The organism is Intrasporangium oryzae NRRL B-24470 (genome assembly GCF_000576595.1).
In the GTDB taxonomy this organism is placed as follows: Bacteria; Actinomycetota; Actinomycetes; order Actinomycetales; family Dermatophilaceae; genus Intrasporangium_C; species Intrasporangium_C oryzae.
In genome coordinates this window covers 1-57,671 of record NZ_AWSA01000004.1, presented here as the reverse complement: position 1 = coordinate 57,671, position 57,671 = coordinate 1, and the positions used below count along the sequence as shown (strand labels likewise).

Below are 57,671 nucleotides of genomic sequence, written 5' to 3'. Positions count from 1 at the left end.
CCGGCCCCTCCCCGGTTCGGCGATTGTCCCCAGGCGAGCCGACGTCGACGCACGTCGGACGTGGAGGCCCGCTCCCGAGACGGCCCCGACAGGCCTCGCACATGACGCCGTTTGGCTGGGGCACACCACGAACGCCGCACCCCTGGGGCGGGGTGCGGCGCCCGGGCGAGCACGACGGGGTCGAAGCGTCGTGCCCACGAGCCGCTGGTGGTGGAGCCAACGCGGCCGATCAGGGGGGCCTCACACTCGGCGCACGGCCACGCGAAGGCGGCTGGGCGGCATACGGCCTGGCGGCCGTCGAGGGAGGCGCACGTCTGAGGGTCAGGGTGAGGGGATGAACAGGGTCTGGCCGGCGAGGACCCCGGAGCTCGACATGCCGTTGGCGACCTGGAGCTCGACGACACCCTCGGAGATCGGGAGCTGGGGCAGCTCGCGCGCCGCGATCTCGGACAGGGTCTGGCCCGCCTTGACGACGATCGACCGCGGTCGCTCGGAGGCGGCGGCGAGCCGGCCGCCCACGGCCACGGCGAGCGCGCCCAGAACGAGGGCCACGAGGACGGCGATCACGAACCGGCCGCGTCGGGTGAGCCTCATCCGTGGCTGGGCGTGACGCCCCCTGCCGACAGCGTCTCGGCCGGTGGGGACGAGGACGAGATGCGGACGGGGGCGGGAGACCGTCGACGGCTGCTGGTCTGGCTCGAGAGCGGAAGCGCTCATGGTGTCCTCCCCTTGCGTGGTCAGGTCCAGACGCCTTTACGAACAGGTGTTCGATAGAACGTCTGTACGAGTTGTAGCACGGACGACCGAGGAAGTCGAGACACGCGTCGAACAGATGTTTGGAAACGGTGTTCGATCCTCGTACGCTGTCCTCACACCACAGACCTCACCAGTCACCACCGACACCGGCTGCACACGGGGTGGGCACGGCGACGACGACGAGCAGACAAAAGGGGACACCATGGGCGTGACCGAGCTTCCCGACCGCGACAAGGGTGACGGGCTCACCGTTCGCCAGCGGCGCGTGCTCGAGGTCATCCGCAACTCCGTCGACCGCCGCGGCTACCCGCCGAGCATGCGCGAGATCGGTGAGGCCGTCGGCCTCGCGAGCCCGTCCAGCGTGTCCCACCAGCTGGCCGCCCTCGAGCGCAAGGGCTACCTGCGCCGCGACCCCAACCGTCCCCGGGCGCTCGAGATCGTCTCCCCCGACGCGCCGGCCCATGAGCTCGGCTACCGCGGCACGAGCGGCGCGTCCGTCTCACCCATCACGGCCGACGACGGACCGGCCGACACCGAGACCGGCTCGGGCGACGCGCGCCCCGACGCGGCCTACGTCCCCGTCCTGGGCCAGATCGCGGCGGGCGTGCCCATCCTCGCCGAGGAGGTCGTCGACGACGTCTTCCCCCTGCCCAGGCAGATCGTCGGCGAGGGCCAGCTCTTCCTTCTCAAGGTCGTCGGCGACTCGATGATCGAGGCGGCGATCTGCGACGGTGACTGGGTCGTCGTGCGCCAGCAACCGACGGCCGACAACGGCGACATCGTCGCGGCGATGCTCGACAACGAGGCCACGGTCAAGACCTTCAAGCGCGTCGACGGGCATGTCTGGCTCGTGCCCCACAACCCCGACTTCTCCCCGATCGACGGCGACCAGGCGACGATCCTCGGGAAGGTCACCGCGGTCCTGCGCCGCATCTGATACCGCCACCCATCGAAGGCCCGGTTCGATGTATGCGCGCGGCCCAGAGCACTCGCGGATACATCGAACCGGGCGCGGTGGGCGGCATACGGCCGGCCGGGGTCAGAGGTGGAGGGCCTCCGCGAGCCGGTCCAACGTGTCGCCGAGGGGGCGGTGGAGGCGGATCGTCGCCTCGGCGTCCCCGCGCGTCGCGGATCGGGTGACGATCGCGACGGGGATGCCGCGCTGGTGCGCCCGGCGGACGAACCGGTAGCCGCTCATCACCGACAGCGAGGAGCCGAGGACGAGGACGGCGCCTGCCGTGTCGACGAGCTCGAAGCACCGCTCGACGACGGACTTGGGCACGGACTCGCCGAAGAAGACGACGTCGGGCTTGACCGTGTCGTTCCCGCAGACGAGGCAGCGCGGCGTGTGGAACGACTCGACGAGGGCGTCGGCGAGGACGATGTCGCCGTCGGGGCGGACCTGCTCGCCCCACTGCGAGCCGACCGCGGCGGCCGCCTCGGCGAAGCGGTCCATGAAGCCGGGGTTGGCCTCGGTCATCCGCTCGTGCAGCCCGATCCGCGAGGTCACTTCGCCGCACGTGAGGCACACGGCCCGGTCGAGCGAGCCGTGGAGCTCGACGACGTCCTCGGCGCCGGAGGCCTGGTGGAGGCCGTCGACGTTCTGGGTGATGATCGGGCCGACGTAGCCGTGCTGCTGCAGGCGCGTCACGTGGTGATGGCCGCGGTTGGGGCTCGCCGCGTTGAACCGCTGCCAGCCGATGTAGCTGCGCGCCCAGTAGCGACGCCTGGCCTCGCCCGACCCGGCGAACTCGCCGTACGTCATCGGCTCGACCCGACGCGTGCCGTCGGGTCCCCGGTAGTCAGGGATGCCCGACTCGGTCGACAGGCCGGCACCACTCAGGACGACGACACCGCCGCCGCTGACGAGGTCGACGAGGTCGTCGAACGTGCCGAGGTCGGTCACCTCGAGCGGCAGGTGGCGCGTGGTCGACAGGCGCGTGCGGGCGGACGGGGTGGTCGGCTGGGGCACCGGACCAGCCTACGTCGGGGGCGGGAGCCGCGCGTTCTCGGTCGAACTCGGGCGGTTCGATGTGAAGGACCGGCCCTCGACAGCCAGCGACATCACATCAACCCACCGGCAGGGTGCCGGCGAATCCATAATCGACGGTTATGATGGACGCATGATCGATGCTGCTGGCCTGCGGGTCATGAAGGCCATTGCCGATGAGGGAAGCTTCACGAGCGCCGCCAACGCGCTCGGCTTCACCCAGCCGGCCATCTCACAGATGGTGCGCCGCCTCGAGCAGCGCACCGGGACCGTCCTCGTCGAGCGCTACGGCCGCCAGGTCCGGCTCACCGAGGCCGGTCAGGTCCTCGCGCGCCACGCGGTCAGCGTCCTCGCCGCCCTCGACGCGGCCGAGGAGGAGATCACCGCCATCGCCGGCCTGCGCGCCGGGCGCGTCCGCCTCCAGGCCTTCCCCAGCTCGTCGGCGACCCTCGTGCCCAAGACCCTCGCGATCCTCAAGGCGAAGCACCCCGACATCACCGTCACCTTCACCGAGGCCGAGCCGCCCGAGTCGCTGGCGGCCCTGCGCCGCGGCGACTGCGACGTCGCCGTCGCCTTCGCCTACGAGGGCTTCGACCTCGGCGAGCTCGAGGAGGACCTCTCGCTCCTCGTCACGCGCAAGCTCCTCGACGACGAGGTCCGGCTCGTCGTCCCGGCCCGCCACCCACACGCCCAGGACGAGACCGCCCACCTCGGCGACTTCTCCGACGACGAGTGGATCGCGGGCTGTCCCCGCTGCCGCAGCCACCTGCTCTCCCTCGCCGACCACGCCGGGTTCCGGCCCAACGTCGCCTTCGAGACGGAGGACTACGTCGCGCAGATCGGCCTGGTCACCGCCGGGCTCGGGGTCGCGCTCGTCCCCGACCTCATCCTCAACGCCGCCAAGCACGAGGACGTCGCGACCCTCCCCCTCGCACCCGCGTCGCGCCGCCAGATCCTTGCTGTGACGACCGCCGACCTCCAGCGGGTCCCGGCCGTGGGCGCTGCCCTCGACGCCCTCTGCGAGGCCGCCGGCGCTGCCGTCAAGCAGCCGACCGACGCGCTCGCGGGCGCTCCCGCCTGACCGCGCCGAGCGGCATACGCCTCGGGTCGTATGCCGCTCAGCCCCGGCGCGCACACGCCGCGCGCGAGTGTTCGTGGCCGGGAACCGAGCGCGCGGGCGCTCCGGTCGGCAGAATGCAGGCATGACACGGGTCGCGGTCGCAGCCCCGAACCCGGTCGCGCTCCGGGCAGGGCTCGAAGCCGCGGCTGACGGCGGCAACGCGGTCGACGCCGCGATCGCCGCCACCCTCGTCACGCTGAGCACCGAGCCCGGGATCGTCAGCCTCATGGGGGGCGCCTACGTCTCCGTCTGGCCGGCAGCCGGTGACGCGGTCGTCATCGACGGCAACGTCGAGATGCCCGGACGCGGGCTGGACCCGTCTGCGTTCGGCCGGGCCGTGCGACACGTGAGCACGAACTACGGCGGCGGCGTCACGATGGGTGCCGGTCATGGCTCGGTGGCGAACTCGGGCGCCCTGCACGCCGTATGGACCGCGCGCGAGCGGTTCGGAATGCTGCCGTGGAGGCGCCTCGTCGAGCCGGCCGCGGTGGCCTGCCGCGACGGCTACCCCGTCGGGGCCTCCGCGGCGCTCTACCTCGCGATCGTCCGCGAGTCGCTCTTCGCGGAGGACCCGGAGGCTCATGCGCTCATCACCGGCTCCGACGGCCATACTCTCGAGGCGGGCGAGGTCACGACCAACACCGACCTCGCCGACATCCTCGAGCTCCTTGGCGCCCAGGGCATCTCGCTCGTCACCACCGGCGCGGTCGCACGAGTGCTCGTCGACGACATGGCCGCGAACGGCGGCCTCGTCACCGACGACGACCTCACGGCCTACGAGGCCGTCGTCCGGCGGCCGACGCTCCGAGCCGTCGGCGGCTGGACCATCGCCCTCAACCCGCCGCCCGCCATTGGCGGTCCGATGCTCGCCGTCATGCTCGGCGAGCTCGCCCGTCGCGGCGCCTGGACGTGGTCCGACGCGATCGAGATCCAGGAGCGCGTCCTCGGCCACCGGGTGTCGGTCCACGACCGGTCGCGCGACCTCGACGCCGACGGGCACGCCCTCCTCGAGGCGGTGGAGCGCTACGGGCTCGCCGGGCTCCCCACGTCGTCGTCGACGGCCCACGTCTCGGTCGTCGACGAGGACGGGACCGCGTGCGCGATCACGATGTCCTCGGGCTACGGGGCCGGGATCGTCATCCCCGGAACGGGCATCCTGCTCAACAACGCGCTCGGCGAGCCGGAGCTCAACCGTCTCGGGCTGCACGCACTCGCTCCCGGAACCCGGCTCGCGTCGAACATGGCGCCGACGACGGCCCGTGGGCCGGGTGACTCCGTCCTCGCGATCGGCTCGCCGGGGGCGGACCGGATCACGACCGCGCTGATGCAGGTGCTCGGGCAGGCGTTGCTCCACGGGTCCGACCTTCAGCACGCGATCGACGCCCCTCGGCTGCACGTGCGTCATCACGACGACGGCACGGTGAGCGTCGAGCACGAGCCCGACGAGGCCATCTCCGACGCCGTTGCCGGCTGCGGCCTGGCGGCGCACGCCTACCCTCGTCCGCACATGTACTTCGGCGGGGTCGGCGGGGCTGTGCTCGGAGACGGGAAGCTCGTCGCGGCCGGCGACGCCCGACGCGAGGCCGCCGTCGGCGTCTCCCCGTGACCTCGGCCGGAGCGGCGTCGGCAGCACCGGACCGCCCGGTCCGAGGTCCCTCGGATGTCACGGAGCCGCCGGGGTGGTCCCAGCGAGCGTCGCGTCGCGCCCTCGGACGACGATCCCGGCCGCGGTGACGACGAAGGCGACATCCCCCTCGATGTCGGTCCGATGGACCTCGAAGCCGCGCTGGGCCAAGGCGTGCAGCGTGCTCGGTGCGGGGTGTCCGTAGTCGTTGTCCTCGCCGACGCTGATGACCGCGAGACGCCCGTCGACCTCGTCGAGGAGGCGGTCGTCGCGGTTGCTCGAGCCGTGATGGGCCACCTTGAGGACGTCGATGGTTCCCCAACGCACCGGGTCCGCGCGGGCCCGCCGCACGACCTCGGCGGCCGCCTCCCGCTCGATGTCGCCGGCGAGAAGGACCGTGATCCCGCTGACGTGCAGCGTCAGGACGACGGACCCGTTGTTGGGGACCGACCCCGCGTCGATGCGCCGGGCCGGCCACCACACCTCCGCCATCACCGGCCCGACCGCGATGGACTGGCCTGCGTGGAGGGAGTGGACCGGGATGTGCGCGTCGTCCGCGGTCCGGGCCGTCTGTGCGGACTCGCCGGGCGGATCGGCGACGGGCGAGACGAGCAGCTCGCCGACTCGACGGCCCTCGAGGACACCCGGGAGCCCGTCCACGTGGTCGGCGTGGAAGTGCGTGAGGACGACGACATCGACGGCCGCGACCCCGAGCCGGTCGAGGCAGCCGTCGATGAGGCCCGGGTCCGGGCCGGCGTCCACGACGATCCCCCGGTCTGGACCGGTCCGGACGACGAGCCCGTCGCCCTGGCCGACGTCGCACGCGACGAGCACCCAGCCCGTCGGTGGCCAGACGAGCGGCGCGGTCGGCACGGCGAAGGCAGAGATGACGAGGACGACGGCGACGGCCAGCATCGGTCGGAGTCGCGACCGGTGCCACAGCCAGGGCCCGAGGGCGATGAGAAGCGCCGTCGCCACCGCGAGCAGGGCCGCCCCGGCGGCCGACCCGTCCCAGTCGACGGAGCCGAAGGGGGCATCGGCGCACACGCGCGCGACGCGGGCGATGCCCAGCGCGGGCAGGGCTGCGCCCCAGGCGACCCAGCCGGCCGCGCCGACCCCGGCGACCGAGAGCAGTGCCACCGCCACCCCGACGATCGTCGTCGGCGCAACGAGCGGCGCCGCCAACAGGTTGGCCACCACGGCGATGAGCGACACGCTCCCCTGGAGCGGGACGACGATCGGCGTGCAGACCGCCTGGGCCGCGACCGGCACGGCGAGCACCGGGCCGAGCCGAGCCATCCGGGGCGGGAGGCGACGGCCGATGGCCCTCCCCCACGGCTGCGCGAAGAGAAGGAGGCCGAGCGTCGCGACGCTCGAGAGGGCGAAGCCGTAGGACCGGGCGAGCCACGGGTCCCACACGAGAAGGACAGTGACCGCGCCGGACAGGGCCGGCACGCCCGCCTGCCGGCGCGACGTCGACAGGGCGAGGAGCCCGACGCACCCCATGACAGCGGCACGGACGACGCTCGGCTCGGGGTGGGCCAGGGTGACGAACCCGACGAGGACGGCGAGCGCCACGGCCGGCCGGAAGCGGCGTCGCACCCCGAGCAGGCCGCACCCGCCCATGGCAGCCGCGAGGACGAGGGTCACGTTGCTCCCGGAGACGGCGCTGAGGTGGCTCATCCCGGTGTCGAGCATGGCCTGGGTGAGGTCGACCGGGGTCCGGGAGGTGTCGCCGATGACGAGGGCCGGCACGAGCCCGCGCGCGTCGGCGGGCAGGGCCGCGGTCGCCGCGCGGAACCGTGCCCGCACGTCGGCCGCCGCGTCCAGGACGGGACCGGGACGTCCCGTGACCTGCGGGCTGCCCTTCGGCTTCGCGACCGCGACGACGTCGTCGCCCGGCTCCGAGGGCCCGAGCCGGACGACGGCTCGAATGTCGTCGTGCCAGGCGAGGGATCCCCACTCGACGCCACCGATGACGAGGACCGGGGCGCTCACCGCCGTCGTGGTGCCACGCCCGAGCACCTCGGCGACGTCGACGCGCACGACGAACCTGGCCGGTGCCGAAGCCTCCCCGCCCGGCCGGGCTCCCCGCTCTGCCACAGCCCGAGGCTCGGCGAGAACCGTGCCGCGGATCGTGACGACGGCCCCCTCGGACGCGAGCTCCTCGAGGGGGCCCGTCGAGCGGACCGTCCGATGCCCGGCGGCGGAGACGAGGAGCAGCGCGATCACCGCCAGGGTGAGCGCGACGAGACGGCGACGGGGTCCGGGCCGTGGTCGGGTGCGCCGGCCGACGAGCATCGCCGCGACGAGCGTCGCCACGGCAGACCCGCACCAGACGCCGGTCACCGGCGCGAGGAGCGCCCCGAAGGCGATGCACGGCCAGGCCACCAGAACGGGCACGAGGAGCCGCAGGTCGACTCGGCGCTCGACCGGGACGATGCGTCGCGTTCGCGCCTGCTCGTCCGACGGGGCGGCAGGCCTCACACCGTCACCTTGGGACGCAGCTGGGCCATCAGCTTGTCACCGATGCCGCTCACCTCGCCGAGCTCGTCGACCGACGTGAACCGTCCGTGCTCGGTGCGCCAGTCGAGGATCCGCTGCGCGAGGACCGGTCCCACCCCGGGAAGGCTGTCGAGCGACGTGAGGTCGGCGGTGTTGAGGTTGACGAGGGCGGCACCGCCCGAGCCCGACCCGCCCCCAACGGCGCCCACCGGCCCCGATCCCCCGCCGCCGGGAGCCGGGACCGCTTCGCCGGGCTTCGGGACACGCACCTGCTCGCCGTCGACGACGAGCCGGGCGAGGTTCAGGGCCGAGAGGTCGGCGCCGGACCGCGCCCCACCGGCTGCGGCGATCGCATCTGCCACCCGGGCCCCCGACCGCAGGCGGACGAGCCCCGGCCGGGCGACCTGGCCGACGACATGGACGACGATCTGGGCCGCCGGTCCGGGGGCTCCCGAGGGGGCGCTCGCGGCCCCGGAGGGACCCGCGAGCACGACGGAGCCGGCTGCGGTCGCTCCCGACCCGGGCGCGCCCCCATCCGTCGTGCGCACCGCCGGAGCGCCGGCCGCAAGGGCGGACGCGCCGCGAGCCGGGCTGGCCGCGTCGGCCGCACGCTCGGCCCAGAGGATCCGGATGGCGAACGCGCAACCGAGCGCGACCACGAGCGCGAGGACGGAGAGCACCGCCGGGCTGGAGACCGACCACCGCCCCAGGCGAATTGGCTCCGGCGCGGTCAGCAGGCCGGGTCTGCGAGCCCGGCGGAGGTCGATGTCGAGGCGTTCGAGCTCCGCGGCCAGGTCAGCGGGCTCGTGCGCCTCCGTGGCAGCGCCGGGACGGGTCGTGTGACCGCCACCTTCCGCGCCCTCCTCGGCCCCGAGCGCCCTCACACCCGCGACCTCCTCCCCGTCGTACAGCCCGGGAAGTGCGTCCCCTCCGGGACGCGACGGAATCCACCCGCCGGCTCGCCCACCGCTCAGCACCTGGGCGACCCGCTCGAGGTCAGGCGTGGCTGGGGCGCGGCGGAACGGCATACGCCGAACGTAGGAAAGCGACCCGTCAGCCGACCCGAGCCGCGCGCGGTCCTGGGGACAACGACAGCGCGGCGCCCGGGATGTGGGCAACCTCGGTCACCAGCCGAGACGGCACGCGTGTCGATTGGGCGGCTCGCGACGCCTGGTGAACACTGCACCAATGGCCCGGCACATCATGACCCTCACGTGCGACGACCGCCCCGGCATCGTCGCGGCCGTCTCGTCCGCCCTCCTGCAGGTCTCGGCCAACATCATCGAGAACCAGCAGTACTCCGACGAGGACACCAACCTCTTCTTCATGCGGACGGTGTTCGACTGCAACGCGGCCGACGTCGAGCGGGTTCGCCAGGCCATCGCCACGAGCCCCGCGGTCGTGAGCGCGGCCCTGTCGGTCCGTCCCGCGGACGAGCGCTGCCGCACGATCATCCTCGTCAGCAAGTTCGACCACTGCCTGCTCGACCTGCTCCACCGCTGGAAGAGCGGGGACCTGCCGATCGACATCGTCGGGGTCGTGTCCAACCACGAGGACTGCCGCGGCCTCGTCGAGTACTACGGCCTCCCGTTCACGGTCATCCCCGTCACGCCGGACACGAAGGCCGCCGCCGAGGGACAGCTGCTCGAGATGGTCGCCGCGCACGACGTCGGCCTCGTCGTCCTCGCTCGCTACATGCAGATCCTGTCCGACGGCCTCTGCCGTGAGCTCGCCGGTCGGGCCATCAACATCCACCACTCGTTCCTGCCGGGCTTCAAGGGCGCCAAGCCCTACCACCAGGCCCACGACCGCGGCGTCAAGCTCATCGGCGCCTCGGCCCACTACGTGACGGCCGACCTCGACGAGGGTCCGATCATCGAGCAGGACGTCGTGCGCGTGACGCACGCCGAGACTCCCGAGCGCCTCGTCGCGATCGGACGCGACGTCGAGCGCCGCGTCCTGTCCCGCGCCGTCCGCGACCACGCGGAGAGTCGCGTCTTCCTCGCGGGTCGCCGCACCATCGTCTTCTGAGACGACCTGCCCGTATGCCGCTCGGCCCGCCCGCGGCAACGCGCGGGGCGCTTCGGCTGGGACGCACCGGTGCCTCGCGGCCAACACATAGCCCACTGATAAGAACTGCCCCAAGATCTTCCAGATTGCCCACCTAGCGTCGCCGTCAGAGAGCAGCTGCCCTCGACGATGCAGGGAGCGGTGGGAGATGGGGCGATCCAGGCGCGGAACCAGGGGCGGTTCGCGGCGAAGTCGACGCGCGATCGGCGTCGTGGTCGCCGCACTCGTGCTCGTGGGTGCCGGGGGTGCCTTCGCCCTGAGCCATCGGTCGGCGAGCGCCCAGGCCCAGCCGCGCACCCTCGCGGCCTCTCGTGGCACCGTTCAGCAGACGGTCTCGGCGACCGGAACGATCGAGCCCGCGACCGAGGACGATCTCTCCTTCCCGTCCTCGGGAACCGTCGACAGCGTCGGCGTCTCCGTCGGACAGAAGGTGACCAAGGGAGAGGTCCTCGCCTCGATCGACGCGACCTCGCTCCGGAGCCAGGTGACTCTCGCGCAGGCTGTTGTCACGCAGGCGCGGGCCCAGATCACCGCGGCGGCCACGAGCGGCTCGGCCAGCCAGATCGCGGCGGCGAACGCCCAGCTCGCCTCGGCCCAGGCCAAGCTCGCGGCCGCCCGAGAAGCGGTGGCCCAGGCGCAGCTCACCTCGCCGATCGACGGCGTCGTCGCCGCGGTCAACATCAAGGTCGGCTCGGCGGTCGGCGGCTCGGGGTCGTCCGGGGCCGCGGGGGCGTCTGGATCGTCGGGAGCGTCGAGCAGCGGCTCTGCCGGCGCCGGCGCCGCACGGTCGAGCGGTACGTCCGGCTCGGGCTCCGGCGGCGCGAGCTCCTCCTCTGCCTCCGCCTCCTCCGGATCGGCGATCTCGGTCATCTCCACGAGAGCTTGGGTGGTGGACACGGCAGTTGCCAACGCCGACCTGCCCAACCTCAAGCCGGGGCTGCAGGCCCAGATCCTCCCCACGGGGTCGCGCACGACGATCTTCGGCACCGTCGAGTCGATCGGCATCGTGGCGTCGTCGAGCTCGAGCGGCACCTCACAGTTCCCGGTCGTCGTCGCCGTGACGGGCACGCCGGCCGGGCTGTACGCCGGGACGTCGGCGACCGTCTCGATCATCGTCAAGCAGCTCGACAACGTCCTGACGGTCCCGACGGCGGCCCTGAGCAGCAACAGCGGCCGAACCACCGTGACGGTGCTGCGAAACGGCCAGAGCGTCGCCACCGCCGTCACGGTCGGACGGGTCTTCGGCGCCCGGACCGAGATCACCGCGGGGCTGGCCGACGGGGCCATGGTCGTGCTGCCCGACACGTTCGGCACCCGAGGCACCGGCGGCACCCGGGTCGGCGGAGGCTTCGGCGGCGGTGGCGTCGGTGGCGTCGGTGGCGGACTCGGTGGCGGATTCGGTGGCGGTGGCTTCGGTGGCGGTGGCGGTGCTGGCGGCGCCGGTGGCGTCGGCACCAGGAACGGTGGCTGACACCGTGGCGTCGCTGCCGGTGTACAGCGACCTCGAGCGGGGCGACGAGGCCGTGCCGATCCTCGAGCTCGTCGACGTCGGCAAGACGTACCGCAGCGGCTCCCTCTCCGTCGACGCGCTGCGCGGGGTGACGCTCTCCGTCGCCGAGGGCGACTTCGTCGCGGTCATGGGCCCGTCGGGCTCCGGGAAGTCGACCCTCATGCACATCCTCGGCTGCCTCGACGTGCCGACGAGCGGTCGGTACCGCCTCGCCGGCGAGGATGTGAGCGACATGGACGAGCGCCAGCTCGCGGACGTGCGCAACCGACGGATCGGGTTCGTGTTCCAGCAGTTCAACCTGCTCCCGACCATGTCGGCGTGGCGCAACGTCGAGCTCCCGCTCGTCTACGCAGGGGTGCCCCGGGCGGAGCGGCGAGCCCTCGCCCTGGAGTCCCTGGCACGGGTCGGGCTCGCGGACCGGGTCGAGCACCGCCCTGGCGAGCTGAGCGGAGGCCAGCAGCAGCGTGTGTCCGTCGCTCGCGCACTCGTCACCGATCCCAGCCTCATCCTCGCTGACGAGCCCACAGGAAATCTCGACTCGGTGTCGACGGCCGACGTGCTCGGCCTGTTCCGGGAGCTGCACGAACAGGGCCGAACGGTCGTGCTCATCACCCATGAGTCGGATGTCGCACGCCAGGCGGCCCGCACGATCCACCTTCTCGACGGACGCATCCTCGACGACTGGGCGCTGGCGGAAGGCCCACGGCCGTGACGTGGCTCGAGACCGTGCGCACGGCATACGACGCGATCCTGACGAGGAGGATGCGCTCGACCCTGACGACGCTGGGAATCCTCATCGGAATCGCGGCGGTGATGCTCACGGTGGGGCTCGGGCAGGGGGCCCAGGCCAGGGTCGCGAGCCAGATCAACGCCCTCGGATCCAACCTGCTCATCGTCTCGCCGGGCAGCGCGACCGCGGTGGGCGGCGTACGGGGAGGGCGCGGATCGGCCACGACCCTGACGACGGCCGATGCGGCTGTCCTCGCCGACCGGCAGGTCGTCCCCGACGTCGCCGCTGTCGCGCCCGTCACGACTGCGTCGCAGAACGTCGTCGCGAACGGCCAGAACTGGACGACGACCGTGATCGGCACGACCCCTCAGTGGCCGTCCGTGCGGGCTCGCACGGAGGCCGCCGGGCGGTTCTTCACGCCGTCGGAGATGAGCTCCGGCGCACCCGTCGCAGTCATCGGCTCGACGACGGCCCAGCAGCTCTTCGGACTCCGGTCGCCCGTCGGCCAGGCGCTGTCCGTCGGAGGCGTCCCGTTCACCGTCATCGGCGAGCTCAACACGGCCGGCTCCACGGTCGGCGGCGACCAGGACGACCAGGTCGTCATCCCGGCCACGACGTTCGCCGACGACTTCTCGGCGGGTGGGACGTCGGTGTCGTCGATCTACCTCGAGGCGCGGGACCAGCAGGACCTCTCCGCCGCCTACCAGGAGGCGACGAACGCGATGCTCACGTCGCACGCCGTCACCGCGGCCACGGCCGACTTCCAGGTCAACAGCCAGGAGTCCCTCGTCCAGACCGCGACGAGCACCGCTCGGACCCTCACCGTGCTCCTCGCCGGTATCGCAGCAATCTCCCTCCTGGTGGGCGGGATCGGCGTCATGAACATCATGCTCGTGTCGGTCACCGAACGGGTCCGTGAGATCGGCCTGCGCAAGGCGCTCGGGGCGACACCAGCTGTCATCCTGCGCCAGTTCCTCACGGAGGCAAGCCTGCTCGGCCTCGTCGGTGGAGTGCTCGGGGTCGCCCTCGGACTCGTCGGGGCGATGGTCCTCCCCCAGTTCCTCGGCCAGCCCGTGTCCGTCTCGGCCGCGGCCGCCCTCGGCGCCCTCGCCGTCTCCCTCGTGATCGGCATCGTGGCGGGGGTCTACCCCGCGAACCGTGCCGCCCGCCTCGCCCCCATCGACGCCCTGAGAAGTGAGTGACCGACCATGAAGCGCAACCTCATCACCATCATTGCGGCGGCCGCCGTACTCGGTCTCTCCGCCTGCAGCACTCCCGCCCAGTCGTCCTCGCTCCCCGCAGGAGGCCAGACGAGCGCCGGAGGAGGCTCGGCCGGCAGTCCCGGCGCCCCCGGGGGTGCTGGTCGTGGTTTCGGCGCCTTCCCCGGCGTGTCCGGTCTGGTCGCGGCCATCACCGGGCGGACCGCCCAGGTGCAGGGGACCACCCAGCAGACCGCCGTCACCTGGACAGGCTCGACGCGGTTCACCGACCAGGTGCCCACGTCGGCCGCCGCGGTCAAGGTCGGCGAGTGCGTCATGGCCCGACCCGCTCGCGTTCCCGGAACACCCAGTGGCGCACCGTCGGGCGGGACGGGCGGGACGGGCAGCACGCCGACACCCGCCCCGGGTTCGGTGACCTCGGTCGCGGCCGCCACGGTCGAGCTGCTGCCCAGCCAGGGCGGCACGTGCTCCTTCGGCCGCTTCGGCGGCCGAGTCGACGGCCAGCCGTCAGGGACGCCGACAGGGAGCATGCCGACCCGGCCGACCACCGGTCAGGGCGGTGGGCAGGGCGGAGGACCGGGCGGGTTCGCGCGCCGGCTCGGCGCCATCGGCACGGTGACCGCGGTGGGGGCCGGTCAGTTCACGGTGACGCCGGTGATGCGGGTGGGCGGGACCGCGGCCACGCCGGTGACGGTGACCTATACCGCCGCGACGAGCTTCACTCGGCTGGTGGTGGCGACGGCCGCCGCGATGAAGGTCGGCACCTGCGTGACGGCCCAAGGTCGGACGGACGACACCGGGGCTCTCACCGCCATCTCGATCGCCATCAGTGCCCCGGTGGGCGGCTCCTGCCAGACCGGCCTCGGCGGACGCGGCCTGGGCGCTGGCAGCGGCACGGGAAGCCGAGCTGCTCCCGCTGCGGGGGCCGGGAATGCCTGAGAAGCCACGCGTCGGTCGTGGGCCACTGATCGTCGGCGGCTCCCTTGTCGCGGTCCTGCTCGGCGCCATCGCCGTCTTCAGCGCGTCCTCGAGCGCCGGGTCGACGACTGCTGCGGACTATCGCACCGCAGCGGTGAGCAGAGGTCCCGTCGCGCAGCTGCTCACGCTCAACGGCACGGCGCAGCTGACCGAGCAGGTCACGGCCGCCTTCCCTGCGAGCGGCGTCGTCACCGCGGTCACGGTCAAGGTCGGGGACCACGTCTCCGCGGGTCAGACGCTCGCCACGATCGACCCGACAGGCCTGCGAGCCAACCTCCTCGCTGCCCGAGCGAGCCTCGCCCAGGATCAGGCCTCCCTTATCTCCGACCAGACCGCCCCGGCACCGGCGGCGTCAGGCGGGTCGGTTGCTTCCACCGGCTCCAGCTCGTCCGCCGCCGCGGCAGGCTCCGGCACGGCGCGAACCTCGGCGTCCTCATCCCGGACGGCCCCCAGCGCTGGCGGCGCGAGCTCGAGCGGACCGTCCAGGACAGGCGGCACACCCTCGGCCTCGGGCGCGCAGGGCGGATCCGGAACGGCGAAGCTCAGCACGGCCGCCGTGCAGGGCGCCCTGGGAGCTGCCCAGCTCGCCCTGCGCGCTGAGGAGCAGACCTGTGCCCCCGTGACGGGGACGCCGGTCACGGCCGGTGGCAGCCACGTCACTGCGTCGAGGGGCATCTCGGCCGGCCTCGGAGGCACGACATTCGCGCCCGTCCTGGCTCGGAAGGCAACCGTCCCAACCCCGACGGCATCGCCGGGCTCCGACCCCACCACAGCAGTGCCAGGGCCGAGCCCCTCGGTGACGGCGACCAGCACCCCTACGCCCACCACTGGAGGCGTCGCGCCCTCGGGCGAGCCCACGGGCACCCCCACCGGCACTCCCACCCCGACGGCGTCGCCGACCACCCCTCCCCCGGTCACCGGGGGCACGATCCCGACAGCGGAAGAGCTGAGGGCCTGCGCCGCAGCCATGGACTCGGTCTCCCGCGCCCAGAAGGCGGCGGGGGCTGCCCTGTCCAGCTTGGCGACGCAGGTCGTCCGCGAGCTGAAGGTCATCATGCAGGCAGCCGCGACGAACGTCGCGTCGTCCGGCAGCGCGGGCCGCACCACCGGGTCAGGAGCGACGAGCGGCTCGGCCGCGTTGTCGACCGCTCGGCCCTCGGGTTCGCCCGCCACCCCGAGCGCTGGGTCGTCGGGCACGAACGGGAGCGGGAGTGCGGGCGCCGGCACCGCCTCCGCGACCAGGGTGGCCGCCGACGAGGTGGCGATCCTGCAGGACCAGGCGGCCGTCACCCAGGCGGAGGCCGACCTCGCGGGGGCAACGCTCAAGGCTCCGATTGCAGGCACCGTGGGCCAGGTCGGTCTGACGGTGGGGCAGCCAGCAGCGGCCTCCCAGGGGATCGTGATCGTCGGCCCCGGAGCGGCGACCGTCACGGTCGACATCCCGCTCGCCGACATGGGTCTCGTTCACGCTGGCCTGTCGGCCGCTGTCACGCCTGCGGGGGACGTGACGCCCGTGCCGGGCACGCTCCAGTCCGTGAACCTGTTGCCGGCATCGACCCAGTCGACGACTCCGTCGTACCCGGCGACCGTCCTCGTGCCGAACCCGACCCGGTCGATGTCGAGCGGCTCGATCGTGACGGTCGCGATCACCGTGGGGCAGGCCCCCGACGCCGTACGCGTCCCGGTCTCCGCGGTTGCCGGGCTTCGGGCGGGGACCGGTGACGTCGAAGTCCTCTCGGGCGGCGACGCGCGCGCGCAGGCCGTCACCGTCGGTGTGGTCGGCGACGGCTACGCGCAGATCCTCACCGGGCTCGCCGCGGGCGACCGGGTGGTCCTCGCCGACGCGGCGGCCGCCCTCCCCTCGAACCAGACAGCGGGTCTGCGCGGCCTCGGGGGAGGTTTCGGTGGAGGTGTCGGCGGCCGCTTCGGCGGAGCAACCACCGGGACTGGGGCTGGACGCGCGGGCGGGTGAACGCAGCATCCAACGGTCCCCGCCATGCCGTATGCCGCTCGGCTGGCCCGCGCGGCGAGCCCGGCCGGCGCCTCGGGCACCAGCTCCTACGGCACTGCCCAGCATTGTTGAGCAGTGCCGTAGCCCGCGGGCGCCCCGCCCCCCGACCCCTTACGACACTGCCCAGCATTGTTGACCAGTGCCGCAGCCGCGGGAGCCAGGGTCAGTGGTTGACCAGGACTGCCTGCGCCTCGCGGACCGTGATGGTCGTGACCGGTCCGGGCACCGTGACCGTCGAGGGAATCGGGTCCCACCTGGTCCCGTCCAGGCTGAAGTCGGCTCCGAAGGTTGTCAGCACCCGCGTCGGGAACTCGCCACGCTCGCGATACACGTGGGTGATGTCTCCCTTCGGGTACACGCCTCCGGTGCTCACGGTCGGCCCGTAGGTGGTGCCGTCGCCGAACACGTACGTGAACCCGACGAGCTTGGGGCGGATCCGCACCGGTATGCCGCGCAGCACGGACTGGTCCACCTCGCCGGGCGCGAAACCCCCCGTCGACCAGTCGACGCGGTAGAACGTCGTCAGGTTGACCAGGGTGATGTTTCCCTTTGGCTGGCTGCTGACTTGCGGCTTGGCCCACGGGGTTCGCATGAACTGGGCCTTGAGGTCGGCCATCGTCAGCGTCGGCCGCGCGCCTGGGGCAACATCCGAGGCGCACGTCAGGCCCTTGCTGTCCCACGGCTCGAGGACCACATCGCCCGCGACGGTTCGGCGCCAGATCCTCAGCAGCGGCCCCAGCTCCTCCGGCGGGCAGTCCCGCAGGGCGTGCTGGCAGGTCGACTCCTCGTTCGGGGAGTCCGGGTGGACCTGCGGGCAGTCGTTCAGCGAGGCGTACTCGTAACGCGGGGCATCAGCGGCCCGGTCGACAATCAGCCCGCCACCATCGCCGGGATAGTTGGGGAGCGCCAGCACTTCTTCTCGAGAAAGCGTGGACACCTCCGCACCGGATTCGGTGGTATCACACGAAAGGAAGTTTCCGCAGTGCCCTGAGGCGTGCGTGGCCCAAGTTGTGGTTGCGGATGTGACAAGCAACCCTGCGGTGACGACGAGGCAAGTCAGCGCATGCTTCGATCTCACTTATTTCGCCACCTGCAGTCGTGAGATGTACCAACGGCCCTCGTATGCCAAGGTCGCCACGAAAGCCCCCGAATCCGCCTCCGTGGTGTCGACTTGTCTTCCTGCGGCGTCAACTATGGGCACCGCATACAGCTTCACCCGCACGAGCGCTGTGCGCTTGCCATCGACGAAGCTCAGTGGCTCGAAATCGGTCACCTTCAGCGCGTCTCCCACATGGTGCTGGCGTTCAGCCTGAAGCGAAGAGACTGAGTTGTAGAAGGTCGCGCACATCGGACAGGAAGCCATCGCAAGCCCGTCGAGCAGGGTCGGATCGCCAGCCTTAGAAGCCTCGTTGAGTTGCCGGAGGTAGAAGGCCGCGTACGCCGCGGCGCCCTCCATGGTCTCCGCGCGGGCGGCGGCGGGGATCCGCGCCAGCACGGGGTCCACCGTCGTAGTCGCTCGCAGCGCGCTCGTTGTCGGCGCGACGCTCGTGCTCGTCACCGCCGGGCTCGAAGGCCCCGCAGGCGTCGAGGTGGGAGACCCTCCCCCGCCCGAGCAGGCGCCGAGCGCGAGCACCGCCGCCAGCCCGGCGGCATACGGCCTCACCGTCCATCGTGAATGTGCCATGGGCATCCCCTGTGTCATCGTGGCGACTCGGCTGTCAGGGTCAAACAACCCCAAAGCCGGTCAAACGTTCCCACAAGAGTGCCCGCTGCGCACCCCGAAGCGTGCGCGTCATCCACAGGCCCCTCCTCCGCGTCAGGTCACACGCCGCTGGCGCCACCAGCCGACGGCGTTGTTCTTGTGCCGCCACAGCACGATGGCGGCGATCGCGGCCAGCCAGACGCCGGTCCAGACGTCGCCCGGCGCATGACCGACCCAGACGAGCACCGCCACGACGATCATCGAGAGCGCCCCGAGGATCGACCCCGCAGCCACCCACCGGGTCAGCGCGACCGACACCGCGAAGACAAGCAAGACGACCAACGCCACCCACGGGTGGACGCCGAGGATCGCGCCGAGCGTCGTCGCCACGCCCTTCCCGCCGTGCCCGTGGAGGAACGGCGAGTAGATGTGGCCGAGCACGGCGGCCAGCCCGACGGCGTAGGCGGCATGGGGCCCGAAGGCCTGCGCAGCGATGTACGCAGGCACGAAACCCTTGAGCACGTCGAGGACCCCGACGAGGACACCCCACTTGCGGCCGAGCACGCGTCCGGCGTTCGTCGCGCCGGGGTTGCCCGAACCGGACGTCGCGAGGTCCTTCCCGAGCACCCGGGCGATGATCGTCGCGGGGTTGATCGCCCCGACAAGGAACGCGGCGACGATCCCTGCCACCCAGGCGGCGAGGGTTGCGGCGTTCACGACTCCCGGCCAGCAACGATGGGCTCGCCGGCGCGCGGCGAGACGGCGATGGCGACGGTGCCGGGTCCGACGTGCGCCCCGACGACCGCCCCGAGCTCGACGACGAGGACCCGGCGCGCTCCGGGCAGCTGGTCACGCGCCCACCCCGCGATGGCCTCGGCGCGCTCCGCCGCGTCGAGGTGGTGGACGGCCACGTCGACCGCCACGCCCCCCTCGGCGACGTGCTGCGCGACCATCGCCTCGATCCGGGCGATGGCGCGCGCGGTCGTGCGGACCTTCTCGATGGGCACGATGCGCCCGCCCCTGACCCCGAGGACGGGCTTGATCGCGAGCGCCGACCCGAGCAGCGCCGACGCCGCGCCGATGCGCCCCCCGCGCCGCAGGTGCTCGAGGGTGTGGACGTAGAAGAGGACCTTCGAGGGGGCCAGTCGCTCGTGGACGACGCGTGCGACCGTCGCGAGGTCCGCACCCCCCGTCGCGGCCTCGGCCGCGGCGACGACGGCGAAACCCATTGCCATGCCGATCGTCTCGCTGTCGATGACCTCGACCGGGATCGATGCCTCGGCAGCGGCGAGGCGCGCCGCCTCCACGGTGCCGGACATCTGGCTGGAGAGGTGGATCGACACGACGTGGGTCGCCCCCTCGGCCGCCAGCCGCTCATACGTCTCGAGGAACACCTGCGGCGTCGGGCGTGACGTCGAGACGACGGTGTACTGCCGCAGCGCGGCCGCGACCTCGTCGGCGGTGATGTCACGGCCCTCGACGTGGTCGGCCCCACCGACGACGACATGGAGGGGGACGACCTCGATCGCGTGCTCGCGCAGGAGGTCGTCGGGCAGGTATGCGGTCGAGTCCGTGACGACGCGCACGGCCACGCGTGGTTCCGGGACGCTCACGCCGGTCTCCTTCCGCCCACCGAGGACACGACCAACGTAGCGGACCATGCCGAGAGGCCAGGCGCGATCGCGCCCGCCCCGCGCGGTGGGGTCCGGGCCGGGGTCGGGGCGATCTGTCATGGCCATCGGGCGACGACGATGGACAGCCAGTCCAGGGCAGTCCAGGTCAGAGCGGGACGACGTTGACGAGCTTGGGCGCCCGGACGATGACCGTCCGGATACCGTTCGCAGTCGCGGCCCTGACCTTGTCGCGTGCGAGGACGAGCTCGCGCAGCTCGTCCTCGGAGATGTCGGGCGCGACGTCGACGCGGTCGCGGACCTTGCCCTTGATCTGCACGACGCAGGTGACCTGGCTCTCGACGATCTTGGCGGGGTCGCTCACGGGGAAGGCGGCGTATGCGACGCCGCCGTCGTGCCCGAGGCGCGCCCACATCTCCTCCGCGATGTGCGGGGCGACCGGAGCGAGCATGAGCACGAGCGCCTCGACGACCTCGCGCGGCGGGACGTCGAGCTTGGTCACCGCGTTGTTGAGCTCGATGAGCTTGGCGATGGCGGTGTTGAACCGCAGCCCCTCGTAGTCCTCGCGCACGCCGGCGATCGTCTGGTGGAGCTGGGTCGTCAGCGCCTGGTCGGGGCTCACGTCGGCGACGCGCACCGCACCGGTCTCCTCGTCGACGACGTTGCGCCACAGACGTTGGAGGAAGCGCTGCGAACCGACGACGGCACGGATCTCCCACGGCTTGGACAGCTCGAGCGGGCCCATCGACATCTCGTAGACGCGGAAGGTGTCGGCGCCGTACGCGTCGTACATCTCGTCGGGGCTGACCGAGTTCTTGAGCGACTTGCCGATCTTGCCGTACTCGCGGTTGACGAGCTGGCCCTCCCAGACGAACGTCGGCTCGCCGTCCTTGCCCGGCTCCTCGCGCACCTCGGAGGCGGGGACGTACTGCCCGCGCGAGTCGGTGTAGGCCCACGCCTGGATGTATCCCTGGGAGAAGTACTTGCGGAACGGCTCCTCGCTCGAGACGTGACCGAGGTCGAAGAGCACCTTGTGCCAGAACCGCGCGTAGAGCAGGTGCAGGACCGCGTGCTCGACGCCGCCGACGTAGAGGTCGACACCACCCGGGTCACGGGTCCCTGCGGGCGCGCCGGCGACCGGCTCGGCGTGCCGCGCCATCCAGTAGCGCTCGTTCTCGGGGTCGACGAGGGCGTCGTGGTTGGCCGGGTCGAGGTAGCGCAGGTAGTACCAGCACGAGCCGGCCCAGTTGGGCATCGTGTTGGTCTCGCGGCGGAACCGGCGCAGGCCGCGACCGTCACCGAGGTCCATCTCGACGTTGACCCACTCGGGCACGCGCGAGAGGGGCGGCTCGGGCGAGCTCTGCGCGTCGTCCGGGTCGAAGGTCTTCGGCGAGTAGTCGGGCACGTCCGGCAGGGTCAGCGGCAGCTGCTCCTCCGGGACGGCATACGCGACGCCGTCCTCGTCGTACATGATCGGGAACGGCTCGCCCCAGTAGCGCTGGCGGCTGAAGAGCCAGTCTCGGATTCGGTAGTTGATCGTGCCGTGACCGATGCCCCCGGCTTCCAGGTGGGCGATGATGCGGGCCTTGGCGTCGTCGATGCCGAGGCCGTCGAGCGACACGGCGTCGTTGGCCGAGTTGACCGCGACGCCATCGCCGACGAACCACTCGGTGAGCGGCATGTCGGCCTGCTCCGCGGTCGGGGCGACGACGCGCACGATCGGGATCGAGAACTTCGAGGCGTACTCGAAGTCGCGCTCGTCGTGCCCGGGGACGGCCATGATCGCGCCTGTGCCGTAACCCATGAGGACGTAGTCGGCGACGAACACCGGGATCGACTGTCCCGTCAGGGGATTCGTGGCGAACGAGCCCGTGAAGACGCCCGTCTTGTCCTTGCCCTCGGTCTGCCGTTCGACCTCGCTCTTGCGGGACGCGGCCAGCCGGTATGCCGCGACCGCCTCCTTCGGGGTCGCGCTCGCGGCCGCGTGCTGCCCCTTCCAGTCGTCGTGGGTGCCCTCGGGCCAGGCCCCCTCGGGGACGAGCGAGTCGACGAGGGGGTGCTCGGGGGCGATGACCATGAAGGTCGCGCCGAAGATCGTGTCGGGCCGTGTCGTGAAGACCTCGATGCCGCCCGTCTCGCCCGTTCCGAGCACGACGGGGAACGTCACGCGCGCGCCGTGGGATCGCCCGATCCAGTTGCGCTGCATGAGCTTGACCTTCTCGGGCCAGTCGACCCCGTCGAGGTCGTCGGCCAGCCGGTCGGCATACGCGGTGATCCGCATCTTCCACTGCGAGAGGTTGCGCCGGAAGACGGGGTAGTTGCCTCGCTCTGAGCGTCCCTCGTTGGTGACCTCCTCGTTGGACAGGACCGTGCCGAGACCCGGGCACCAGTTGACCGGTGCCTCGTCGGTGTAGGCGAGGCGGAAGCCGTCGAGGACCTTCGCCTGCTCGGTGGAGCCGAGGTCGGCCCACGCGCGACCGTCGCCATCGGGGATGGCTCGCTCCCCCGACTCGAGCTCGGCGACGAGCTCGCTGATCGGCCGGGCGCGGCCCTTAGCACCGTCGGCGCGGACCGCGTCGGCGTCGTACCAGGCGTCCCAGATCTGCAGGAAGATCCACTGCGTCCAGCGGTAGTAGTCCTCGTCGATCGTCGCGAACGTCCGGCGGTTGTCGAACCCCAGGCCGAGGCGCCGCAGCTGGCGCCGCATGTTGGTCATGTTCTCCTCGGTCGTCTTCCGAGGGTGCTGCCCGGTCTGCACGGCGTACTGCTCCGCGGGCAGGCCGAAGGCGTCGTAGCCGAGGGCGTGGAGGACGTTCTTGCCGAGCATCCGGTGGAAGCGGCTGTAGACGTCGGTCGCGATGTACCCGAGCGGGTGGCCGACGTGGAGGCCGACTCCGGACGGGTAGGGGAACATGTCGAGCACGAGCAGCTTCTGGCCGAGCGCGCCGACCTTCTCCGGCTCGGCCCAGGGGCCGGCCGGGTTCGGGGCGTTGAACGTGCCCTCCTCCTCCCACCGGTCCTGCCACGCGATCTCGATGTCGCGGGCCATCGCTGCGGTGTAGCGGAAGGGCGTCTCGTTGGCGGACGCGGTCGGGGTGCTCGGAGTGATCGGAGCCTGGCTCATGTCGTCTCTTTCGTCGCTTCGCTGGTCTGGTCGCGCCCCTCGCGCCCACTGCGGGGGCAAAAGAAAACCCCTCGCACAGGAGGGGAGCCGCGTTGATGTCGGGGAGCCCCGACTTTCGTCAACGCGGCTGCGGAAGGAGCAGCAGACCAGCCATGGACCCAAGGTTAGCGCAGTGCCCAAACCAGATGCTCCTGCACATACGGGTCGACCGACGACGGGCACCCGCAGCCCGGCTCGAGCCGGACGACCAAGCCGTCAGGCTCGGCACGTCGGGCATTCAGGCTGTCAGCGGAGCAGGCCCACGACGAGGAGCACCTGTGCCGCGTGATAGGTGACCATGACGGCGAGCGGCGCCCACCGACGCTCGTGCACGAACCGGTCGTGCCCGAGGATCGTGTCGGAGGCGAGGAAGACGAGACTCCCGAGGAGCACGACCCAGTCGCCCCGCCAGGCGGCGACGAGGACGAGGCCGACGAGGACCAGCTCGTAGACGAAGACCGGGACCCGCTGCGGGCCGGCATGGCGAACGACCTCACGGCCGAACCGCGCGAGCACGACGAGCAGGAGCGGCACCGTGGGCAGCAGCAGCCACGGGAACCCCCCGGTCCCCGACGACCGGGCGATCGCCCAGATCCACGCGACATGGGCGAGCAGGAAGGACGCCAGGCCGACGAGGAACCGGGTCTCGGTCGCGTTGAGCAGGGCGATGTCGCCGACCAGGCTGAGGCCGAGCGCGACGAGCACCGGGGTCAGCGGCGGCGCGCCGGCGACCCGGCCCTCGGCGTAGAGGGCCCAGGCGAGGCCCATGAGCAGGACCATGAACGTCGGCTTCGTGACCCGCTCCACGGCGTGGTCCCCGAGCGCGACGGAACGCCAGTTGAGCAGGGCGGTCACGCCGAGCGCGAAGCAGAGGACCCATACGGGGTTGGTCACGGCGACAGGGTCCCAGCCCGCCGCCGCCGGCGTCGGCTGACACGCGGACACCCGGGTCGTCGCCTCAGGGACGTCTGTCAGACTCAGGCAATGCCCATGCGCCAGTTCCAGCACACCGTGACCCCGGACAACACCGCCGCCAGCGTCGGCAGCGGTGACCTCGAGGTCCTCGCCACGCCGGTCCTCATCACGTGGTGCGAGAACGCCGCCTTCACGATGTGCAAGAGCTCGATCGCGGCCGACCGCACGACGGTGGGCACCATGGTCAAGTTCGAGCACGTCAAGGGCAGCCCCGTCGACGCGGTGGTCACGGTCAACTGCGCCGAGCCGATCAACGACGGGCGCCGGCTCGTCTGCCACGTGACCGTCATCGACTCCGAGGGCGAGGAGATCGCCCGCGGCGAGGTGCACCGCGCGGTCGTCGACCCGGAGCGCTTCATGAGCAAGTGCCAGCGTCTCGTCTGAGACGCTCCTCGCGCCCGACCCGGGCGTGACCGACGACGGGCCGAGCGGCATACCGCCTCGTCGTCCACCTCCCTCCCAGCCGCTTGCGCCACCCTGAACAGGTGATCCTCGGTCTGCTCGGTGCCCTCGTCGCGGCCGTCGCCTACGGCGCCGCGACGATCCTGCAGGCCATCGGCGTGCGCAGGCTCGCGAGCCGCCCGCCCCGTCCCTCCCTGACCGACACGCTCCGCGCCGGCTGGCCGTATGCCGCCGGGCTGGGCCTGGACGGCCTCGGCTTCCTCGCGTCGGTGGCCGCCTTGCGTACCCTGCCGCTCTTCCTCGTCGAGTCGACGATCGCCTCGTCGGTCGCCGTGACGGCCGTCCTCTCCGTCCGCGTCCTGCACGTCCGGCTCCGCCGCGCAGAGGTGGTCGCCCTCTGGACCGTCTGCGTGGGGCTCGTCGGGCTCGCTCTGTCTGCCACCGAGGGCGAGGCCCGGCCGGGCGACGCCCGCACGGCCGCGTGGCTGCTCGCCGGCGCGGCCCTCGTCGGTCTCCTCCTCGCGCTGGGACTGCTCGACCCCGTCCGGGCTCGCGGGTCCGTCGTGCTCAGCCTGGCCGCCGGCCTCGGCTTCGGCGGCGTCGGAGTCGCAGCGCGGGTGCTGCCCATCCCGGACCCCTGGTGGCACGTGCTCGACTCGCCGACCGTCTGGGTGCTCCGCGCGCTGATCCTCCACGCCGTCCTCGCGACCGTCGCGTCCGCCTTCGCCCTGGCCCGCGGACGGGTGACCACGGTCGCGGCCATCACCTTCGCCACGGAGACCGTCGTCCCCGCGGTCATCGGTCTGGTCTGGCTCGGCGACGGCGTGCGCGCGGGGTGGGCGCCGCTCGCCCTGGCCGGGTTCGCCCTGACCCTCGGTGGCTGCATCACCCTGGCGGGGCGGGCCGAGCCGGCCGAGATGGCCGAGGTGGCCGAGGTGGGCTGAGCGGCCTGAGCCGGCCTGAGCCGGCACGGACCGGTACGGACCGGCACGGGCCACGCTCAGAGCACGAAGGCGTCGCCCTCGCGGTGGAAGCCGAGCCGCTCGTAGTACGGGTCGACCATCCCCGGCGGGGTGAGGACCTTGCGGTAGCCACGCCGGCGGAACGGCCCGTCGGGGCCGAAGACGAACTCGCCGGGCGACAGGTCGCGGAAGCGTGGCGTGACGTAGTCGAGGAGCAGCTGCGCGGTCCCGGCACCCGTCTCGTGGACGAGGACGACGCCGACGGTCTCGTCGCCCTTGAGGACGAGGTAGGCACGGTCACCGGTGAACGGGTCGTGGACGAAGCCGGGGTTGAAGTGGCGGATGTCGGCCTCGTGAACCCGGATGACGTGCCGCAGGTACGTGTCGTCGCCCTCGACCTCGAGGACCTCGTAGGCGTCGGCGTCGTGCTTCGTCCGGCTGGACTGCCAGAGGTAGTAGATGTTGATTGCGGCGAGCACGATGTTGAGCCCGACCATCGGCCAGACCCCGACGATCGCGTTGTACACGATGAGGATGGCACACCCGACGAGGTTGATCAGGCGCAGCCGCGTCAGCTGCGTCTGGAGCAGCGACCAGACCAGGACCGCCGAACCGAACCAGCCGAGCGCCTCGAGCCACCACCCGCTCATGGTCGGACTGTAGTGGTCGGCGGCGGCCCGTGCCCGGGCTGCGTCGGATTCGCCGGAACGCTCGGGAGCCCGCCTGGCCCTTCCTAGACTGGCGACATGGGCCGACTCGATCGCCCGCCTGCCGCCCGGACGGGCCCCACCGGCCAGGACGCGCCCGCTGCACGCGGCGCTCCGGCCCCTGATCGGCGAGGTCCGCCGGCCCCCGGCGAGTCGCTCTCCGTCGCCGCCGCGGCGACGCTCGCCGCGAGCGAGGTCACGGCCCGCCTGCACGTCGACCCGACCCGCGGCCTCTCGCGGGACGAGGTCCTCCGCCGACGCGCCCGGTGGGGACCGAACGCGGTCGCCACGCACCGGGCCAGGCTCCTGCCCGTCCTGTGGCGGCAGGTCCGCTCACCGCTCCTCGGCCTTCTCCTCGCCGCCGCGGTCGCGTCGTACTTCGTCGGGGAGCGGACCGACGCGGTCATCATCGGCGTCATCGTGACCCTCTCGGTCGGCCTCGGCCTCGTCAACGAGTACCGCGCCGAGCAGGCGGCCGAGGCGCTGCACGACCAGGTCCGGCACCGGGCGGTCGTCGTGCGTGACGGCACGACGGAGTCGGTCGACGTCAGGGACCTCGTCCCCGGCGATCTCGTCCACCTGGGCCTCGGCGACCTGGTCCCGGCCGACCTGCGCCTCCTCGAGGTGAGCGAGCTCGCCTGCGACGAGGCCGTCCTCACCGGGGAGGCCGAGCCCGTCGGCAAACGGCCCGACCCCGTCGCCCCGGAGACGCCGCTCGCCGAGCTGGCCTCGTGCGCGCTCATGGGGACGATCGTCACGTCGGGGAACGCTCTCGGCGTCGTCGTCGGCACCGGTGCGCGGACCGAGTTCGGCACCGTCGCCGCCGGGCTCGCGACCCGGCACCTCGAGACGGAGTTCGAGCGGGGTCTGCGGCGCTTCTCGGTCATGCTCGTCTGGGTCGCCGGGGCCCTGACGAGCTCGATCCTCGTCATCAACGTCATCCTCCAGCGCCCCTTCATCGACGCACTGCTCTTCTCGCTCGCGATCGCCGTCGGCATCACGCCGCAACTGCTGCCCGCCGTCGTCTCGACGAGCCTCGCCGCAGGGTCGGCGCAGCTCCGACAGCACCGGGTCCTCGTCAAACGGCTCGTCTGCATCGAGGACCTGGGTGACATCGACACGGTTTTCACCGACAAGACCGGCACCCTGACCGAGGGCCGGATCCGCTTCGCGCGGGTCGTGCCTTGCCCCGGGATCGACCCCGACGAGGTTCTCCTCATGGGACTGCTCGCCACGGAGTCCCCGCTCGGCGTCGGCAACGCGCTCGACACGGCCCTCTGGGAGTCGGCCGCGACCGCGCGGATCCGCGACGCAGCACGCGCGCGACGCCGTATCGCGACGCTGCCCTTCGACCACGAGCGGCGGATGGTGTCGGTCCTGCTCGACGACGAACCGCCGACACTCGTCACGAAGGGGGCCCCCGAGGCCGTCCTCGGTCGCTGCGTCGAGGTCCCCGCGTCGATGCCCGCAGCCCTCGACGAGGAGTTCCGCGCCGGCAACCGCGTGGTCGCCGTCGGAACGAGACCGATGGTGCCCGGAGACACCCTCGACGTGACGGACGAGGCCGGGCTGCGCCTTGTCGGGCTCCTCGTCTTCCACGACCCGCCGAAGTCCGACGCCCGCGAGGCCCTGGGGCGCCTCGAGAGCCTCGGGATCGACGTCAAGGTCGTCACCGGCGACAACCCGATCGTCGCGCTCAAGGTGTGCCGCGACCTCGGACTCGGCGAGGGCGCGCTGACCGGCCCCGAGATGGCCCACCTCGACGACGAGGCCCTCGCCGCGAGGATCTCGGAGGTCACGGTCTTCGCCCGCGTCTCCCCTGAGGACAAGTCGCGGATCGTCCGGGTCCGCCGCCGCCTGGGCGGCGGGGTGGCCTTCCTCGGCGACGGCGTCAACGACGCGCTCGCCCTGCACTCCGCCGACGTGGGCATCTCGGTCGACACGGCCACCGACGTGGCCAAGGACGCGGCCGACATCCTCCTGCTCGAGAAGAGCCTCGACGTCCTCGCCGACGGCGTTGCCGAGGGCCGGCGGATCTTCGCGAACACGACGAAGTACGTCCTCATGGGCACGTCGAGCAACTTCGGCAACATGTTCTCGGCGGCGGGCGCGTCGATCTTCCTCACCTTCCTGCCGATGCTGCCGTCCCAGATCCTGCTCGGCAACCTGCTCTACGACTCGAGCCAGCTGACGATCCCGACCGACCGCGTCGACGAGGAGCAGCTGCGACGGCCCTCGCACTGGGACATCGGCTTCATCCGGCGGTTCATGGTGACGTTCGGCCCGCTCAGCTCACTCTTCGACTTCGCCACGTTCGCGGTCATGCTCTGGGGATTCCATGCCGGCCCGGAGCTCTTCCGGTCGGGCTGGTTCGTCGAGTCGCTCGCCACGCAGACGCTGGTCATCTTCGTCATCCGCACGCGGAGGGTGCCGTTCTTCCGGAGCCGGCCGAGCGTCCCGCTCGCGCTCTCCGTCGTCACCGTCGCGACGGTCGGGGCGGTGATCCCGGCGACGCCGCTGGCCGGGCCGCTCGGGTTCACCCCACTGCCGTGGCCGTTCTTCGCCGCGCTCGCGGTGATGGTCCTCGCCTACCTGGCCCTCATCGAGATCGGCAAGGTCCTCTTCTACCGGACCGCCGTGGCGCGGGCCGCCCACCCGGCCCCGCCGACACCGAGACGGCGTCGCGTCCGCCGTCGGGCCTCCCGCTTCACGACGACCCACCCGCGCCAGGGCTCTCGCCGCCGTCCGCGCGGCGGGGCCGAACCGGCTCGGGATGCCCGACGAGCTTGAGTCCCACGACCGACCCGACGATCCCGGCGATGAGCAGCGCCTTGGCCACCGATGCCTGCTCCTCACCGAAGGCCATCGCCCAGGCGACGGTCAGCGCGGCCCCGAGACCCGTCCACACGGCATACGCCGTGCTCATCGGGATCGAGCGCGCCGCCCTGGCCAGGCCCAGCATCGACAGGACGATCGCCACGCCGAAGAGGGCTGCCGGCAGCGGACGGCTGAGGCCGTCGGAGGCGGCGAGCGCCGAGGCCCACACGGCCTCGAGGAACGCGCTGAGCACGAGCAGGACCCAGGGCATCACGACACCGCCTTGAGGCCGGCGACACAGACGACGAGCACGAGCAGCAGTGCTCCCCGGGCGAGCCCGAGACGCTCCTGCCGGCGCAGCACGGCAAGCAGGACGGTGCCGACGGCGCCGATGCCGACCCACACGGCATACGACGTGCCGGCGGGCAGCTCGGTCATGGCCCACGCGAGCCCGACCATCGAGAGGGTGCCGCTCGCGGCGAAGAGACCGGTCGGGCCCGGTCGGCGCAGGCCGTCGGACGCGCCGAGCGCCGTGGCCCAGACGGCCTCCATGACGCCGGAGAGGACAAGGACGAGCCAGTGCATGGTGGGAGCCGTTCTGGCCGTCTTGTCGCTGGGCGGGTACGGCTCCCTCGTCCGCGGACGCGGCGGGCGCCCGAGTCGATCGTACCCGGGGTGGCGGACGTCCCGATTCGTCCCCCGGGCGCGACCAGCCCGGCGTAGCCTCGATGCACGATCAGGTTCCTTCGCCGGACAGGGATCCCATGGCTCGTGACTATGTCGACTTCGACCTCGCGATCGTCCACGAGGGGCAGGGGTATGCCGCACACGTCGTCGCGTCGCCCGCGGGCTCCGCGTCATCCCCCTTCGCGCTCCCCTTCACGCCGACCGACCTGGCCCAGTTCATGGTCGCGGTGGGTCCGCCGCGGGTCGCCTCGCGCCGCGTCGTGCCGGCCACGGCGCGGGTCGTCGACGTGCAGGACTACGGGGGCCGGCTCGGCGACGCGCTCCTGTCGGGCGCGGTCGGCGACGCGTTCCGGACGAGCCTCGCCGGAGCGGCCGCGGAGGGGAAGGACCTGCGATTCCGGCTGCGCCTGTCCGATGTCCCCGAGCTCGAGCCGGTGCCGTGGGAGTACCTCTACGACCGGCGGCTCGACCGGTTCCTGACCCTGTCGAAGGAGACGCCGGTCGTGCGCCTCATCGACTCGGTCGACCGGCCGCCCGCGGTCACCGTCGAGCCGCCGCTGCGCGTCCTCGTCATGATCTCGAGCCCGAGCGACCTGCCGCCCCTTGCCGTCGAGCGCGAGGAGCAGCTCCTGCGGGCGACGACCGGCGACCTCGTCGCGAGCGGCCAGCTCGAGCTCGTCGTCCTCGAGACGGCGACCCTGACCGAGCTGCAGCGCGCCCTCATCGACGACGTCCACGTCTTCCACTTCGTCGGGCACGGCGGGTTCGACGCGCAGAGCCAGGAGGGCGTCCTCGTCCTCGAGCGCGACGACGGGACGGCCCACCGCGTGAGCGGGGCCCGCCTCGGCACGCTGCTCCACGACGCCCGCGACATGCAGCTCGCCGTCCTCAACGCCTGTGAGGGAGCCCGGACGTCGGGGCGCGACGCCTTCTCCGGCGTCGCCCAGACCCTCGTGCGTCAGGGCCTGCCCGCCGTCGTCGCGATGCAGACGGAGATCTCCGACCGGGCGGCCCTCGTCTTCAGCCACGAGTTCTACTGGTTCCTCACCCGGGGTCTCGGCATCGACGCCGCGATGTGCGAGGTGCGCAAGGCGATGGCGGTCTCCGACGAGGCCTCCGAGTGGGGCACGGCCGTCCTGCTCCGCTCGGGCAGCGACCAGCCGTTCACCTTCACCGCCGCCGCGACGGCAGCGAGCCCGAGCCGCGAGCGTCGACTCGAGTCGCTCTACGACGCGGCCCAGGGCGCGCTGGCGGCGCAGGCCCCCGAGACGGCCTTGCCGATGCTCGAGCAGCTCGCCGCCGAGAAACCCGACTACGCCGACGTGACGACGCTCCTCCAGCGCGTCCGCCCGGTCGTGGAGGGCAGGGACGGCCCAGGTGAGACGGAGGCCGAGGCCGGGTCGGGGCTGGGGTCGGGGCTGGGGTCGGGGCTGGGGTCGGGATCCGCGTCGGGCGTGGGTGAGCCCGGTGACTCGGCGGGACTCGGTGACTCGGGGGGACTCGGTGACACGGCGGGACTCGGTGACTCGGCGGGACTCGGTGACTCGGCGGGACTCGGTGACTCGGCGGGACTCGGTGACTCGGCGGGACTCGGTGACTCGGCGGGACTCGGTGACTCGGCGGGACTCGGTGACACGGCGGGGCCCGGGACGGGAGTGGGTGAGCTCGGCGACTCGGCAGCCGGTCCCGGTGCGACCGACACGGAGCAGCTCCAGGGCACCGGCGGCGCGTCGCCACGGCCCGATCCGGGGCGGGGCCGTCGCCTCGGCCTCGCGGTGGGCGCCGGCGTGCTCGCCCTCGCCGTCGGAGGCGGGATCGCCTGGTGGCAGCTGGCCGACCACGGGGGTGGTGGCGGCACCGATGGCGGCACCGATGCGGTCATCGCGGCGTGCGGGCCCGCCGTGGACATCGCGGCCGTCGACCGGGCGATCGTGGCGTCGTGCACCGTGACCCCGCCCCGGATCGACGGGTCATTCGACGACTGGTCGTCGGTGCCGTCGGTGGCCGTCGACGCACAGGTCTATCCCAAGACCCCGATCGACGACGGCCTCGCGGCACGGTGGCAGACCGTCTGGGACCGCGACGCGCTCTACGTGCATGCCGTCGTCACGGACCCGGTCCACCGGTTCGTCGACGTGTCGAACCCGGCGCAGTTCTGGCGAGGTGACGCCATCTCCTTCGAGTTCGGGCCCGATGCCCGCGAGCTCGGCACCTCGGCCGGTCTGCGCAACGGCCAGGACCGGCACGTCATCATCGGCCTGACGACCGATGGGGCGGCCGCGTCGATCAACCTCGCGGTGGGCGGCGACTTCCCGGCCGGGGGCGCCGTTCCCGCGATCACGGCCGCCCGGTCGCTCAGCGACTCGGGGTACGAGATCGAGGCTCGGGTGCCGTGGCGTGAGCTCGGTGTCACCGCACCGCCCTCGCGTGGTGCCGTCTTCGCGACGAACCTCAACGTCAGCGACGCGGCCCGGACCCGAGCGTGGGAGCTGCGGAAGATGGTGAGCAGCAACCCGGAGCGTACGGTCCAGCGTCGCCCAGCGATCTGGCAGCCCCTCGTCCTCGGCGACCCGGCCGGCGGCTGACGTGCCCTCCCGGTTGTATGCCGTCCTCGTCGGCATCGACGCCTACCCGCCGCCCATCCCCCGGCTCGCCGGCTGCGTCAACGACGTGACGGCCTTCGCCGAGACGCTGAAGGGACGGACACCGGCGGGGACGCTCGAGCTGACGATGCTCACGGACGGCGCGGCGACGAGGGCGGCCGTCGTCGAGGCGATCTCCACCCAGCTCGGTCGCGCGTCCGCAGACGACACGGCCCTGCTCTACTACAGCGGACACGGCTCGCAGCAGGCCTGTCCCCCGGAGCTGTGGGCCGGTGAGCCCGACCACCGCAACGAGACCATCGTCCTCGTCGACAGCCGCCAGCCCGGCTGCTGGGACCTCGCCGACAAGGAGCTGGCGACGCTGCTCACAGGCGTGGCCGCGTCGGGATGCCATCTGCTCGTCGTGCTCGACTGCTGCCACTCGGGCGGTGGCACACGTGACGTCGAGGAGGACGTGCGCCTCGCGCCGGAGGACCCCAGGCGGCGGCCCGTCGGCAGCTTCCTGCCAGGGGTGGCTGACGCGGCCACCGGCGGACCGGCACCGGGCGCGGTGCGCGGACTCACCGCTCGCTGGGGAGGCCCCGTGGGCCGCCACGTCCTGCTGGCAGCCTGCCGCGCGGACGAGAAGGCCAAGGAGGTCACCGTCCTCGGCGCGCACCGCGGAGCCCTCTCGGCCGCCCTCGAGACCGCCCTGCGCGAGACCGACGGCCTGCCGACCTACCGCGACGTCCTGCGGATCGTGTCGGCGGGCGTCCAGCGGCGGGTGGTCGAGCAGCACCCGCAGCTCGAGGCGGTCGACCCGGACGAGCTCGACGAGCCCTTCCTCGGCGGCGCGGTGTCACGCACGGCCCGCCTGCTGACCCTGAGCCACCTGCCCGACGGGTGGAGCATCGACGCAGGGGCCGTCCACGGCGTTCCCGAGCCGATCGGCGACGACACGACCGAGCTCGCCGTCTACCCGCTCACGTCCGAGACGACCGGCGCACCGCTCGCGACGGGCGCGGTGACCCGGGTGCTGCCCGACCGGTGCCTCGTCGCCCTGTCGCGCCCGCTCGACGAGGACTACGTCTATCGGGCCGTCGTCACCTCCATCCCGCTGCAGCCCCTCGCGGTGGCGGTGCTCGGCGACGAAGCAGGCACGGCCACCCTTCGCGACGCGGCGGGGGCGGCCGACTCGACGCTCATCGCGCTCGTCGACGACCCGACCGGGGCGGACCTGCTCGTCGAGGCGCGTCCGGAGGGTTTCGTCATCACCCGTCCCGGCGTCACGCGCCCCCTCGTGCCCACCGTGGCGGGCACGGGTCGCGAGTCACGTGTCGTGGCCGCACTCGAGCACGTCGCACGGTGGGTGCGCCTCTCGGGGCTGCACAACCCCGCCACCCGGCTCCCCGCGGGGGCCCTGCGCCTCACCGTGACGACGCCCGGCGGCCCCGCGCCGCCCGGCTCGCTTGTCGAGCTCTCGTATGCCGGTGAGAACACTCCGTCCTTCACCCTCACCATCACGAACACGACCGACCAGACCCTGTGGGGTGCCCTCCTCGACCTGACCGAGACCTACGGCGTGTTCACCGACGCCTTTCCCTCCGGCTCGGTCGCGCTCGGGCCGGGCGAGTCGACGAGCGTCTCGCTGTCCGGCGAGGTCTCCGACGCGCTCTGGGCGGCCGGCACCGTGGCGGTGACCGACCAGCTCAAGCTCGTGACGAGCACCCTCGAGTTCGACCCACGCTCGCTCCAGCAGGACGAGCTCGACGTCCGCGCCGTCGGGAGCCAGACCGTGCTCCGGGGCGGGACACCGCCTCGGAGCACCCTCGAGCGACTCCTCACACGGGCCACGACGCGTCGTCTCGCACCTGCCCAGGAGGAGGCGGTCGCGGACTGGCGCACCGACGAGGTGCTGGTGCGCACCGCACGGCCGCCCGTGACCTGAGACAAGCGCCACGATCGCTTGACTCTCGGGCGCCCCGGCGATGCCCTTGAAGGGATGACCGAGGGCTGGGGCTACACCGGGTCGCCACCGATGCGGACGGCGGTCGGCGAGGTGACGCTCGTCGAGGGCCGGACCTTCTGCATCTCCGACGGTGTCGGCGACCTCGGCTCGTCGGCCCTCGAGGGGCTCTTCGTCCACGACACGCGGTTCCTCTCCCGCTACCTGCTCCGGGTCGACGGGGAGGATCTCGAGCCACTGTCGGTGGCCTCGACCGGGCCGTACACGGCGACGCACGTCGCCCGGCGCAGGCCCCGCGCGGGCGCCGGGGACAGCACGCTCCTCGTCGTCCGTCAGCGTTTCGTCGGCGACGGCCTCGTCGAGGACATCACCCTCGAGAACCTCGGACAGGAGACGACGGCACTGAGCCTCTCGCTCGCCGTTGACGCCGACTTCGCGAGCCTCTTCCAGGTCAAGGAGGGTCGCGTGCACGACGGCGGGGCGATCGTCGCCTCGGTGGAGGGACAGGCGGTGCGACGGGTCCTCGACCACGGGACGGAGTCGCGGGGCGTTGCCGTGTCCGGCACGGGCGATCCCGTCCTGAGCCGTGGGGGGCTCGCCTGGCACCTCGTCATCGCGCCACGCGGGCGCTCGACGGTCTCGGTGCAGGTGGTCCCCGACATCGACGGCGTCCCCCTCAGCAGCCCGTACCACGGCGACGTGCGGTCGCCGGAGAGCCACCCGGCAGCACTGCACGCCGAGTGGCGACAGCGCGCGCCGCACGTCCACTGCCCCGACGAGCACCTCGAGCGGCTCGTCGCGAACGGCATGGAGGACCTCTCGGGGCTGCGCATCACCGACCCGCTCCACCCGGACCGCGTCGTCATGGCCGCGGGGGCACCGTGGTTCATGACGGTGTTCGGCCGTGACTCGCTGCTCACGAGCTGGATGCTCCTGCCGACCGACCGGAGGGTCGCCCACGGCACGCTCCTCACGCTCGCCGGGCTCCAGGGCGAGAAGGTCGACGCGGCCAGCGAGGAGGAGCCCGGGAAGATCCTGCACGAGATCCGTTCGGGTCTGGCCACCCTGCCCGCCACCCTGCCGACCGCCCGCGGTGGCCACGTCTACTACGGCACCGTGGACGCGACGCCGCTCTTCGTGATGCTCCTCGCCGAGACCCGCCGCTGGGGACTTCCCCCCGACCAGGTGGCCGCTCTCCTGCCGCACGCCGACCGCGCCCTCGACTGGGTCGAGCGCCACGGTGATCGCGACCGTGACGGCTTCGTCGAGTACCAGCGGGCCACGGACCGTGGCCTGCTCAACCAGGGCTGGAAGGACTCCTTCGACGGCATCAGCTTCGCCTCCGGAAGCCTGGCCGAGCCTCCGATCGCCCTGGCCGAGGTGCAGGGCTACGTCTACGCGGCTCTCCTGGGCCGGGCCGAGCTGGCGTCGGCAACCGGTGACTCCGCACTCGCGGCGGACTGCACAGCGCGGGCTGCCGAGCTCAAGGAACGGTTCAACGCGGCCTTCTGGCTGCCGGACCGGGGCTACTACGCCCTGGCCCTCGACCGGTACAAGCGACCCGTCGACGCCATGGCCTCCAACATGGGTCACTGCCTGTGGACCGGCATCGTCGACGAGGCGTATGCCGCTGACGTCGCCTCCACCCTGCTCGGGCCCGAGATGTTCACCGGCTTCGGAGTCCGCACTCTCGGTCGCTCGATGGGGGCCTACAACCCCATGAGCTACCACAACGGGTCGGTCTGGCCCCACGACAACGCGATTGTCGCCGCCGGGTTGCGCCGGTACGGGTTCGACGCGCAGGCAGAGCGGGTCGAGCTCGGGATCATCGAGGCCGCGGCCGCGTTCGGGGACCGGCTCCCCGAGCTGTTCTGCGGCTTCGGCAAGGAGGAGTTCTCCATCCCGGTCCCCTTCCCCACGTCGTGCGCGCCGCAGGCCTGGGCGGCCGCCACCCCGTTCCTCCTGCTCCGCTCGATGCTCGGGCTCCACCCGGACCTGCCGTCGACCGCCCTGACGCTCCAGCCCGCCGTGCCGGACCGCTTCCTGCCTCTCGAGGTCGACCGCGTCCACGTCGGGTCAGAGATCGTCGGAATCTTCGTCGACGAGCACGGATGGAGCGTGCGCCCGCCTGTCGCCGGACCGGACGAGGCGGCGAGCCCATGAGCGCACGACCGGTTAGGCACCCATCCGCCCGGGTACGACGCTGGCACGGGCGGCGTCGCGGAGGTCCCGCCCGTCCCGCACGGAGAGGGGACGCCATGTCCATGACGATCACCGCGGAGGCAAGCGGTCGGGTTCACGAGACCCCGCTACGGATCGCGATGGTGGCCCCGCCCTACTTCGGCGTCCCGCCGGAGGGCTACGGCGGCGTCGAGGCGGTCATCGCGTCGCTCGTCGACTCGCTCGTCGACCGCGGTCACCACGTGACGCTGCTGGCGGCCGGTCACAACGGGACGCGGGCCCAACGCTTCGTCCGCACGTTCGCGCAGCCGTCGTCCGTCCGGCTCGGGGACGCCGTTCCCGAGGTCGTCAACGCCGCACGGGTGGCCCAGCGCCTCGCCTGCGAGGAGGTCGACCTCGTCCACGACCACACCCTCGCGGGTGCGCTCCTCGCGATCGGGCGGCGGACACCCACCGTGGTGACCGTGCACGGCCCCACCACCGACCTCGCCGAGCTCTACCGACCGCTCGGGAAGGCCGTCCAGCTCGTGGCCATCTCGGACGCGCAGCGGGCCGTTGCCCCTGACCTCAACTGGATCGCCACGGTCCACAACGGTATCGATGTCTTGAGCTACCCGTTCGTCGAGGCCAAGCTGGACTACGCGGTCTTCCTCGGCCGCTACCACCCCGAGAAGGCGCCGCACCTGGCCATCGACGCCGCCCGGGCCGCCGGCGTGCCGATCCTGCTCGCAGGCAAGTGCACCGAGCCCGTCGAGATCGCCTACTACGAACGGGAGATCCGCCCTCGGCTGGGACCTGACGTCATCGACACCGGCCCCGCGGACGCGACGCGGAAGCGGCGGATCCTCGCAGAGGCGCGCGTGCTCCTCTTCCCGCTCTGCTGGGAGGAGCCCTTCGGACTGGTCATGGCAGAGGCGCTCGCCTGCGGAACGCCCGTGGTCGCGCTGCGCCGCGGATCGGTCGCGGAGGTCGTCGTGCACGGGGTCACGGGAATCGTCGTCGATACGCCTGACGAGCTGCCCGCTGCGATCCACAGAGCCGCGCTCCTCGATCCCCGCGACTGCCGCGCCGACGTCGCCACCCGGTTCGCCGCCGAGACGATGGCCGACGGGTACGAAGCCGCGTACCACCGTGTGCTCGCTCCCACGAGCCGACCCGTACGCGTCGCGCGCTGACGCGCGAGCTCGCACCGGGATGCGAGCGGGGACCGGGGCCGGCGGGTCCCTGACGATTCGGAGAAAGCCGTCATAAGGGGCCCCCACCACGCGTAGCCTCGAAACACAACGCTGGATCATTCGAACGCACCGGGCATCTGGTGGATGGAGGTCCGAGGTGCCAGTCGTTGACAGGGGGCCGTTCCGTGACGGATATCCAGAACCCGACCCGGGGTCGGGTGGTCGCGCAGGGTGAGTTCAGCAACGCGACCCGCTACCTCTGCGCCGCCGCCTACCTCGACTCGACCTTCATGCGACGGGTCCTGGAGGAGGTCCTCTACCCGGCCCACCGTGGCGTGGCCCCGTCGTACGGCATCGACGTGGCGCCCATCGCGCGACACTGCCTGACGGCCAACAAGCGCGTCCTGGCGCGGGACGGCGTCATCTGCCTCCTGCTCACCGTGCTGGTGGTGTGCCTGCCCTCGGATCTCGCTCTTCTCGTGCTTGCCCTCTACGGCGTCGTCCTGCTCCTGCGGCTCCTCACGGCCTTCGCCGCCCGTGACTTCAGCTCGATCGTCGGGACGCTGGTCGTCCTGCTTGCAGCGGGTCTGCTGCTCCTGCTCAACACCAGGGTGCAGGCCTCTGCGACTCCCTCGCTCGAGTACGTCCTCGACCCCAACGGTGGGTTCCAGGTCGCCGAGGTGGGCGGCAGCGGCGTGGCGACCACGGCGATCGCCGTCACCATGGCGCTCGCGGTGGTCGGAGTGCTCGCCTGGCACCGGATCTCCGTCCACGCCACGGTCGTCAACGAGCTGCAGCGCGAACGGTTCTCCACCTCGGCAGCGCCGGAGGAACCGCGGTGGGCGCGGCGCCGGCTGAGCTACCTCGACCACATCCGTGACTCGAACGTCACGGTGTTCTCAGAGAGTGTGACCACGAAGCCCTTCGTCGGCTCGGGTGACATCACCCGGGCCTGGTCCTTCGCCATCCCGCTGCGTGAGGCCACGGGCACGTTCGTGCCCAGCCCGCTCGGCTCGTCCGGCGACGGCGGCGGAGCCCGGCCGCCGAGCCGGCCCGACGGTGAGTTCTCGGCCCTGGTGCTGTACGACCGGCTCAGGCGCGCGATCGCAGGGCTGGCCACGGCTGACCTGCCCGAGAACGAGCGGCTGCAGGCACTGTCGATCCGCGACCGGCTCTACGTGTCCGGGATGCTGCCCGAGACCTCGCCGTATCTCGACCCCGACAGCCACCTGCCCGTCACCCGCGTGGACTGGGACCACGTGCTGCGGGTCGCCAGCGGCGAGCGGGGTCCGGAGAGGCACTACCAGGTCACGCGGATCTCGGCCTGGGAGGGCGAGGTCGAGGTGTCCGTCTTCATCTACACCGCCGTCCAGGGCAGCATGCTCTTCCTCGAGCTCGTCGCCACGGTGCTTCCGTCGATCAAGCCCGTGTACCACGAGATCGATGCCTACGAGAAGCTCAACGGTGGGGTCGCGGCCCGGTGCGTCGGCTCCTCGGTGCTCGACCTCGTCAGGGTCGCACCGATGTCGCCGGTGCACCTGGCGGAGTATGCCGTGCGGGCGCTGACCCGCACGATGCGGGCGAGGCAGGAGGAGCGGTCGATCTCCGACCGGCTGTCCTTCGACTACGGCGCCCGGATGAGCGTCCGAGAGCTCGGGGCACGGCAGTCGCCGGTCTTCTTCCAGAACCTCGACGCCGAACAACGGGTGGCCCTCGTCGAGCGTCGCGTCGTCGCATCGGTCGTCGACACGCTCGAGGAGTTCGGGCTCGACCCCCAGGAGTTCGGATCACGGGTGATGAACCTCTACAACAGCACGCTGATCAGCAACTCGAGCGTCCAGAACTCCGCCCTGGCCAGCGGCTCGAGCCCCATGTCCAGGATCGCGAACTTCGCCTCGAACGCGAGCCACGCGGCCCGCACCAACCCAGGGAGCCCGTCATGACAGGACCTCGACCCGACCCACAACCAGCGTCGATCACCATCCACAACTCGACGGTCGACTCCTCGGCGCTGGCGGCCGGGGCGGGCGCATCGGCCGAGGTGACCATGAGCGCATCGCGCACCAACGAGGCCACGAAGGAGGTGCTGACCCTGATCGCCCAGCTTCGGTCCCACCTGGACGCGCTCGAGGACGCCGACGCCCAGACAGCCGTCATCGTGGCCCAGGCGACGGGGCAGCTCGACGCCTTGGAGAAGGAGGTCCACCGCGAGCCGAGACGCCGGGAGCACCTGACCGGGATGCTGGACGGCGTCGTCAAGACCGTGGGCGGTCTCGCATCCCTCTCCCAGGTGGTCAGTGCCTTGGTCACCGCCGTGGGCGCTCTGCTGGGATAGCCGTGACGTGCGAAGTCTGCGGCACGGAGGTCCCGCCCGGTCGGGTCGAGTGCCCGCTGTGCGGAACGCCGGTCAGACACGTCGAGTCGAAACCCCCGACTGAGGGTGTGGGAGGTCCGCCCCCCGCGGCCGCGGAGCGCGCATACCCGCCACCCCCGCCGGAGCCACAGCCACCAGCACCACCTCCCGCAGCGCCCCGCCGGCCTGAGGTTGCGCCGCCCGGACCGGGCTCCTCGCTCGGACCCCCGCACCCGCTTCGGTCGACGCGCCCACCGGGGCCCGAGCGACCGAAGGCCGTCGGCGACCCTCGGTGGGCCTGGTCGTCGCGGCCGCGCTTGCGGTCCTCGCTCTGTCGGCCCTCGTGTACCTGTTCATGCGCAACGCCCAGGACTCCGGCAGCGCCTCGGGGCCCACCTCGGTGACATTGGGCCCCTCTCTCAGTCCGTCGACCCTGACGACCGGCAGTCCGAGTGACGAGACGCCGACCCCGACCTCAAGCGCTCCGACCAGCCCGGCCACGGATACGGCAACGAGCGCAACCACCAACACGGCGACGGACTCGGTCCCGGTCCCGGTCCAGACCACCGTGGGAGTCGTGCAGCTGGACCCCAGCCTCGTCAACGACTCGGCCGCGCGCCGGGCTGCGACGACCTTGTCGGCGTTCTTCACCGCGATCACCGAGCAGCGGTTCCGCGATGCCTATGCGCTTTACACCAGTGCGGCCCGCAGACGCCTGGGCAGCTATTCGGCGTGGTCGGCCGGTTACGCAACGACGAGCTATGCCGGGATCACCCTCACCTCGACCGACGCCGGGACAGGCGGAGCGATGACCGCCCACGTGACGTTCACGTCACACCAGTCGCCGAGGGATGCACCCGACCGGGCGTCGGACTGCCTCGTCTGGGACCTCGCCTACCGACTGGTTCCGGCCGTCGGCGCCACGCCGCTGCGCATCGACCGGGTCGAGTCCGACGCGCCGACGGGCGCAAAGCCGTTCCATGCCTGCCCGTGAGCAGGGCCAGCGACCGCCGAGGGCCACCAGGCCGACCAGCCGCTGGGCGGCCAACCGCGGGGCAACCAACCGCAGGGCAACCAGTCGACGGAAAGCGGAGAGGGACCGGACGGATCCGTCCGGTCCCTCTCGTCTGGTGGAGCTGAGGGGACTCGAACCCCTGACCCCCTGCATGCCATGCAGGTGCGCTACCAGCTGCGCCACAGCCCCTTTCGGGTGTCTCCTCCGTGAGGCGACTGCGTAACCATAGCCAATATCCGGGCCAGACCTCAAATCGGCCGGACGAGCCCCGGACCCGGGTCCTTCAGACCCTCCAGGGACCGAGGTTCCAGCCGGCGATCCGCCACCGAGTGGCCTCGGAGAAACTCTCGGACACCTCGACGAGCTCGATCCAGTGGCAGTTGTCGACACCACGGAAGATCGCGTCCGAGACGTCCTGGGACAGGCCGACGAGCTCGGCGGCAGCGGCCCGACCCGAGACGCCGTGCGCCACGACGATGCCGGTCTCACCGGCAGCCAGCGCCTCGGCAACGTCGCGCACTGCCGCTCCGGCCCGGGCGGCGACGTCGGCACGCGTCTCACCGGTGACCCCCTTCGGCACGTCCTCACCGCGGTCGAGCGCGGCGACGACCTCGGGGTAGCGGGCCCGGACCTCGTCGGCGTGGAGTCCCTGCCACTCCCCGACATGGACCTCACGGAGCCGGGCGTCGAGCCGCACCTCGAGCCCGGTGAGGGCCGCGATCGCATCGGCCGTCGCCGCAGCGCGCTGGAGGTCGCTGGAGACGATGAGCACCGGATGGTAGGCCGCGAGATGCGGAGCGGCCGCGAGCACCTGCTCGCGGCCGCGTTCGGACAGCTCGGAGTCCTTGTGGCCCTGCCAGACGCGGGCCGCGTTGTCGACGGTCTGGGCGTGCCTGACGATGACGATGCGCCGCGGGCCCGGCCCGGAGGTCACGCCTCGTCGTCCTCGGCGGCCGCCGCGACGGGCCGGGCAAGGGCCTCGACGGCTGCGAGGTCGACCTCGGGGCAGTCCTTCCAGAGGCGCTCGAGCGCGTAGTACTCGCGCTCCTCCTCGTGCTGGACGTGGACGATGATGTCGCCGAAGTCGATGAGCACCCAACGGCCCTCGCGCTCGCCCTCGCGGCGGATCGGCTTGCAGCCCTGCTCACGCAGCCGGTCCTCGACCTCGTCGACGATCGCGCCGACCTGCCGCTCCGAGGCGGCGGAGGCGAGGACGAAGACGTCCGTGAGCGGCATCTGGTCGCTGACGTCGATGGCGAGGACCTTGTCGGCGATCTTCTCCTCGGCGGCCAGCGCGGCCACCTTGGCGAGCTGGAGGGAACGGGGGGTGGCGGTCACGGTTCTCCTGGTGACGGGGAGGGGTCGGCAGCGCGGATACCGGCGGGACGCGACCCAGCGGCATACAGGCTGTACTTGTTGATGTACTGGACGACGCCGTCGGGCACGAGGTACCAGACAGGCTCGCCGGCGGCGACGCGGGCGCGGCAGTCGGTGGAGCTGATCGCCATGGCGGGGACCTCCTGGAGCGTGACGCGCTCCTCGGGCAGCCCCTTGTCGGACAGCTCGTGCCCCGGCCGGGTCACCCCGATGAAGTGGGCGAGGTCCCACAGCCCATCGGCGTCCTTCCACGAGAGGATCTCGGCGAGGGCGTCGGCCCCGGTGATGAAGAAGAGCTCGGCGTCGGGCCGTGCAGCGCGGATGTCGCGCAGCGTGTCGATCGTGTAGGTGGGACCGGGTCGGTCGATGTCGACCCGGCTGACCGTGAAACGGGGGTTGGAGGCCGTCGCGATGACGGTCATGAGGTAGCGGTCCTCGGCAGGCGAGACGTGCCGCTCGGCCTTCTGCCACGGTTGCCCCGTCGGCACGAAGACGACCTCGTCGAGGTCGAAGAGCGACTGCACCTCGCTCGCGGCCACGAGGTGGCCGTGGTGGATGGGGTCGAACGTCCCACCCATGACGCCGAGGCGCATGCTCAGTGCTGCGACCCGTCGTGCTCGATCGCCTGGTGCGGCTCGGCGTGGTGGCGGGGCGCCTGGATCTTGTAGGCGGTGTTGCGGAAGCTCCACGTGACCGCGAGCGCGACGAGGAACAGCGCGAAGGTGACGAGGAAGTAGGCGATCACGGGCATGGGGAGCTCGCGGGCGGCCTGCTCCGTCGCGGCAAGCGTCAGGACACGATCAGACATGTGGCCAGCCTAGCGCCCACCCGGGACGGTCGACGCAGGACGTCTCCCCCCAGTGCCGGCGTATGCCGCTGGGCCGGGTTCGCCGGTCGGCCGCGGCTCAGCGCTCTGCGGGACCACCCGCCACCGCGGCGTCGAGGACGTCGAAGCCGACCGTCGCGAAGGGCTCCACGCCGGAGGCGATGGCGTCGTACACGACATCGCTCGTCCGACGTGCCAGCTCGATGATCTCGGGAGGATAGTCGAGGTCGACCTGGTGCACTGCGAACTCGTCCTCGTCGTCGACGAAGAGGTGACCCTCGCGACGCAGGACCACGTCGAGGTCGAGATCGACCATCGTGACCTCCCACACCGCGGGGGCGAGCTGCCGCCACGTGGCCGGGGTCGCCATGTCGACGTAGAGGCTGATCGGCTTGGACCGGGGGTAGAACCCGGCGACCCAGCCGGCGTCGCGGGGGACCAGGGAGACCCACGGGTCCTCCGCGACGAAGCAGACTCCCGGGCGGGAGCACACCGTCCCCGCCGGCGCGAAGAACCAGTGGCCGTGCTCGTCGGCCCGCAGGTAGCGGGCCGTCCACTCCCAGTGGCGGCCGCCACCCCACTTGCTGAAGCGCCCGTGGACGGCGTCACCGGGGCGCGGGGCGGCCTTCGAGGTCACGAACCGTGACGCTAGCAGCGCGTGATGCCATGGTTCGTCCACAGGCGGGTGACAGTTCCCCTCACCCCACGGCCGTACCCTAGAACCCATGGTGCCCGAGCTGTCCGTCGTCATCCCCATGTACAACGAGGAGGAGGTGCTCCCCCTCCTCGTCGAGCGGCTGCGCCCCATCCTCGACGGCCTCGCGACCTCCTACGAGGTCGTCGCCGTCGACGACGGGAGCTCCGACCTCACCGCGGCCCTGCTGCAGCGCTACCACCGTGAGTGGCCGCACCTGCGCGTCATCCGGCTCCGGGCCAACGCCGGTCACCAGGCCGCGATCTCGGCCGGGCTGGCGAGCGCCCTCGGCGACTACGTCGTGACGCTCGACGCGGACCTCCAGGACCCGCCCGAGGTCATCCCCCTGATGCTGAAGGCCGCCAAGGACGACGGCGTCGACGTCGTCTACGGCGTGCGCAACGACCGGTCGACCGACACGTGGTTCAAGCGGGTGTCGGCCCGGGCCTTCTACCGGCTCATCGGCCTCATGTCGCAGACCTCCGCCCACTCCGACGCCGGTGACTTCCGCCTCATGTCCCGGGCCACGGTCGACGCGGTCAACAGCCTCCCGGAGCACAACCGGGTCCTCCGGTTCATCGTCCCGGCCCTCAACTTCCCGTCGGACACGGTCGAGTACAAGCGCGACGAGCGGGCGGCCGGCTCCTCGAAGTACCCGCTCATGAAGATGATCAAGCTCTCGCTCGACTCACTCACCGGTTTCTCGACCGCCCCGCTGCGCATGGCGACCTTCGCCGGCCTCGGGGGTGCGGTCCTCGCAACCATGCTGCTCATCTACACGTTCGTGGCCCGGGCCCAGGGCCACACCGTCGCGGGCTGGACCTCGACCGTCGCCATCGTCTCCGGGGTCGGCGCCGTCCAGCTCGTGTGCGTCGGCATCCTCGGTGAGTATATCGGGCGGATGTACGCCCACATGCAGGGCCGCCCGACGTACTTCATCGCCTACGACTCACTGACGACGGTCGGGCGTGAGCACAACCCGACGAGCACGCCGCTCCCTGCCACCCCGGCGTCGGGGCCTCTTGCCGGCGCGCCCGTCCCGGACGCCGCGCCGGTCGCCACCCCTGCTCCGGTCCCTGCTCCGGTCCCGGCGGCGGCCTCCGTGCCCGCCACGACGTCGGGCCCGGCGGTGACGGAGCCGGCCCAGCGGCATACGTGAGTCGCTGAGCGCCTGCGGGGCCGACCCGCGGGCGGCCCCGCTGGCCTGCTCGTCCGGGCTCAGCCGCGCGGCTGGGCCCGGACGAGCAGGCTGACCCCCGGAAGGCTCTTGACCGGCAGGTAGCGCTCCGCCGTGATGATCGTGCGCAACCCGAGGTTGACGACCGGGTGGAGGTCCTCGAGATCGGAGCCGTTGCTCCTGCGGCGTCGCACCGCGACCACCGGGCGGAGCAGGACGTTCCACGACTGGACCTGCTGGACGTCGAAGCCGCCTCGCTCGAGCAGGTCGACGAGACCCTGGCGGGTGTAGCGGCGGATGTGGTCGACCGCCTCGTCATGGCTCGACCAGAGGCGCGGGTCGGCCGGCACCGCGACGAGGTAGGTCCCTCCCGGCTTGAGGACGCGCCGGACCTCACGGACGGCGCCGTCGTCGTCGTGAAGGTGCTCCAGGACGTCGAAGGAGACGACGAGGTCGAGCGAGGCGTCGGCGATCGGCAGCCGCGTCGCGTCGCCCCGAAGCGTCGCCAGACCGCGATCGTGCGCCACCTCGGCGCCCTCTGCGCCGTACTCCAGCGCGACGGCGTCCCAGCCGTGCTCGCGCAGGACGCGGGTGTTGCCGCCGCCGGCGGCCCCGATGTCGATGGCCCGGCCAGGGGCGAGACCGCTGATCGCCGTGGCCAGGAGGTGCCGCCGCTCGCGGTACCACCAGTGGTCGTCCTCGAGCTCGGCGAGCTTGCGGACCTCAGTACCTTCCATCCTCGAATCCTACGCAGACGCCGTCCGGGTCAGCGCACCTGCCCGTCACCGTCGACGACCCACTTCGTCGTCGTCAGCTCGGGCAGCGCCATCGGACCGCGGGCATGCAGCTTCTGGGTCGAGATGCCGATCTCCGCGCCGAAGCCGAACTCGCCCCCATCGGTGAACCGGGTGCTCGCGTTGACCATGACGACGGCGGCGTCGACCTCCGCCGTGAACCGCCGGGCCGCGCCCCGGTCCTCGGTCACGATCGCCTCCGTGTGACCCGTCCCGAAGCGGCGGATGCGGTCCATCGCCTCGTCGAGGTCGTCGACGAGCGCGACGCTCAGCTCGAGTCCGTGCCACTCGGTGCCGAAGTCGGCCTCGCTCGCGATGGCGTATGCCGCTCCCGCCGCGTCCGCGTGCGGCGCGACCTCGGGCGAGACGTGCAGCCGCACCCCCGCCCCGGCCAGGTCGGTCAGGACCTTCGGCAGGAAGTCGACGGCGACGTCACGGTGGACGAGGAGCGACTCAGCCGCGTTGCAGACGCTCGGTCGCTGCGTCTTGGCGTTGAGGGTGATCGCGAGCGCCTTGTCGAGGTCGGCGGCGCGGTCGACGTAGACGTGGCAGACGCCGATCCCGGTCTCGATGACCGGGACCGTCGACTCGCGCACGACGGTCTGGATCAGGTCGGCACCACCGCGCGGGATGACGAGGTCGACATGGCCGCGAGCCGTCATGAGCGCGCGCGCCGCGTCGCGGCCGCCCTCCTCGAGGAGCGTGACGGCGTCGGCCGGCAGGCCCTGCTCCGCCAGGGAGGCACGCATGGCCTCGACCAGCGCGTGGTTGCTGCCGGCCGCGGCCGACCCTCCGCGCAGGATGACGGCGTTGCCCGACTTGAGGCAGAGGCCGGCGGCGTCGACGGTGACGTTGGGTCGCGCCTCGTAGATCATCCCGATGACGCCCATCGGCACACGCACCTGACGGATCTGCAGGCCGTTGGCGAGGGTCGAGCCACGGACGACCTCCCCGACGGGGTCGGGCAGGGCGGCGACGTCGCGCAGTGCCTGGGCGACGGCCGCGACCCGGGCCTCGTCGAGGCGCAGCCGGTCCTGCAGGCTCTCGGACATGCCCGCGCCACGCCCACGCTCGAGGTCCCCGGCGTTGCCGGCGAGGATCGCCGGGGTCGCCGCCTCGACGGCATCGGCGAGACGCAGGAGGGCGGCGTCCTTGTCGGCACGGGACATGAGCGCGAGGCGTCGGGAGGCGACGCGGGCCCGGTCGGCGAGCGCGGTCACGTGCTCGACGACGGCGGGGTCGATGGCTGCGGACATGCCTCAAGCGTAGGCGCGGGCGCCGATCACGAGCACGCGGATCTCGCCCCTCGGCCGCACGTCGACCGCCCCTCGACCCCATCGTGTGTCCGGCGTTTAGCAGGGTGCCAGGCCGGGCGCCCGCCCGATGGTCGTCTCGACACCTGGCTGCCCGACCCGCCGGGGGGCTCACCCCTCACTAGAGTTGGGCCGTGTCCCCCCGTTCGGTCATCAGCAGCGCTCGCCGCCTCGTCGTCAAGGTCGGGTCGAGCTCGCTGACGGGATCCGACGGCGACATCGACCACGACCGGCTCGTCTCCCTGGCCGACGCGCTGGCCCGCAAGCACGCCGAGGGCACGCAGGTCGTCCTCGTCAGCTCGGGCGCCATCGCGGCCGGGCTCCAGCCGCTCGGCCTCAGCACTCGGCCGCGCGACCTCGCGACGCAGCAGGCGGCCGCCTCTGTCGGGCAAGGCGCCCTCCTCGCCGCCTACACCCACGCGTTCGGGATGCATCGGATCACGGTGGGCCAGGTGCTCCTCACGGCGGACGACGTCACGCGACGGTCGCACTACGCCAACGCCCGACGCACCCTGGAGCGACTCCTCGACCTGCGGGTCCTGCCCATCGTCAACGAGAACGACACGGTCGCGACGAGCGAGATCCGGTTCGGCGACAACGACCGGCTCGCCGCCCTCGTGGCTCACCTCATCGACGCCGACGCGCTCGTCCTGCTGTCCGATGTCGACGCGCTCTACGACGGTCCGCCGAGCAGGGCCGGGACGTCCCGGATCCCGCTGGTTCGCGGCCCCCAGGACCTCGCCCACGTCGTGATCGGGGGCAGCGGCTCGAAGGTCGGCACCGGTGGGATGACGACCAAGGTGGAGGCGGCCCGCATCGCGACCGCAGCCGGTGTGACGACTGCGGTCACCGCGGCCGACCGGGTCACCGAGGTCCTCGGGGGCGAGGACGTGGGGACGATTTTCCTGCCGATGGGCGTCCGGGGCCGGTCGCGTCGGCTTTGGCTCGAGCACGCCACGACGGCCCGCGGTCGCCTCATCATCGACGCGGGCGCCGTCGCCGCGCTCGTGCACCGAAAGAAGTCGCTGCTGCCCGCAGGCATCACGGCCGTCGAGGGCACCTTCCACGACGGGGACCCCGTTGACGTCTGCTCCCCCGACGGCGTCCGGATCGCCCGCGGCCTCGTCAACTACAGCTCCGCCGAGCTTCCGAGCCTGCTTGGTCGCTCGACCCGGGAGCTCGCGGCCGATCTCGGCCCGGAGTACGAGCGCGAGGTCATCCACCGCGACGACCTCGTCGTCCTCTGACAACGGCAGCCGCTCCCCCGGCCCCCTCCCCGCCTTCCTCTCGCACAGCTTCTCCGCCCCGGCGAAGAAACCGCGGCCGGAACCCCGTCCCACGCCACAGCTTCTCCGCCGCGGCGAGGTGGTGGAGCGGGTGGGATCCCAAGACCGCGAGACTCGTCGGGCCAGGGCCCGACCGGGGCAGAGACCGAGCGCGGGTCTCGACGGGAGGAGGTACGCGGCATACGACATGGTGGTGGCCGCGAACGCGGTGTGCGCATTCGCGGCCACGACCGGCCCGCTGCCTCGATCAGTGGTGGGTAGCCCCCTCGGCTCCGTAGCCGGAGAGCGACCGCACCTCCATCTCGGCGTACTTCGCCGCGTTGAACTCCTTGCTCGTCACGGTCCCGAGGTAGCCGAGGACGAACCCGAGCGGGATCGAGATGATGCCCGGGTTGTCGAGCGGGAACCAGTGGAAGTCGACGCCCTGGAGCATCGACGGGCTCTTGCCCGTCACCGGGTCGACCGGCTTGCCCGACACCACCGGCGAGAACAGGATCAGCGTGATGGCGCTGACCAGACCGCCGTAGATGCTGAAGAGCGCGCCGCGGGTGTTGAACCGCTTCCAGAAGAGCGAGTAGAGGATCGTCGGGAGGTTCGCGCTCGCGGCCACGGCGAAGGCCAGCGCCACGAGGAAGGCGATGTTCTGGCCCATCGCGAAGATGCCACCGACGATCGCGATCGCGCCGAGCACGAGCGCGGCGATCCGCGCGACCTTGACCTCCTCCTCCGGCGTCGCCCGGCCGTGCTTGACGAGCGTGTTGTAGACGTCGTGCGAGAGGCTCGCGCTCGCCGTGATCGTCAGGCCGGCGACGACCGCAAGGATCGTGGCGAAGGCGACGGCGGAGATGATGCCGAGGAGGATCTCACCGCCCAGCTCGAAGGCGAGGAGCGGAGCCGCGGAGTTGGCCCCGCCGGGAGCGGCCTTGATCGCCTTGGCCCCGACGAGCTCGGCAGCGCCGAACCCGAGGACGAGGGTGAAGAGGTAGAAGATGCCGATGAGCCAGATCGCCCACTCGACCGACTTGCGCGCCTCCCTGGAGGTCGGGACGGTGTAGAAGCGCATCAGCACGTGCGGCAGGCCGGCCGTCCCGAGGACGAGCGCCATCGCCAGGGAGATGAAGTCGACCGGGTTCTTGTACTGCAGGCCGGGCTGGAGCAGGTCCTTGCCGGTCGCCGCCACCGACGCGTCAGACGCGTCGCCGAGCAGGGTCGAGAGGTTGAACCCGAACGTGCCGAGGACCCAGAGCGTCATGAGGCCGGCACCGATGATGAGCAGGACCGCCTTGATGATCTGAACCCAGGTCGTGCCCTTCATCCCGCCGTAGATGACGTAGAAGATCATGATGATGCCGACGACGACGATGACCATCCGCTGGCCCCAGGCGTCGGTGATGCCGAGGAGCAGGGCCACGAGTCCACCGGCGCCGGCCATCTGGGCGAGCAGGTAGAAGAAGGATACGACGAGCGTGGAGATCGCCGCGGCCATCCGGACCGGGCGCTGGCGCAGCCGGAAGCTGAGGACGTCGGCCATCGTGTACTTGCCGGTGTTGCGCAGCAGCTCGGCGACGAGGAGCAGCGCGACGAGCCAGGCGACGAGGAAGCCGATGGAGTAGAGGAAACCGTCGTAGCCGTTGATGGCGATGGCTCCGGCGATGCCGAGGAACGAGGCCGCCGAGAGGTAGTCGCCGGCGATGGCGATGCCGTTCTGGCGGCCGCTGAAGGCGCGCCCCCCGGCGTAGTACTCGGCCGCGCTGCGGTTGTTCTTCGAGGCGCGGATGACGATGGCGAGCGTGACGACGACGAACAGCGCGAAGATCGCGATGTTGATCGTCGGGTTGCCGACGGTCGTCGTGGCGGCGGGGGCGAGGGAGGGGAACAGGGCACTCATCGGTTCTGGCTCCCCATCTTCTCGGCGACGGCCTTGGCCCGCGGGTCGAACTCGCGGTCGGCCCAGCGGACGTAGATCATCGTGATCGCGAAGGTCGACACGAACTGGAGGAGCCCGAGGATGAGCCCCCACGTGATGTTGCCGAGCACCCGGGTGCCCATGAAGTCCTTGGCCCACACGGACAGGAGCACGTAGAGGAAGTACCACGCGAGAAAGAGCGCGGTCATCGGGAAGACGAAGGAGCGGAACTTCGTCCGCAGCTCGGCGAACTCATCGGATTCCTGCATGGCGACGTAGACGTCGTCGACCACGCGTTCTGGAGCGTCTTTGCTCACAGTTGCCACCTCCACGGGTGATTGTTCGAGGGTGATGGTCGGACCTGCTGGGCTGCCCGGCGCCGGACGCTGCCAAAGCCCCTGTCATCGGCAGGAGAGGGGACGTCCTCTCGCCGGTCACCGCGCACCCGCCGGACCTGGTCCGGCGAAGGTCACCGTAGATGGACGCGAGGCCGGCGTGGCGGGCCCGCGATGCCCGCGTCGCCCAGCGGCGCGGAGCGTTCGCCGTATGCCGTGTCACCTGCGATGAGCGGTCGCGCCCGCGCGACGAGCGGTCAGTGCTCCGGCTGGAACGGACCCCGGTTGAGGCTGATGTGCTCCGGCGCGTGGAGCCGGACCATCGTCTGCGCCACGTGCTCGGGACGGCGGCCCGGGGTGGCGAGCGAGACGAGCACCATCGTCGCAACAGCGAGGGGCATCGTGACCGCGGCGGGCTGGGACAGCACGGCCCCCAGCCAGCCGTCCCGGTCGACACCGAAGGTCGTCGCGACGACGGCGGACATGGACAGGCCGCCCCCGACGACGAGCCCGGCGATGGCGCCGACCGGGGTCAGGCCCCGCCACCAGATGCCGAGCAGCAGCATGGGGCAGAACGTCGAGGCCGCGACGGCGAAGGCGAGCTCGACGGCGTGGGCGACGGGAACCCCGGCCGAGATGAAGGTGAGCATGACGGCGACGCCGACGGTGAGGACCGTCGAGAGGCGGAAGGCGCGGATCCCGTGGTACGGCCGACCTCCCCAGCGGAAGAGGTCCTGGCTGAGGACGCCCGCGACGGACACGACGAGACCGGTCGAGGTGGACAGGAACGCCGCGAAGGCACCGGCCGCGAGGAGCGCGGTCAGCCCCTCGGCGAGCGGGCCCTCGAGCACGCGGCTCGGCAGCTCGAGGACGACGGAGTCGGTGCGCCCGCTCGCGACGAGGTCGAAGGCGAGGAGCCGGCCGAGGACGCCGTAGAGGATCGGCAGCAGGTAGAAGCAGCCGAGCAGGGCGAGGACGACGAGCGTCGTGCGTCGGGCGGCCCGGCCGTCGCGGTTGGTGTAGAAGCGGACGACGACGTGCGGGAGCCCCATCGTGCCGAAGAAGGTGGCGACGACGAGGGAGTAGGTCAGGTAGAGGGCGTGCTCGCGCCCCAGCGGCTCGACCCACTCGGCGGCGTCCAGCGCAGCGGGGGTGGCGCGTCCTCCCCCGTTCGACGCGGCCCCCAGCAGGAAGAACAGCGGGGTGAGGAGGGCCACGAGCTTGAGCCAGTAGTGGAAGGCCTGCACGAGGGTGACGCTGCGCATGCCGCCGGGGAGCACGTTGAGGCAGACGACGAGGGCGACGGCCACCTGACCGACCCAGGACGGGGCGCCGGTCAGGGTGCGCAGGGTCAGCCCGGCACCCTGGAACTGCGGGATGAGGTAGAGCAGGCCGATCGCCACGACGAGGGCGCTCGAGACCCGTCGCGCGCTGAGCGACTCGAGCCGAAGCTGGGCGAAGTCGGGCAGCGTGTAGGCACCGCAGCGCCGCAGCGGGGCGGCGACGAAGACGAGGAGCATGAGGTAGCCGGCGGTCCAGCCGACCGGCAGCCAGAGCATGTCCACCCCGCGGGCGAGGATGAGGCCGGCGACGCCGAGGAACGACGCCGCCGACAGGTACTCGCCGCTGATGGCCGACGCGTTGAGCGTGGGGCCGACCCCGCGCGAGGCGACGTAGAAGTCGCTCATGGTCCGCGAGAACCGCAGGCCGAAGGCTCCGACGGCGAGCGAGGCCACGGACACGAGGACGACCGCCACGATGCTCGCGGCGTTGTTCATCGCCCGTCCAGCAGGTCGCTGAAGGTCGCCTCGTTGCGCTCGGCCTGGCGCACGTAGAGCCACCCCAGCACCCAGATCTCCGCGAAGGCCACGACGGAGAGAAGCAGCCACGGCAGGGGTATGCCGGCGACGGCGAGCCGCCCGACGGCCGGCACGAGGTCGAAGAGGAGCGGGAGGGCACCGAGTGTCAGGCCGAGGACGGCGACGACGAGAAGCGCCAGGCGTAGCTGGCTGCGCATGAGCGAGGTGATGTAGACCTCGCCGAGGCGGGTCTGGGCATCGATCTCGGAGGCGATCGACACGGACCGGGCGCGCGCGGCCGACGTGCGGGGACTGGTCACGCGCACCCGCTGCGGGCCCGAGTCGGGGCTCACGGGGTTCCTCTCCCCTCCGGCTGGGCCCGTCGGACGAGGAGGTCGCGCAGCGCACGCGTGTGACGCCGGCTCACGAGCAGCTCGTGGCCGCCGACCATGACGGTGCAGCGCCCGCCCTCCGTGCGCCACTCGGCGATGTGCCCGAGCGAGACGAGGAACGACCGGTGGATCCGCACGAAGCCTGCGTCGCGCCACTGCTCGGCCAGGGTCGTCAGGGGGACGCGGACGAGATGGCTCTCGGCGCGCGTGTGCAGCCGCGCGTAGTCGCCCTGGGCCTCGACGAACAGCACGTCGGCTCGGGCGATCCGGCGGCTCACCCCGCCCAGCTCGACGACGATGGTGTCGTCGGCCGCGCCCGCGGGTGCCTCACGGCCCTCGATCCGCCGGGCCACCCGTCGGACTGCCTCGGCGAGCCGCTCCTCGCGGACCGGCTTGAGGACGTAGTCGACGACGTAGAGCTCGAAGGCGTCGACGGCGTGCCGCTCGTGGGCGGTGACGAAGACCACGGGCGGCTGCGTCGAGAACCGGGTGAGGACGCGGGCGAGGTCGAGCCCCGTGAGCCCCGGCATCTGCACGTCCATGAAGATGGCGTCTACGGCCTCCTCGTGGAGGATGCGCAGGGCGGCCTCGCCCGAGCCAGCCGAGAGCACTTCTCCGATGCGCTCGTCGCGCTCGAGCATCCAGACGAGCTCGTCGAGGGCAGGTGCCTCGTCGTCGACGGCGAGGACGCGCAGAGGGCGCGTCCGTGCACCGTCGGTCTCGCTGGCGGCCCCGGCCTCGGCGACGTGCTGGGCTCCGGTCACAGGTGTACCCCCGGTCGGAACTTCGGCAGCCGGACGACGACCCGCGCCCCCGCGCCCTGCGCCGTCTCGACGACGAGGCCGTACTCGTCGCCGAAGGCGGCCCGGAGCCGCTCGTCGACGTTGGCGAGGCCGACCGAGTCGGTCGCCGGGTCGCCGGCGAGGGCCCGGCGGACCCGCTCGGGGTCCTCCCCCACGCCGTTGTCCTCGATCGTCACGACGCACTCGTGGTCGGCGTCGTGAGCGAGGATGCTGATCTCCCCGCGGCCGGGCTTACCCTCGAGGCCGTGCCGTACGGCGTTCTCGACGAGCGGCTGGAGGCAGAGGAAGGGCACGACGACGGGGAGCACCTCGGGCGCGACCCGGACCGTCACGGCGAGCCGGTCGCCGAACCGCGCCTTCTCGATGACGAGGTAAGCCTCGATCGAGCGCAGCTCCTCGGCGAGGGTCGTGAACTCCCCGTGGCGACGGAACGAGTAGCGGGTGAACTCCGCGAGGTCGAGGAGCAGCTCGCGGGCACGCTCGGGGTCGGTCCGCGTGAACGAGGCGATGGCCGTCAACGAGTTGTAGATGAAGTGCGGACTGATCTGCGCCCGGAGGGCCCTGACCTCGGCCTCCATGAGCCGGGTCCGCGAGGCGTCGAGCTCGGCGAGCTCGAGCTGTCCGGAGACCCAGCGGGCGACCTCGTTCGTGGCCCGCACGAGGCCGGCGGAGGCGTGGCTCGTGAAGACCTGGAGCGTCCCGACGACCTTCTCCTCGACCTCGAGCGGCGCGACGATCGCCTGTCGGACGACGCACGCGGGGTCGGCGCACGTGACGTCCTCACCGTCGACGACGACGGTCCGGCCGTGCGTGAGGGTCCCCGCGGCGACCGTCGACGGCTGGCTGGCGTGACCTGGGTGGCCCCCGTCCCAGGCCAGCGTCCGGCTCGTGTCCGTCATCGCCACGGCGGGCGTGCCGAGGAGGGCCCGCAGGTGCTTGAGGGAGCGTTCGGCGGCCGCCGGGCTGAGCCCCTCGCGGAGGGGAGGGGAGGCGAGCAGGGCCGTGTGGAGGGTACGGAAGGTCGCCCGGTCCGCCTCGGTCCCGAGGTGGCCCCGGCGCCACAGCGCGCCCCACGAGCTCATGGCGCAACGATAAGGGCTGGCCGGCTCCGGAAGACGTCGGGCGACCGCCGGACCCGGCGTGCGGTCGGGTCGGCCTGCGGACAGTCAGTCGGTGGTGTCGTCCTCGTCACGCAGGTGCCAGAGGCCCGCGCGACGCTCCTGCTCGAGCTCCTCCTGGGTGGCGGCACGGGCGGCATACCGGTCCTGGTAGGCCTCGCGCTTCTCGTCCCGCGTGGGACGCGAGGACTCGGACAGGCGCAGGTCGGTGCCGCGCGAGCCGAGCAGCTCGGCACCCGACTGGAGCGTCGGCTCCCAGTCGAAGACGACCGCGTCGTCGGTGGCCCCGATGACGACCGTGTCGCCCGCGACGGCACCGACCTTGTAGAGCTCGTCCTCGACGCCCAGGCGGGCGAGGCGGTCGGCGAGGTAGCCGACGGCCTCGTCGTTGGAGAAGTCGGTCTGGCGGACCCAGCGGATGGGCCGCTCGCCCGTGACCCGGTAGAAGGGCCCGTCGGGACCGTTCTCCTTCGTGACGGTGAACCCCGTGTCGTCGACCGAGCGCGGCCGGAGCACGATGCGCTGCGGGACGACCTGCTCGACCTCTCTGCGGGCCGCCTCGACGTGCCGCGCCATCGCGTAGGTGAGCTCCTTGAGGCCCTCGTGGGCGACGGCGGAGACGATGAAGACCTCCAGCCCCCGGGCCTCGAGGTCGGGCTTGACCATCTCGGCGAGCTCGCGCGCCTCGGGCACGTCGGCCTTGTTGAGCACGACGATGCGGGTGCGCTCGGCGAGCGGGCGGCCACCGAGGTCGGCGTCGGGCACGTAGAGCGACAGCTCGGTCTCGATGACGTCGAGGTCGCTCATCGGGTCACGCCCGGGCTCGAGCGTCGCGCAGTCGATGACGTGGACGAGGACAGAGCACCGCTCGACGTGGCGCAGGAACTCGAGGCCGAGGCCCTTGCCCTCGTGGGCGCCGGGGATGAGGCCCGGCACGTCCGCGACGGTGAAGCGGCTCGAGCCGGCGGTGACGACACCGAGGTTGGGCACGAGGGTCGTGAACGGGTAGTCGGCGATCTTCGGCCGGGCCGCCGAGAGGACCGAGACGAGGGAGCTCTTGCCGGCGCTCGGATAGCCGATGAGCGCGACGTCGGCGAGCGTCTTCAGCTCGAGCACGACGTCGACCTCCTCGCCGGGCTCGCCGAGCAGCGCGAAGCCGGGGGCCTTGCGGCGCGCCGACGCGAGGGCCTTGTTGCCGAGGCCGCCGCGGCCGCCGCGGGCGATGATGTGCTCGGTGCCCATGCCGACGAGGTCGACGAGAATCGTTCCGGAGGAGTCCTTGACGACGGTGCCCTCGGGCACGGGCAGGACGAGGTCCTCGCCGTCGGCGCCGTTGCGCTCGTCACCGGCACCGGGCTTGCCGTTGTCGGCCTTGCGGTGCGGGTGGCGGTGGTACTCGAGGAGCGTCGTCGACTGCGGGTCGACCCGCAGGACGACGGAGCCCCCATGGCCGCCGTTGCCACCGTCGGGGCCGCCGAGCGGCTTGAACTTCTCGCGCTTGACGGACGCGACGCCGTGGCCACCGGAGCCCGCGCTGAGGTGGAGCACGACGCGGTCGACGAAGTTCACTGCCATGAGAGGTCACTCTTCCAGATCAAGGGTCGGCGGCGGCATACATGGGCTTGAGCCGGGTGGGTGGCACTCGCGAGCGTGCGAGACTGCCACCTCATTCCGGTATGCCGCTCGGCCGGCAAAGGCGGAAGGGCGGGCCACACGGCCCGCCCTTCCGGAGAAATCAGCTGGTGATCGCGAGGATCACTCTGCAGCAGCGGTCTCGAGCTGCTCGATGTTGACGGTCTTGCGGCCACGCTTGGTGCCGAACTTGACCGCACCGGCCACGAGGGCGAACAGCGTGTCGTCGCCACCGCGGCCGACACCCTCACCCGGGTGGAAGTGGGTGCCGCGCTGGCGGACGAGGATCTCGCCGGCGTTGACCTGCTGACCACCGAAGCGCTTCACACCGAGGCGCTGGGCATTCGAGTCGCGACCGTTGCGGGTCGAGGACGCACCCTTCTTGTGTGCCATGTCAGTCCTTCTCTCGTGAGTCTGGGTTGAGGATCCGGGTGGATCAGGCGTCGATCGCCGTGATCTTGACCTGGGTCAGCGGCTGACGGTGGCCCTGACGCTTGCGGTAGCCGGTCTTGTTCTTGTACTTCATGATGACGATCTTGGGACCCTTGGCCGCCTTGACGACCTCGGCCTTGACCGAGACCTTCGCCAGCTTGTCGGCGTCGGAGGTGACGGTCGTACCGTCGACGACGAGGAGCGGGGTGAGCTCGACGGAGTCGCCGGCCTTGCCCGTCACCTTGTCGATGAGGAGCACATCGCCCACGGACACCTTCTCCTGGCGGCCACCAGCGCGAACAATCGCGTACACGTCAAACTCACTCTCTACTCAATCAGGATGGACGCCGCTTTCGGCACCGGCCCGTCAACACGGGCCCGGTGGGCGCACCGAGGATCTAGATTACCGGCTCCGGGGTTCCGGACCAAACCGGCGTCAGGCCTGCTCGCTCCCGGCGCCGTCGCCGCCCGCACTCGCGTGACGGGGCGGTCCAGCGGGGGCGACGACCCGCCCGCGGCGACGTCGACCTCGGGCGACCGGTGCCGGCTCGGCCACCGGCTCCTGGACGGGCTCCTCAGCGGGCTCGTGCGCGGGCTCGTGAGCCGGCTCGGGGGCCGCACCGACGGCGTCCGGGACCTCGGACTCGACCTCGACCGCGGGCTCGGTGTGCTCGGTCGCCTCGACCGAAGAGGCGTCGTCACCGGACCACGGGCCGGAGTCCTCGGGGAAGGCGTGCACCTGCCCGTCCTCGTGACCGGCCGGCACCGTCGCCGCACCCTCCCCCCTGCCGAGCGCGTGCTCGTCCGAGCGGACCCCCACGTGGTCCTGCGGGTGCTCGTCGCCGTGCGCCGCGCCCTTGATGGCCGCCGCGTGGGCCGCGGCGGCGATCTGGGCCGCCGTCGGGCCCGCGGGCTTCGTCTCCTGCGCCGCGCCTCCCGTCGGCTGGTTGGCGGG

The 57,671-nt window shown here is 72.0% G+C and carries 50 protein-coding genes, 1 tRNA gene, 1 pseudogene and 1 riboswitch; of the genes and pseudogenes, 21 read left to right on the top strand and 31 right to left on the bottom strand.

From position 1 onward, the window contains the following. Positions 1-321: 321 nt before the first annotated feature. The gene (locus tag N865_RS02660; RefSeq protein ID WP_034801255.1) at positions 322-717 is read right to left on the bottom strand and encodes a LysM peptidoglycan-binding domain-containing protein; all 396 of its coding nucleotides are present in this window, start codon (positions 715-717) and stop codon (positions 322-324) included. A gap of 241 nt (positions 718-958) precedes the next feature. Here N865_RS02660 and lexA point away from each other — a divergent pair, with 241 nt between their 5' ends. Then, entirely contained in the window at positions 959-1,693 is a 735-nt protein-coding gene (gene lexA / locus N865_RS02655) for a transcriptional repressor LexA (protein ID WP_034801251.1), read from the top strand. Between the two features lie 102 nt (positions 1,694-1,795). On the opposite strand, the gene N865_RS02650 is transcribed toward lexA, so the two are convergent. Continuing rightward, the gene (locus N865_RS02650; protein ID WP_051509964.1) at positions 1,796-2,728 is read right to left on the bottom strand and encodes a Sir2 family NAD-dependent protein deacetylase; all 933 of its coding nucleotides are present in this window, start codon (positions 2,726-2,728) and stop codon (positions 1,796-1,798) included. 151 nt (positions 2,729-2,879) lie between these two features. Here N865_RS02650 and N865_RS02645 point away from each other — a divergent pair, with 151 nt between their 5' ends. Both N865_RS02645 and N865_RS02640 read left to right on the top strand, forming a co-directional pair. Then, a complete protein-coding gene (locus tag N865_RS02645) occupies positions 2,880-3,827 on the top strand; it encodes a LysR family transcriptional regulator (protein WP_034801250.1) in 948 nt (315 codons plus the stop codon). A 121-nt stretch (positions 3,828-3,948) separates the two neighbouring features. Continuing rightward, positions 3,949-5,472, top strand: a complete 1,524-nt coding sequence (locus tag N865_RS02640) for a gamma-glutamyltransferase (protein WP_034801249.1) — start codon at positions 3,949-3,951, stop codon at positions 5,470-5,472. Between the two features lie 57 nt (positions 5,473-5,529). Here the strand turns inward: N865_RS02640 and N865_RS02635 are convergent, their stop codons facing one another. Together N865_RS02635 and N865_RS22145 are read right to left on the bottom strand one after the other, a co-directional pair. Further along, positions 5,530-7,977, bottom strand: coding sequence for a ComEC/Rec2 family competence protein (locus N865_RS02635; protein ID WP_245603638.1), 2,448 nt, complete (start codon positions 7,975-7,977; stop codon positions 5,530-5,532). Then, positions 7,974-9,023, bottom strand: a complete 1,050-nt coding sequence (locus N865_RS22145) for a ComEA family DNA-binding protein (protein WP_084327884.1) — start codon at positions 9,021-9,023, stop codon at positions 7,974-7,976. Before N865_RS22145 ends, N865_RS02635 begins: the two co-directional genes overlap by 4 nt. Positions 9,024-9,183: 160 nt before the next feature. Here N865_RS22145 and purU point away from each other — a divergent pair, with 160 nt between their 5' ends. The 6 genes from purU (at position 9,184) to N865_RS02600 (ending at position 16,475) form a co-directional block, all read left to right on the top strand. Beyond that, on the top strand, positions 9,184-10,026 hold the full coding sequence (purU, locus tag N865_RS02625; protein ID WP_034801248.1) for a formyltetrahydrofolate deformylase: 843 nt from the start codon (positions 9,184-9,186) through the stop codon (positions 10,024-10,026). 250 nt (positions 10,027-10,276) lie between these two features. Further along, complete coding sequence (locus N865_RS02620; protein WP_051509961.1) at positions 10,277-11,536, top strand: efflux RND transporter periplasmic adaptor subunit; 1,260 nt, start codon at positions 10,277-10,279, stop codon at positions 11,534-11,536. Continuing rightward, complete coding sequence (locus N865_RS02615) at positions 11,529-12,287, top strand: ABC transporter ATP-binding protein (RefSeq protein ID WP_245603637.1); 759 nt, start codon at positions 11,529-11,531, stop codon at positions 12,285-12,287. Before N865_RS02620 ends, N865_RS02615 begins: the two co-directional genes overlap by 8 nt. Then, entirely contained in the window at positions 12,284-13,507 is a 1,224-nt protein-coding gene (locus N865_RS02610) for an ABC transporter permease (RefSeq protein ID WP_034801246.1), read from the top strand. The genes N865_RS02615 and N865_RS02610 overlap by 4 nt, the downstream gene beginning before the upstream one ends. Before the next feature lie 6 nt (positions 13,508-13,513). Beyond that, positions 13,514-14,464, top strand: coding sequence for a DUF5666 domain-containing protein (locus tag N865_RS02605; RefSeq protein WP_051509958.1), 951 nt, complete (start codon positions 13,514-13,516; stop codon positions 14,462-14,464). After that, positions 14,457-16,475: an HlyD family efflux transporter periplasmic adaptor subunit gene (locus N865_RS02600; protein WP_034801244.1), complete on the top strand. Its 2,019-nt coding sequence runs from the start codon at positions 14,457-14,459 to the stop codon at positions 16,473-16,475. The genes N865_RS02605 and N865_RS02600 overlap by 8 nt, the downstream gene beginning before the upstream one ends. Before the next feature lie 202 nt (positions 16,476-16,677). Here the strand turns inward: N865_RS02600 and N865_RS02595 are convergent, their stop codons facing one another. From N865_RS02595 to N865_RS21540, 6 genes are all read right to left on the bottom strand, one after another. Next, entirely contained in the window at positions 16,678-17,451 is a 774-nt protein-coding gene (locus tag N865_RS02595; protein WP_157557526.1) for a hypothetical protein, read from the bottom strand. A 141-nt stretch (positions 17,452-17,592) separates the two neighbouring features. Continuing rightward, on the bottom strand, positions 17,593-18,018 hold the full coding sequence (locus N865_RS02590; protein ID WP_157557525.1) for a DUF6318 family protein: 426 nt from the start codon (positions 18,016-18,018) through the stop codon (positions 17,593-17,595). Positions 18,019-18,330: 312 nt separating this feature from the next. Continuing rightward, on the bottom strand, positions 18,331-18,933 hold the full coding sequence (gene plsY, locus N865_RS02585; RefSeq protein ID WP_034801238.1) for a glycerol-3-phosphate 1-O-acyltransferase PlsY: 603 nt from the start codon (positions 18,931-18,933) through the stop codon (positions 18,331-18,333). Then, positions 18,930-19,829, bottom strand: coding sequence for a DegV family protein (locus N865_RS02580; RefSeq protein WP_245603636.1), 900 nt, complete (start codon positions 19,827-19,829; stop codon positions 18,930-18,932). The genes plsY and N865_RS02580 overlap by 4 nt, the downstream gene beginning before the upstream one ends. A 166-nt stretch (positions 19,830-19,995) precedes the next feature. Beyond that, a complete protein-coding gene (gene leuS, locus N865_RS02575) occupies positions 19,996-22,971 on the bottom strand; it encodes a leucine--tRNA ligase (protein WP_051509952.1) in 2,976 nt (991 codons plus the stop codon). Positions 22,972-23,256: 285 nt separating this feature from the next. After that, positions 23,257-23,904 (bottom strand): lysoplasmalogenase, encoded by a 648-nt coding sequence (locus tag N865_RS21540; RefSeq protein WP_157557524.1) that lies wholly within the window; start codon positions 23,902-23,904, stop codon positions 23,257-23,259. A gap of 90 nt (positions 23,905-23,994) precedes the next feature. On the opposite strand from N865_RS21540, the gene N865_RS02565 reads away from it, so the two are divergent. Together N865_RS02565 and N865_RS02560 are read left to right on the top strand one after the other, a co-directional pair. Then, positions 23,995-24,369: a thioesterase family protein gene (locus N865_RS02565; RefSeq protein WP_051509948.1), complete on the top strand. Its 375-nt coding sequence runs from the start codon at positions 23,995-23,997 to the stop codon at positions 24,367-24,369. Positions 24,370-24,470: 101 nt separating this feature from the next. Then, complete coding sequence (locus N865_RS02560) at positions 24,471-25,331, top strand: hypothetical protein (protein ID WP_034801233.1); 861 nt, start codon at positions 24,471-24,473, stop codon at positions 25,329-25,331. A gap of 56 nt (positions 25,332-25,387) precedes the next feature. Here the strand turns inward: N865_RS02560 and N865_RS02555 are convergent, their stop codons facing one another. Then, a complete protein-coding gene (locus N865_RS02555) occupies positions 25,388-25,999 on the bottom strand; it encodes a YgjV family protein (RefSeq protein ID WP_034801231.1) in 612 nt (203 codons plus the stop codon). A gap of 96 nt (positions 26,000-26,095) precedes the next feature. Between N865_RS02555 and mgtA the strand changes: the two genes are divergently transcribed. Continuing rightward, entirely contained in the window at positions 26,096-28,846 is a 2,751-nt protein-coding gene (mgtA, locus tag N865_RS02550; RefSeq protein ID WP_084327880.1) for a magnesium-translocating P-type ATPase, read from the top strand. Here mgtA and N865_RS02545 read toward each other — a convergent pair. Both N865_RS02545 and N865_RS02540 read right to left on the bottom strand, forming a co-directional pair. Then, complete coding sequence (locus N865_RS02545) at positions 28,764-29,144, bottom strand: DMT family transporter (protein ID WP_051509946.1); 381 nt, start codon at positions 29,142-29,144, stop codon at positions 28,764-28,766. The genes mgtA and N865_RS02545 overlap by 83 nt on opposite strands. After that, on the bottom strand, positions 29,144-29,458 hold the full coding sequence (locus N865_RS02540) for a DMT family transporter (RefSeq protein ID WP_034801227.1): 315 nt from the start codon (positions 29,456-29,458) through the stop codon (positions 29,144-29,146). The genes N865_RS02545 and N865_RS02540 overlap by 1 nt, the downstream gene beginning before the upstream one ends. Before the next feature lie 12 nt (positions 29,459-29,470). After that, a riboswitch (guanidine-III (ykkC-III) riboswitch) is annotated at positions 29,471-29,534 on the bottom strand. Positions 29,535-29,637: 103 nt separating this feature from the next. On the opposite strand from N865_RS02540, the gene N865_RS23690 reads away from it, so the two are divergent. The 7 genes from N865_RS23690 to N865_RS21535 all read left to right on the top strand — a co-directional run bounded on the left by N865_RS23690 (position 29,638) and on the right by N865_RS21535 (position 40,811). Further along, positions 29,638-32,145, top strand: coding sequence for a CHAT domain-containing protein (locus tag N865_RS23690; RefSeq protein WP_084327879.1), 2,508 nt, complete (start codon positions 29,638-29,640; stop codon positions 32,143-32,145). A gap of 1 nt (position 32,146) precedes the next feature. Then, positions 32,147-34,090, top strand: coding sequence for a caspase family protein (locus tag N865_RS02525; RefSeq protein ID WP_034801225.1), 1,944 nt, complete (start codon positions 32,147-32,149; stop codon positions 34,088-34,090). A gap of 54 nt (positions 34,091-34,144) precedes the next feature. After that, positions 34,145-36,271, top strand: a complete 2,127-nt coding sequence (locus N865_RS02520) for an amylo-alpha-1,6-glucosidase (protein WP_051509945.1) — start codon at positions 34,145-34,147, stop codon at positions 36,269-36,271. Between the two features lie 95 nt (positions 36,272-36,366). After that, entirely contained in the window at positions 36,367-37,464 is a 1,098-nt protein-coding gene (locus N865_RS02515; RefSeq protein WP_211244839.1) for a glycosyltransferase family 4 protein, read from the top strand. A gap of 185 nt (positions 37,465-37,649) precedes the next feature. Further along, positions 37,650-39,407 carry a hypothetical protein gene (locus N865_RS02510; RefSeq protein WP_157557523.1) on the top strand — a complete coding sequence of 586 codons (1,758 nt, stop codon included), beginning with the start codon at positions 37,650-37,652 and terminating at the stop codon, positions 39,405-39,407. Beyond that, positions 39,404-39,799 carry a hypothetical protein gene (locus N865_RS02505; protein WP_034801221.1) on the top strand — a complete coding sequence of 132 codons (396 nt, stop codon included), beginning with the start codon at positions 39,404-39,406 and terminating at the stop codon, positions 39,797-39,799. Before N865_RS02510 ends, N865_RS02505 begins: the two co-directional genes overlap by 4 nt. Positions 39,800-40,394: 595 nt before the next feature. Beyond that, positions 40,395-40,811, top strand: a complete 417-nt coding sequence (locus N865_RS21535) for a hypothetical protein (RefSeq protein WP_157557522.1) — start codon at positions 40,395-40,397, stop codon at positions 40,809-40,811. Positions 40,812-40,945: 134 nt separating this feature from the next. Here the strand turns inward: N865_RS21535 and N865_RS02490 are convergent. The 6 genes from N865_RS02490 to N865_RS02465 form a co-directional block, all read right to left on the bottom strand. After that, a tRNA-Ala gene (locus tag N865_RS02490) sits at positions 40,946-41,021 on the bottom strand. A 94-nt stretch (positions 41,022-41,115) separates the two neighbouring features. Further along, on the bottom strand, positions 41,116-41,766 hold the full coding sequence (locus tag N865_RS02485) for a histidine phosphatase family protein (RefSeq protein WP_034801214.1): 651 nt from the start codon (positions 41,764-41,766) through the stop codon (positions 41,116-41,118). Continuing rightward, a complete protein-coding gene (gene rsfS, locus N865_RS02480; RefSeq protein ID WP_034801211.1) occupies positions 41,763-42,170 on the bottom strand; it encodes a ribosome silencing factor in 408 nt (135 codons plus the stop codon). Before rsfS ends, N865_RS02485 begins: the two co-directional genes overlap by 4 nt. Further along, on the bottom strand, positions 42,167-42,802 hold the full coding sequence (nadD, locus tag N865_RS02475; RefSeq protein ID WP_084327876.1) for a nicotinate-nucleotide adenylyltransferase: 636 nt from the start codon (positions 42,800-42,802) through the stop codon (positions 42,167-42,169). Before nadD ends, rsfS begins: the two co-directional genes overlap by 4 nt. Before the next feature lie 2 nt (positions 42,803-42,804). Next, positions 42,805-43,017, bottom strand: coding sequence for a hypothetical protein (locus N865_RS02470; protein WP_034801210.1), 213 nt, complete (start codon positions 43,015-43,017; stop codon positions 42,805-42,807). A gap of 97 nt (positions 43,018-43,114) precedes the next feature. Further along, the gene (locus N865_RS02465) at positions 43,115-43,672 is read right to left on the bottom strand and encodes a DUF402 domain-containing protein (RefSeq protein ID WP_051509940.1); all 558 of its coding nucleotides are present in this window, start codon (positions 43,670-43,672) and stop codon (positions 43,115-43,117) included. Between the two features lie 88 nt (positions 43,673-43,760). On the opposite strand from N865_RS02465, the gene N865_RS02460 reads away from it, so the two are divergent. Beyond that, entirely contained in the window at positions 43,761-44,888 is a 1,128-nt protein-coding gene (locus N865_RS02460) for a glycosyltransferase family 2 protein (protein ID WP_084327874.1), read from the top strand. A gap of 59 nt (positions 44,889-44,947) precedes the next feature. Here the strand turns inward: N865_RS02460 and N865_RS02455 are convergent, their stop codons facing one another. After that, on the bottom strand, positions 44,948-45,643 hold the full coding sequence (locus tag N865_RS02455) for a class I SAM-dependent methyltransferase (protein ID WP_034801208.1): 696 nt from the start codon (positions 45,641-45,643) through the stop codon (positions 44,948-44,950). Between the two features lie 29 nt (positions 45,644-45,672). Beyond that, entirely contained in the window at positions 45,673-46,956 is a 1,284-nt protein-coding gene (locus N865_RS02450) for a glutamate-5-semialdehyde dehydrogenase (protein WP_051509938.1), read from the bottom strand. Between the two features lie 191 nt (positions 46,957-47,147). On the opposite strand from N865_RS02450, the gene proB reads away from it, so the two are divergent. Further along, positions 47,148-48,260 (top strand): glutamate 5-kinase, encoded by a 1,113-nt coding sequence (gene proB / locus N865_RS02445; protein ID WP_034801206.1) that lies wholly within the window; start codon positions 47,148-47,150, stop codon positions 48,258-48,260. Positions 48,261-48,546: 286 nt separating this feature from the next. Here proB and N865_RS02440 read toward each other — a convergent pair whose 3' ends face one another. The 10 genes and pseudogenes from N865_RS02440 to N865_RS22960 form a co-directional block, all read right to left on the bottom strand. After that, positions 48,547-50,187: a solute symporter family protein gene (locus tag N865_RS02440; RefSeq protein WP_034801204.1), complete on the bottom strand. Its 1,641-nt coding sequence runs from the start codon at positions 50,185-50,187 to the stop codon at positions 48,547-48,549. Further along, on the bottom strand, positions 50,184-50,522 hold the full coding sequence (locus tag N865_RS02435; protein ID WP_034801201.1) for a DUF485 domain-containing protein: 339 nt from the start codon (positions 50,520-50,522) through the stop codon (positions 50,184-50,186). The genes N865_RS02440 and N865_RS02435 overlap by 4 nt, the downstream gene beginning before the upstream one ends. A gap of 275 nt (positions 50,523-50,797) precedes the next feature. Further along, the gene (locus N865_RS02430) at positions 50,798-52,318 is read right to left on the bottom strand and encodes a sodium/solute symporter (protein WP_034801200.1); all 1,521 of its coding nucleotides are present in this window, start codon (positions 52,316-52,318) and stop codon (positions 50,798-50,800) included. After that, positions 52,315-52,692: a hypothetical protein gene (locus N865_RS02425; protein ID WP_034801198.1), complete on the bottom strand. Its 378-nt coding sequence runs from the start codon at positions 52,690-52,692 to the stop codon at positions 52,315-52,317. The genes N865_RS02430 and N865_RS02425 overlap by 4 nt, the downstream gene beginning before the upstream one ends. Continuing rightward, positions 52,689-53,495 carry a LytR/AlgR family response regulator transcription factor gene (locus tag N865_RS02420; RefSeq protein WP_084327873.1) on the bottom strand — a complete coding sequence of 269 codons (807 nt, stop codon included), beginning with the start codon at positions 53,493-53,495 and terminating at the stop codon, positions 52,689-52,691. The genes N865_RS02425 and N865_RS02420 overlap by 4 nt, the downstream gene beginning before the upstream one ends. Continuing rightward, the gene (locus N865_RS02415) at positions 53,492-54,616 is read right to left on the bottom strand and encodes a sensor histidine kinase (protein WP_034801196.1); all 1,125 of its coding nucleotides are present in this window, start codon (positions 54,614-54,616) and stop codon (positions 53,492-53,494) included. The genes N865_RS02420 and N865_RS02415 overlap by 4 nt, the downstream gene beginning before the upstream one ends. Before the next feature lie 84 nt (positions 54,617-54,700). Next, positions 54,701-56,227, bottom strand: a complete 1,527-nt coding sequence (gene obgE / locus N865_RS02410; protein ID WP_034801192.1) for a GTPase ObgE — start codon at positions 56,225-56,227, stop codon at positions 54,701-54,703. Positions 56,228-56,407: 180 nt separating this feature from the next. Further along, positions 56,408-56,677 (bottom strand): 50S ribosomal protein L27, encoded by a 270-nt coding sequence (rpmA, locus tag N865_RS02405; protein ID WP_034801191.1) that lies wholly within the window; start codon positions 56,675-56,677, stop codon positions 56,408-56,410. Positions 56,678-56,720: 43 nt separating this feature from the next. After that, positions 56,721-57,029 (bottom strand): 50S ribosomal protein L21, encoded by a 309-nt coding sequence (gene rplU / locus N865_RS02400; RefSeq protein ID WP_034801190.1) that lies wholly within the window; start codon positions 57,027-57,029, stop codon positions 56,721-56,723. A 123-nt stretch (positions 57,030-57,152) separates the two neighbouring features. Then, positions 57,153-57,671: pseudogene (locus tag N865_RS22960) on the bottom strand (hypothetical protein); the annotation flags it as partial.

Coding starts and splice junctions, on each gene's coding strand:
- N865_RS02660 (WP_034801255.1), bottom strand. CDS start 717: ATGAGCGCTTCCGCTCTCGAGCCAGACCAGCAGCCGTCGACGGTCTCC.
- lexA (WP_034801251.1), top strand. CDS start 959: ATGGGCGTGACCGAGCTTCCCGACCGCGACAAGGGTGACGGGCTCACC.
- N865_RS02645 (WP_034801250.1), top strand. CDS start 2,880: ATGATCGATGCTGCTGGCCTGCGGGTCATGAAGGCCATTGCCGATGAG.
- N865_RS02640 (WP_034801249.1), top strand. CDS start 3,949: ATGACACGGGTCGCGGTCGCAGCCCCGAACCCGGTCGCGCTCCGGGCA.
- N865_RS22145 (WP_084327884.1), bottom strand. CDS start 9,023: ATGCCGTTCCGCCGCGCCCCAGCCACGCCTGACCTCGAGCGGGTCGCC.
- purU (WP_034801248.1), top strand. CDS start 9,184: ATGGCCCGGCACATCATGACCCTCACGTGCGACGACCGCCCCGGCATC.
- N865_RS02605 (WP_051509958.1), top strand. CDS start 13,514: ATGAAGCGCAACCTCATCACCATCATTGCGGCGGCCGCCGTACTCGGT.
- N865_RS02600 (WP_034801244.1), top strand. CDS start 14,457: ATGCCTGAGAAGCCACGCGTCGGTCGTGGGCCACTGATCGTCGGCGGC.
- leuS (WP_051509952.1), bottom strand. CDS start 22,971: ATGAGCCAGGCTCCGATCACTCCGAGCACCCCGACCGCGTCCGCCAAC.
- N865_RS02565 (WP_051509948.1), top strand. CDS start 23,995: ATGCCCATGCGCCAGTTCCAGCACACCGTGACCCCGGACAACACCGCC.
- N865_RS02555 (WP_034801231.1), bottom strand. CDS start 25,999: ATGAGCGGGTGGTGGCTCGAGGCGCTCGGCTGGTTCGGTTCGGCGGTC.
- mgtA (WP_084327880.1), top strand. CDS start 26,096: ATGGGCCGACTCGATCGCCCGCCTGCCGCCCGGACGGGCCCCACCGGC.
- N865_RS02545 (WP_051509946.1), bottom strand. CDS start 29,144: ATGCCCTGGGTCCTGCTCGTGCTCAGCGCGTTCCTCGAGGCCGTGTGG.
- N865_RS02540 (WP_034801227.1), bottom strand. CDS start 29,458: ATGCACTGGCTCGTCCTTGTCCTCTCCGGCGTCATGGAGGCCGTCTGG.
- N865_RS23690 (WP_084327879.1), top strand. CDS start 29,638: ATGGCTCGTGACTATGTCGACTTCGACCTCGCGATCGTCCACGAGGGG.
- N865_RS02520 (WP_051509945.1), top strand. CDS start 34,145: ATGACCGAGGGCTGGGGCTACACCGGGTCGCCACCGATGCGGACGGCG.
- N865_RS02515 (WP_211244839.1), top strand. CDS start 36,367: ATGTCCATGACGATCACCGCGGAGGCAAGCGGTCGGGTTCACGAGACC.
- N865_RS02505 (WP_034801221.1), top strand. CDS start 39,404: ATGACAGGACCTCGACCCGACCCACAACCAGCGTCGATCACCATCCAC.
- nadD (WP_084327876.1), bottom strand. CDS start 42,802: ATGCGCCTCGGCGTCATGGGTGGGACGTTCGACCCCATCCACCACGGC.
- N865_RS02470 (WP_034801210.1), bottom strand. CDS start 43,017: ATGTCTGATCGTGTCCTGACGCTTGCCGCGACGGAGCAGGCCGCCCGC.
- N865_RS02460 (WP_084327874.1), top strand. CDS start 43,761: ATGGTGCCCGAGCTGTCCGTCGTCATCCCCATGTACAACGAGGAGGAG.
- N865_RS02455 (WP_034801208.1), bottom strand. CDS start 45,643: ATGGAAGGTACTGAGGTCCGCAAGCTCGCCGAGCTCGAGGACGACCAC.
- N865_RS02450 (WP_051509938.1), bottom strand. CDS start 46,956: ATGTCCGCAGCCATCGACCCCGCCGTCGTCGAGCACGTGACCGCGCTC.
- N865_RS02440 (WP_034801204.1), bottom strand. CDS start 50,187: ATGAGTGCCCTGTTCCCCTCCCTCGCCCCCGCCGCCACGACGACCGTC.
- N865_RS02430 (WP_034801200.1), bottom strand. CDS start 52,318: ATGAACAACGCCGCGAGCATCGTGGCGGTCGTCCTCGTGTCCGTGGCC.
- N865_RS02415 (WP_034801196.1), bottom strand. CDS start 54,616: ATGAGCTCGTGGGGCGCGCTGTGGCGCCGGGGCCACCTCGGGACCGAG.
- obgE (WP_034801192.1), bottom strand. CDS start 56,227: ATGGCAGTGAACTTCGTCGACCGCGTCGTGCTCCACCTCAGCGCGGGC.
- rpmA (WP_034801191.1), bottom strand. CDS start 56,677: ATGGCACACAAGAAGGGTGCGTCCTCGACCCGCAACGGTCGCGACTCG.